Origin of the sequence: Blautia sp. MSK18_10 (assembly GCF_020553185.1) — a bacterium.
Classification (GTDB): domain Bacteria; phylum Bacillota; class Clostridia; order Lachnospirales; family Lachnospiraceae; genus Blautia_A; species Blautia_A wexlerae.
On the sequence record NZ_JAJCGT010000007.1, the window covers coordinates 57,672 to 112,493 of the forward strand.

Annotated in this window: 44 protein-coding genes and 4 pseudogenes (1 of these 48 cut by a window edge); 12 read left to right on the forward strand and 36 right to left on the reverse strand. The window is 40.1% G+C overall.

Annotated features, from left to right (window positions below):
- Positions 1 to 66: the end of a response regulator transcription factor gene (locus LI074_RS05155; protein WP_173697819.1), read on the forward strand. The gene continues 1,113 nt to the left of window position 1, outside the view; the window shows 66 of its 1,179 coding nt (coding positions 1,114-1,179); the start codon falls outside the window, past its left edge; it ends in the stop codon at positions 64 to 66.
- Positions 67 to 144: 78 nt separating this feature from the next.
- Here LI074_RS05155 and LI074_RS05160 read toward each other — a convergent pair whose 3' ends face one another.
- The 5 genes and pseudogenes from LI074_RS05160 to LI074_RS05180 form a co-directional block, all read right to left on the reverse strand.
- The gene (locus LI074_RS05160; protein WP_173697820.1) at positions 145 to 2,400 is read right to left on the reverse strand and encodes a glycoside hydrolase family 95 protein; all 2,256 of its coding nucleotides are present in this window, start codon (positions 2,398 to 2,400) and stop codon (positions 145 to 147) included.
- A 276-nt stretch (positions 2,401 to 2,676) separates the two neighbouring features.
- The gene (locus tag LI074_RS05165) at positions 2,677 to 3,489 is read right to left on the reverse strand and encodes an EAL domain-containing protein (RefSeq protein ID WP_118408651.1); all 813 of its coding nucleotides are present in this window, start codon (positions 3,487 to 3,489) and stop codon (positions 2,677 to 2,679) included.
- A gap of 25 nt (positions 3,490 to 3,514) precedes the next feature.
- Positions 3,515 to 4,642 carry a YibE/F family protein gene (locus LI074_RS05170; RefSeq protein ID WP_118408653.1) on the reverse strand — a complete coding sequence of 376 codons (1,128 nt, stop codon included), beginning with the start codon at positions 4,640 to 4,642 and terminating at the stop codon, positions 3,515 to 3,517.
- Positions 4,642 to 7,179, reverse strand: coding sequence for a metallophosphoesterase (locus LI074_RS05175; protein WP_226852672.1), 2,538 nt, complete (start codon positions 7,177 to 7,179; stop codon positions 4,642 to 4,644). The genes LI074_RS05170 and LI074_RS05175 overlap by 1 nt, the downstream gene beginning before the upstream one ends.
- A gap of 205 nt (positions 7,180 to 7,384) precedes the next feature.
- Positions 7,385 to 7,951 (reverse strand): annotated as a pseudogene (locus LI074_RS05180) (4Fe-4S binding protein); the annotation flags it as partial.
- Between the two features lie 220 nt (positions 7,952 to 8,171).
- Here LI074_RS05180 and LI074_RS05185 point away from each other — a divergent pair.
- A complete protein-coding gene (locus LI074_RS05185; RefSeq protein ID WP_022381336.1) occupies positions 8,172 to 8,756 on the forward strand; it encodes a cytidylate kinase-like family protein in 585 nt (194 codons plus the stop codon).
- A gap of 160 nt (positions 8,757 to 8,916) precedes the next feature.
- Here LI074_RS05185 and LI074_RS05190 read toward each other — a convergent pair whose 3' ends face one another.
- The 3 genes from LI074_RS05190 to LI074_RS05200 are packed head-to-tail and all read right to left on the reverse strand — an operon-like array spanning position 8,917 to position 10,832.
- Positions 8,917 to 9,393: a GNAT family N-acetyltransferase gene (locus LI074_RS05190; RefSeq protein ID WP_022381335.1), complete on the reverse strand. Its 477-nt coding sequence runs from the start codon at positions 9,391 to 9,393 to the stop codon at positions 8,917 to 8,919.
- A 43-nt stretch (positions 9,394 to 9,436) separates the two neighbouring features.
- Positions 9,437 to 10,567 carry a type II toxin-antitoxin system HipA family toxin gene (locus tag LI074_RS05195; RefSeq protein WP_022381334.1) on the reverse strand — a complete coding sequence of 377 codons (1,131 nt, stop codon included), beginning with the start codon at positions 10,565 to 10,567 and terminating at the stop codon, positions 9,437 to 9,439.
- A complete protein-coding gene (locus tag LI074_RS05200) occupies positions 10,554 to 10,832 on the reverse strand; it encodes a helix-turn-helix domain-containing protein (RefSeq protein WP_008706728.1) in 279 nt (92 codons plus the stop codon). The genes LI074_RS05195 and LI074_RS05200 overlap by 14 nt, the downstream gene beginning before the upstream one ends.
- A gap of 361 nt (positions 10,833 to 11,193) precedes the next feature.
- Here LI074_RS05200 and LI074_RS05205 point away from each other — a divergent pair, with 361 nt between their 5' ends.
- Positions 11,194 to 11,772, forward strand: coding sequence for a TetR/AcrR family transcriptional regulator (locus LI074_RS05205; protein ID WP_022381333.1), 579 nt, complete (start codon positions 11,194 to 11,196; stop codon positions 11,770 to 11,772).
- Positions 11,773 to 11,781: 9 nt separating this feature from the next.
- On the opposite strand, the gene LI074_RS05210 is transcribed toward LI074_RS05205, so the two are convergent.
- From LI074_RS05210 to LI074_RS05250, 9 genes are all read right to left on the reverse strand, one after another.
- Positions 11,782 to 13,326, reverse strand: coding sequence for an AMP-binding protein (locus LI074_RS05210; protein WP_022381332.1), 1,545 nt, complete (start codon positions 13,324 to 13,326; stop codon positions 11,782 to 11,784).
- A gap of 103 nt (positions 13,327 to 13,429) precedes the next feature.
- Positions 13,430 to 13,660 carry an acyl carrier protein gene (locus LI074_RS05215; protein WP_008706731.1) on the reverse strand — a complete coding sequence of 77 codons (231 nt, stop codon included), beginning with the start codon at positions 13,658 to 13,660 and terminating at the stop codon, positions 13,430 to 13,432.
- Positions 13,661 to 13,686: 26 nt separating this feature from the next.
- Entirely contained in the window at positions 13,687 to 15,075 is a 1,389-nt protein-coding gene (locus LI074_RS05220) for a condensation domain-containing protein (RefSeq protein WP_008706732.1), read from the reverse strand.
- Between the two features lie 301 nt (positions 15,076 to 15,376).
- Positions 15,377 to 16,363 (reverse strand): alpha/beta hydrolase, encoded by a 987-nt coding sequence (locus LI074_RS05225; RefSeq protein ID WP_025577507.1) that lies wholly within the window; start codon positions 16,361 to 16,363, stop codon positions 15,377 to 15,379.
- 125 nt (positions 16,364 to 16,488) lie between these two features.
- Positions 16,489 to 19,869, reverse strand: coding sequence for a bifunctional diguanylate cyclase/phosphodiesterase (locus LI074_RS05230; protein ID WP_173697821.1), 3,381 nt, complete (start codon positions 19,867 to 19,869; stop codon positions 16,489 to 16,491).
- A 262-nt stretch (positions 19,870 to 20,131) separates the two neighbouring features.
- On the reverse strand, positions 20,132 to 20,326 hold the full coding sequence (locus LI074_RS05235) for a hypothetical protein (protein ID WP_062807981.1): 195 nt from the start codon (positions 20,324 to 20,326) through the stop codon (positions 20,132 to 20,134).
- Between the two features lie 78 nt (positions 20,327 to 20,404).
- Positions 20,405 to 21,262, reverse strand: coding sequence for an EamA family transporter (locus LI074_RS05240; RefSeq protein WP_173697822.1), 858 nt, complete (start codon positions 21,260 to 21,262; stop codon positions 20,405 to 20,407).
- Position 21,263: 1 nt separating this feature from the next.
- The gene (locus LI074_RS05245; protein ID WP_022381326.1) at positions 21,264 to 21,890 is read right to left on the reverse strand and encodes a hypothetical protein; all 627 of its coding nucleotides are present in this window, start codon (positions 21,888 to 21,890) and stop codon (positions 21,264 to 21,266) included.
- Between the two features lie 435 nt (positions 21,891 to 22,325).
- Positions 22,326 to 23,603, reverse strand: coding sequence for an L-cysteine desulfidase family protein (locus LI074_RS05250; protein ID WP_025577516.1), 1,278 nt, complete (start codon positions 23,601 to 23,603; stop codon positions 22,326 to 22,328).
- 439 nt (positions 23,604 to 24,042) lie between these two features.
- Here LI074_RS05250 and LI074_RS05255 point away from each other — a divergent pair, with 439 nt between their 5' ends.
- Both LI074_RS05255 and LI074_RS05260 read left to right on the forward strand, forming a co-directional pair.
- Positions 24,043 to 24,975, forward strand: a complete 933-nt coding sequence (locus LI074_RS05255) for an AEC family transporter (protein ID WP_173697823.1) — start codon at positions 24,043 to 24,045, stop codon at positions 24,973 to 24,975.
- A 38-nt stretch (positions 24,976 to 25,013) separates the two neighbouring features.
- Complete coding sequence (locus LI074_RS05260) at positions 25,014 to 25,556, forward strand: TIGR00730 family Rossman fold protein (RefSeq protein WP_022380073.1); 543 nt, start codon at positions 25,014 to 25,016, stop codon at positions 25,554 to 25,556.
- A gap of 325 nt (positions 25,557 to 25,881) precedes the next feature.
- On the opposite strand, the gene LI074_RS05265 is transcribed toward LI074_RS05260, so the two are convergent.
- From LI074_RS05265 to mgtE, 10 genes are all read right to left on the reverse strand, one after another.
- On the reverse strand, positions 25,882 to 26,553 hold the full coding sequence (locus LI074_RS05265; RefSeq protein ID WP_173697824.1) for an energy-coupling factor ABC transporter ATP-binding protein: 672 nt from the start codon (positions 26,551 to 26,553) through the stop codon (positions 25,882 to 25,884).
- Between the two features lie 32 nt (positions 26,554 to 26,585).
- Positions 26,586 to 27,410, reverse strand: a complete 825-nt coding sequence (locus tag LI074_RS05270) for an energy-coupling factor transporter transmembrane component T family protein (protein WP_055059845.1) — start codon at positions 27,408 to 27,410, stop codon at positions 26,586 to 26,588.
- Positions 27,411 to 27,413: 3 nt separating this feature from the next.
- Complete coding sequence (gene cbiM / locus LI074_RS05275) at positions 27,414 to 28,418, reverse strand: cobalt transporter CbiM (protein WP_025577526.1); 1,005 nt, start codon at positions 28,416 to 28,418, stop codon at positions 27,414 to 27,416.
- A 181-nt stretch (positions 28,419 to 28,599) separates the two neighbouring features.
- Positions 28,600 to 29,361 (reverse strand): ABC transporter ATP-binding protein, encoded by a 762-nt coding sequence (locus LI074_RS05280; protein ID WP_025577527.1) that lies wholly within the window; start codon positions 29,359 to 29,361, stop codon positions 28,600 to 28,602.
- Positions 29,358 to 30,152, reverse strand: a complete 795-nt coding sequence (locus LI074_RS05285) for an ABC transporter ATP-binding protein (RefSeq protein WP_025577529.1) — start codon at positions 30,150 to 30,152, stop codon at positions 29,358 to 29,360. Before LI074_RS05285 ends, LI074_RS05280 begins: the two co-directional genes overlap by 4 nt.
- A gap of 100 nt (positions 30,153 to 30,252) precedes the next feature.
- Complete coding sequence (locus tag LI074_RS05290; protein WP_008706766.1) at positions 30,253 to 31,791, reverse strand: ABC transporter substrate-binding protein; 1,539 nt, start codon at positions 31,789 to 31,791, stop codon at positions 30,253 to 30,255.
- 34 nt (positions 31,792 to 31,825) lie between these two features.
- Positions 31,826 to 32,692 (reverse strand): nickel transporter permease, encoded by an 867-nt coding sequence (gene nikC / locus LI074_RS05295; RefSeq protein WP_025577531.1) that lies wholly within the window; start codon positions 32,690 to 32,692, stop codon positions 31,826 to 31,828.
- Positions 32,689 to 33,633: a nickel ABC transporter permease gene (nikB, locus tag LI074_RS05300; protein ID WP_008706768.1), complete on the reverse strand. Its 945-nt coding sequence runs from the start codon at positions 33,631 to 33,633 to the stop codon at positions 32,689 to 32,691. Before nikB ends, nikC begins: the two co-directional genes overlap by 4 nt.
- Positions 33,634 to 34,147: 514 nt before the next feature.
- A complete protein-coding gene (locus LI074_RS05305; protein ID WP_055059846.1) occupies positions 34,148 to 35,056 on the reverse strand; it encodes a LysR family transcriptional regulator in 909 nt (302 codons plus the stop codon).
- A 39-nt stretch (positions 35,057 to 35,095) separates the two neighbouring features.
- Positions 35,096 to 36,490: a magnesium transporter gene (mgtE, locus tag LI074_RS05310; protein ID WP_161233556.1), complete on the reverse strand. Its 1,395-nt coding sequence runs from the start codon at positions 36,488 to 36,490 to the stop codon at positions 35,096 to 35,098.
- A 758-nt stretch (positions 36,491 to 37,248) separates the two neighbouring features.
- Between mgtE and sdaAB the strand changes: the two genes are divergently transcribed.
- Both sdaAB and sdaAA read left to right on the forward strand, forming a co-directional pair.
- On the forward strand, positions 37,249 to 37,917 hold the full coding sequence (gene sdaAB / locus LI074_RS05315; RefSeq protein ID WP_161233557.1) for an L-serine ammonia-lyase, iron-sulfur-dependent subunit beta: 669 nt from the start codon (positions 37,249 to 37,251) through the stop codon (positions 37,915 to 37,917).
- Positions 37,918 to 37,936: 19 nt separating this feature from the next.
- Positions 37,937 to 38,806, forward strand: a complete 870-nt coding sequence (gene sdaAA / locus LI074_RS05320) for an L-serine ammonia-lyase, iron-sulfur-dependent, subunit alpha (protein WP_055150769.1) — start codon at positions 37,937 to 37,939, stop codon at positions 38,804 to 38,806.
- A 79-nt stretch (positions 38,807 to 38,885) separates the two neighbouring features.
- Here the strand turns inward: sdaAA and LI074_RS05325 are convergent, their stop codons facing one another.
- Positions 38,886 to 39,521: a YczE/YyaS/YitT family protein gene (locus tag LI074_RS05325; RefSeq protein WP_008706774.1), complete on the reverse strand. Its 636-nt coding sequence runs from the start codon at positions 39,519 to 39,521 to the stop codon at positions 38,886 to 38,888.
- Positions 39,522 to 39,865: 344 nt separating this feature from the next.
- Here LI074_RS05325 and LI074_RS05330 point away from each other — a divergent pair, with 344 nt between their 5' ends.
- Positions 39,866 to 40,957, forward strand: a complete 1,092-nt coding sequence (locus LI074_RS05330) for a PTS transporter subunit IIC (RefSeq protein ID WP_173697825.1) — start codon at positions 39,866 to 39,868, stop codon at positions 40,955 to 40,957.
- A 167-nt stretch (positions 40,958 to 41,124) separates the two neighbouring features.
- Here LI074_RS05330 and LI074_RS05335 read toward each other — a convergent pair whose 3' ends face one another.
- A complete protein-coding gene (locus LI074_RS05335) occupies positions 41,125 to 41,577 on the reverse strand; it encodes a hypothetical protein (RefSeq protein ID WP_008706777.1) in 453 nt (150 codons plus the stop codon).
- A 180-nt stretch (positions 41,578 to 41,757) separates the two neighbouring features.
- Between LI074_RS05335 and LI074_RS05340 the strand changes: the two genes are divergently transcribed.
- Positions 41,758 to 43,182 (forward strand): helix-turn-helix domain-containing protein, encoded by a 1,425-nt coding sequence (locus LI074_RS05340; RefSeq protein WP_161233558.1) that lies wholly within the window; start codon positions 41,758 to 41,760, stop codon positions 43,180 to 43,182.
- 145 nt (positions 43,183 to 43,327) lie between these two features.
- On the opposite strand, the gene LI074_RS05345 is transcribed toward LI074_RS05340, so the two are convergent.
- Both LI074_RS05345 and LI074_RS05350 read right to left on the reverse strand, forming a co-directional pair.
- A complete protein-coding gene (locus tag LI074_RS05345; protein ID WP_173697826.1) occupies positions 43,328 to 45,148 on the reverse strand; it encodes a hypothetical protein in 1,821 nt (606 codons plus the stop codon).
- Between the two features lie 21 nt (positions 45,149 to 45,169).
- On the reverse strand, positions 45,170 to 45,640 hold the full coding sequence (locus LI074_RS05350; RefSeq protein ID WP_055059849.1) for a hypothetical protein: 471 nt from the start codon (positions 45,638 to 45,640) through the stop codon (positions 45,170 to 45,172).
- A 207-nt stretch (positions 45,641 to 45,847) separates the two neighbouring features.
- Between LI074_RS05350 and LI074_RS05355 the strand changes: the two genes are divergently transcribed.
- From LI074_RS05355 to LI074_RS05365, 3 genes are all read left to right on the forward strand, one after another.
- Entirely contained in the window at positions 45,848 to 46,618 is a 771-nt protein-coding gene (locus LI074_RS05355; RefSeq protein ID WP_020993568.1) for a fibronectin type III domain-containing protein, read from the forward strand.
- An 80-nt stretch (positions 46,619 to 46,698) separates the two neighbouring features.
- A complete protein-coding gene (locus LI074_RS05360; RefSeq protein ID WP_008706788.1) occupies positions 46,699 to 48,237 on the forward strand; it encodes a leucine-rich repeat protein in 1,539 nt (512 codons plus the stop codon).
- Positions 48,238 to 48,277: 40 nt separating this feature from the next.
- Positions 48,278 to 49,069 carry an Ig-like domain-containing protein gene (locus tag LI074_RS05365; RefSeq protein ID WP_008706790.1) on the forward strand — a complete coding sequence of 264 codons (792 nt, stop codon included), beginning with the start codon at positions 48,278 to 48,280 and terminating at the stop codon, positions 49,067 to 49,069.
- Positions 49,070 to 49,241: 172 nt separating this feature from the next.
- Here the strand turns inward: LI074_RS05365 and LI074_RS05370 are convergent, their stop codons facing one another.
- From LI074_RS05370 to LI074_RS05390, 5 genes and pseudogenes are all read right to left on the reverse strand, one after another.
- Positions 49,242 to 49,898, reverse strand: coding sequence for a ribonuclease H1 domain-containing protein (locus tag LI074_RS05370; protein ID WP_055059850.1), 657 nt, complete (start codon positions 49,896 to 49,898; stop codon positions 49,242 to 49,244).
- Positions 49,899 to 50,167: 269 nt separating this feature from the next.
- Positions 50,168 to 51,351 (reverse strand): annotated as a pseudogene (locus LI074_RS05375) (iron-containing alcohol dehydrogenase).
- Positions 51,352 to 51,462: 111 nt separating this feature from the next.
- Positions 51,463 to 52,982 (reverse strand): annotated as a pseudogene (locus LI074_RS05380) (APC family permease).
- Between the two features lie 3 nt (positions 52,983 to 52,985).
- Positions 52,986 to 53,606 (reverse strand): cytidylate kinase-like family protein, encoded by a 621-nt coding sequence (locus LI074_RS05385; RefSeq protein ID WP_022380087.1) that lies wholly within the window; start codon positions 53,604 to 53,606, stop codon positions 52,986 to 52,988.
- A gap of 229 nt (positions 53,607 to 53,835) precedes the next feature.
- Positions 53,836 to 54,732: pseudogene (locus LI074_RS05390) on the reverse strand (aspartate aminotransferase family protein); the annotation flags it as partial.
- Positions 54,733 to 54,822: the final 90 nt, after the last annotated feature.

The window sequence follows — 54,822 nt, forward strand, 5'->3', positions numbered from 1 at the left end:
AGTCGATTATTCAAAAAGTGTATGGGAATTTCACCTTCTGAATATGGGAAACGATTTCATCTATAAGCAGGTAATCTGATATAAAACAGCAGGATGTCTTATAATCACAAGATATCCTGCCTTTCATATATCATAATATATTCTTTATATCAGCGTCTTCTGATAACTGCTTCCAGCATTCAGGACGATTTCTTCTTCCATACCATTATATAAGATTACCAGTTTCGCATCAATTGGAGATTTCAGATTTATTTCCGTAACCCGTTTTTCTTTCCACTTGAAATTAAGTGTGATATTACCAGGCGCTTTCACGCCTTCTGCCATCCCATCTTTCCATTCATCTGGTAATGCCGGAAGAAAAACAATTTTCTGCTCTTCATACTGAACCAGCATTTCCAGCACAGCAGCAGCAAATCCAAAATTACCATCAATCTGAAACGGAGGATGGGCACAAAGCATATTCGGATATATCCCGCCACCTACCAGACTGCATGCTTCTTCTCTTGTTAAGCGAAGCTGATTTTTTAATAAAGTCAGGGCATGATTTCCATCTCCAAGTTTTGCCCACAGGCAGGCTTTCCACGCCATACACCAGCCGGTTCCCTTATCCCCACGCCTTTCCAAAGAAGTTCTGCAGGCTTCTATAAGAGGTTCATTCTCTTTATGAATCTGGTTCCCAGGATATAATCCAAACAGGTGAGAAATATGTCTGTGATTGATATCTGCTTCCGGGTAATCATAAAACCATTCCTGAAGCTGCCCTTCTTTCCCAATTTTATAGGGAGGAAGTTTCTGAAGCACATTTTTGACTGCATTTGTAAAATCTTCTACTCCCAGAATTTCACATGCTTTTAAATATAATCCAAACAGTTCTCTCAATATGCTGATATCCATTGTTGACGCAAACGTAACACTATGTGTCGTCATATCTGGTGCAAGGAATGTATTTTCAGGTGAAGTAGAGGGAGCAGTTACATAATATCCCTTATAAGGTACCAGATAGCCCAGGTAAAATTCTACGGCCCCTTGTATAATCGGAAATGCCTTCTTTTTTAAAAAAGCTTCATCCAATGTATAGCAGTAATGTTCCCATAAATGACAGCATAACCATCCAGAACTCATCGGCCACATGGAATATGTACAGGGATTTTCGTCCTGTCCAAATTGTCCAACCGGGCTTGAGTGTCCCCAAATATCCAGATTATGGTGGCTTACCCAGCCAGCCAGATGATAAACATCCTGAGCTGTTTTTTCACCTTTTTTTGAGGTACGTTCTATAAGTTCAAGCAAAGGCATATGACAGTCACTTAAATTTGCTTTTTCTGCTATCCAGTAATTCATTTCCGTATTAATATTTACAGTATAATTACTGCTCCAGGGAGCACGCATATGGTGATTCCAGATTCCCTGAAGATTTGTACATTGTGAACCGGGTACAGATGAACAGATCATCAGATAGCGGGCATAATGAAACATTTTTAATGCAAGTTCATTATCGGGTGTATAATTAATGTCAAGATGCATCCTATCAAAATAATTTGCGTATACATCCATATGCGCCTTTTTTTGCTTTTCATATTGAATGTGCTGGATGTTTTCCATCATACAGTTTCTTTTTGAAAAAAAGAGTTCTTTTTGTTTAAAATCAGTTACTCCGGACACGTAAATATACACATCATTTGGAGTATTTATAAAAAGCTTATCCGCTTGCTGATATACATTTCCACCGTTCGTTTGTACATATAATCCAATTGCAAAACGGATTCCCTGCCCCTCTTCATAAACGACAGGAACTTCGCAGGAATAATAAGGTGGTGCAACATAAATGGGTGCCTGCCCTTCTAATATAATTCCATTTTCTGCAAAAAAAGCAGATTTGTGCTTTATTTCACTTTCCAGTGTTATTGACATTTCAAGATTGCAATTTGGAGAAGTATGATAATGAATTGCCATCACTGGTTCTGACATACTCACAAAAAATTCTCTTTGATAAATCAAATCATCCTGGCAGAATTCTATTTTTTCAGTTGCATTCGTCAGGCACAGTTCTCTTCTATAAAAGCTGTTTCCATTTTGAATGGGTTCTTTCACATTAATGGAAAGCGTTCCTGCAGGCAGATAGCTTTCTGTCCAGTCTCCTAACACATTTTCTTTGCAATAATTCTCTGCTCCCTGGTAATCCCCTGCAAAAATGTGTTTTCTAAAAAGATCCCAGTCGACATTTTTGTTGGGATTTTCCTTGTTTCTTCCATTTCCAGACCAAAGCGAATCCAGATTCAATTCTATTCTTTCATTTTGAAATCTTCCATAGGACATTGCTCCCATGGTTCCATTTCCAAGGGGCAGCGCTTCATTCCAGGCTTCTGCTGGTTTATCAAAAATAAGTGCTAAGCGATCCATAACCCACTCCTCAATTCTAGTACATCGTTTTCGAAATAACTATACCACTCACTTGTCTGCGAATCCGATTGCACAGGTCTAAAAGCCTCAGCGTAGCCCGCTACGCCTGCGTTTTTATACCAGCACACTCGAATCCGCATCCTACGCGATTGATATAGTTATTTACGAAACGATGTACTAGAAAACTTTATTTTTATAATTATACACAACTCTCAGGGATTAATCAACTGGTGTAATTTCGGATTTATTGTTGAAAAATGTAGAAAAATGAATGGCTTATTTGCCTGATATATCCAAAAATAAAATATTCTTTCTCCCATTTAATCGCTCTAATATTTCTTCCGATTCAGCACTGATATTTCCAAATGCGCGCTCTGGTTTTCCGAGGAAAAATCCCTGGCCGTAATGTACTCCCAAGCTGTGCAGACATTCCAGCTCCTGTGCTGTTTCTATCCCTTCTGCGATCAGAATCGCCCCTGTTGCATTACAGTAATCCAGCAGGAGTTTCATCATGATTTCTTTTTTCTTATACTTGTAGATATCCCTTACTAATTCTATATCCGCCTTCAGATAATCAGGCGTGGTATTTACCACACGGTTTAGTCCTGAATGTCCAGCTCCCACATCATCCAATGCTATCTCATATCCCTGATCTGCATAATGTTTCATGATCTGCTGCAATATCTGGTAGTTTTCTATGTCTGATCTCTCTGTTATTTCGAATACAATATCAGAAGCAGGAACCCCTGCCTTCATAGCCTTACGATTTGTAAATCCCTGTATAAACGCTTTATCCTGAATAATATTGCCATCAACATTAAGAAATAATTTTACTTTCTCCGGTTTTTCAACTGCAGCCTTTAAGGCTTTGTTTCTGCATAGTTTCTCTAATTTCCATACGCATCCCAACTGTTCAGCGATCACAAACAAATCTGAAATCATAAGTGTCGTACTGCTCCTGTCTATACGGCTGAGTGCCTCATAGCCGGACACCCTGCCGGTCTGTAAATTGACGATTGGCTGAAACACCGGATATATGGCTTTTCTCTCTAATATCTTATAGAATTCATCTGCTTTGTTTACTTTCATCGTTTTATGATCCCTCCTGCGAGAATCACTTTTTCAATACTTTTCCTGAAATAAAGAAGGCTCCTGCCAGTGAGGTAAAGGGAACTGTAAGGATTACTCCCATACTTGCGGAAATCCCCTGCATCAGTTCGATTCCAATAGAATACATATTGATGATCTGATGATAGGAATAATTATAAGCAAAAATAAATACCAGTGTGTTGAGAGAGCCACCTGCAAAAGCAAGGATCAGCGTATTTGACATAGTTCCCATCATATCTTTTCCAACATTCATGCCGCTTTTAAACAAGTCCCACATTCCAAGATCCGGGCGTCTGCTGTATATTTCCTGTAAAGTAGAGGCAATAGACATTCCTACATCCATTACTGCTCCCAGTGATGCGATCAGGATCCCTGCAAACAGAAGTTCATTTATTTTTATAGCTGTTTTCTCTTCCAGGTAAATCAACTCTTCAATATCACTTACATTATAACCTGTGATCTGAGTTACTTTTCCAAATATTCCTGCAAATATAACAGCCATTACAACACCGGTTACAGTTCCTGAAATTGCAGTTAATGATTTAACAGAAATTCCGGAAATCAGATAAATTGTTACTACAGTGGTTATAACGGCAACAACTACCGCTGAAAAGATTGGCGAAACACCTCTGTATATCATCGGAAGAAACAGAAACAGCACACATACAATGGTAAAGCCCAGCCCCATTACAGATGCCGCACCTTTTTTTCCACCGATCAGGATAATTGCCAGAAGAAACACTGCAATCATAAAATATAAGGAAAATTCACGGTCAGCACTATATACAGATGCAATGACTTCACCCTGTGATTCACTGACCAGTGCAATGACTTTCATACCCTTTTTACAGGTTGCACCAAACAGATAGCTGGAAGAACTGATTGCTTCCACTTTTTCGTTCTTAAATTTGCCGGAACAGAGTCGCAGCCTGACTGTCTGATTACCTACTCTGTTTCCGTTTTCTGTAAGGTTATCTGAAATAACCTCTGTTACTACTGCTTTCTCAAAGGTTCTGCCCTCTGTAGAAAGAAGTTCTGTTTTTTCGATCTTATTATATTGCATCAGAAAAATGAGGAAAAGGATGCCTGTGATCACCAGGCACCCTCTCCGAAGGAAATTTTTGTTTAACATTATTTTGCTTTCACCTTAATTGTTTTGCTTGCTGCACCATACACGTTCTTGTCTGAAACTTTGGTAAATGCTTTTACTCTTACATAGTAAGTTTTTCCTTTGGACAGATTTTTAAGAGTATATGTAGTTTTTGCTGTACGGTAAGTAGTTACCTTTTTGAATGAAGAATCTGTGGAAACCTGAATTGCATAGCCGGAAACTTTTCCACCTGCTTTTCCGATCGTAACAGTGGCTGTTCCGGATTTTCCGGCTTTCACAGTTTTTAACACTGCTTTCTTTGGCACAATCTTAAATGTTACTGTCTGTGTTCCTGTATACTTTCCGATTCCATTGATGGTTGCTTTTGCCAGACCTGTATTTTTGTTATCTGTATAGGTAACTGTGTAGTCTTTTCCTGCCTTTAAGGTCTTTCCATTCAGAGTTACTTTAAGAGCCGGCTGGATCTGTTTTCCTGTATAAATCTGATTCTTCACTTTCCCTACAGATGCAGATTTAATATCTTCTGTCACACCTTTTTTAATCGTAAAGGTTTCATCAATTTTCTGGTCATTATCTGTACGATAAGTATTGATTGTAAATGTATTATCTGTTACATCAATAACAGAATAAGTCGGAACGTCTTCCTGCCATCTGTTTGCAATATAGCTCTGCATTCTTGGTACAAGATCATAATACTTGCTTCCTGATGAAGAGTTTGCTGTCATATAGAGAATACCATCCGGATTTACAACTGTCTCACCCTTTTCTGTATCCTCTACCGCATCCTTATCCATGACTGCATTCAGATAATTCAGATAAGCCACATCAGCCGGTTCCTTGGAATCTGCGGAAATATTTGCCGGTGCTTCATATCTTGTAGCCGGATTTTCTCCCGCATCCATATCCTTATCCAGTTCTGCATCAAACTCATCATCCGTATATTCTACAGTTTTATGTCCGCCCTCAAGAATATGGGTACGGGAATATGCATGATCGTGTCCTGTAAGAACAACATCTACATCATTTGCTTCAAAATAGGGTACCAGTGTATATCTGAGGTTTGTAATCTCCGGTTCATTGGAATGCTCTGCAGAACCATAAATATCCTGATGTAAAGTTACGACTCTCCAGGTACAGTTTGGATTTGCAGCAATCGCCTGTTCCATAAACTGTTTATGTTCAGCAGCATTGGTATCCTGTGTATTGAGCATCATAAACAGAGTGTTTCCATATGTGAAATAATAATCTCCACCAACAACTCCGTTAGAACCCAGGTCGCTGCTGTTTGGTGTATTAAAATGATATGTGTAGTTTGCATTATCTGCGTCATGGTTTCCAACAGTTGTTGCAACAGGAAGGGATTTCAGCACATCTGGGCTTAAATATCCGGTATACTCAATCTCGCTGGTCATTTCACTTTTTCCCGGAGATTTCTTCTTTGTTGTCTGAATCTGGTCACCTGCTGATACCACGAAGCTTGCATTTCCGCCTGTTTTATCCATAGCTTCATTTAATGTGGTGTTCCAGTTAAAGGAATCATTTCTGACCGCATCGGACTGTGCCTGATAAAATTCTGCTGTATCAGAGCCTTTCAGTTCATTGGAAGATCCGATCTGCGGATCACCTACGAAAATAAAGCTGTAATTATTTGTTGATTTTGTAGCATATTCTGCAGGTTCTGTGTAGGTTCCATCCTCTTTTTCATAGCTGTAATAGTACACAGTATTTGCACTCAGACCTGTGGCAATTACTTTATTGGAAACATATGCCTCATTTGTCTTTGTATTTGTAGTTGCATCTGTCTGCTCTGCAACATACACTTTTGCATTTTTCATATTTCTGCCTTCACCGATGATCAGTTTCGGCGCAGCTGTATCAGCCTGTGCTCCAAGGATATCCGCTACCATTGCAGCAATTGCACGACTTTCATCACTTTCTGTATCAAAATCAGGAAGGTTCTCATCTGAGTTTGCTTCTGCTGCGAATTCCTCTGCGTCATTCTCAGAAGTACTAAATGCTGCTACGTTTTCTCCTTCTTCCGCATTAAATGCTGCTATGCTTTCTTCTGATGCTATATCCTCTTCAGCTATTGCAGTTTTCTCTGCTATATTTACTTCTGTTGCTGCATTTGATTCTGTCTCTTCAGCCTGTGCTGCTTCCACTGTTTCACCTGCTGAAGTATGGGCTTCTGTTCCTGCAAAGACAGATTCACTGCTGTCACTGAAAGCATCACCTGACTGAGCGGAGAACTCCTGTGCAGCCTGTTCTTCTTTCTTTTCTGCTGTGTCAGAGTTGTCTTTTTTAGAATACCATGCGAAATTTAACTGGCTAAAGTCAGAGCCCGGAGTAAGTGAAACCTGAGTCCAGTCATTCTTAACAGCTTCCCACTCTGCTTTCCAGGATTCCCAGTTCCGGGAAATTCCCATTCCGCCTGCAAGAGAAGCAGCATCTGTTTTTCCGTCCGGTGCTGCACTTGCAAATACCGGAGTAACCGCTCCTGCTGTCAGTGAAACTGATAAAATACCTGCCATAAAACTTTTTCGCCATAAGTTGTTCATTTTTTCATAATCCTCCTGAGAAATGAATGTTTCATCACACGATCACAGATCGGGTGTTCATTACATTGGAGAGTATAGAAACATTGAGAAAAAAGTTCAATAGACTTTACTGAGGTTTAACTATATTTAACATAGGTCTTACACTACTGTTCGCTCCGTTCTCAGTAACAGCTGACACCAAAGTACATCCTGCAGGAAATTCGGCTCAAAGTGCTTTCCTCGGACAGGTTCTGACACATTCCATGCACAAAATACATTCTGTTCCGTTTTTCCGTTTTCTGGAGTTATCGGTTATATCAACATTCATCGGACAAACTTTTTTACATTTTCCACATGAAATACACTTCTCTTTGTCACACTTAACTCTGACTACAGAGAAATAACTCATAGGTTTCAGAAAGATCATGACAGGACAAATATACTTACAGAACGCTCTGTTATCTTTGAATAGGAATGCCAGAATAATCCCCACAATATAATACAGAATATTCCCCACGATAAAAGCTATAAACATGATTTTCTCCATATTCTCTACGTGATTCAGAAAAAGTAGCACCACGAAAGAGAACGAAAATGCAAATGTAATATACCGGATGAAACCTATCTTTTTTCTTGCAGCCTGAGGCTTTTTATATGGTAAAAAGTCCAACACCATAGCTGTCCAACAGGCATATCCGCACCATCCTCTTCCAAACAAAAGTGGTCCGAATATTTTTGCAACAACATAATGGATCGTAGCTGCTTCAAATACTCCGCTGCAAAGCAGCTCCCACAATTCTCATCATATCTCAATATAAAGTATTTGTCTAATGTTTCTATTAAGTAAATATTTGTCAGACCAATTTGCCATAAGTACCAGAATATCAGGATTTGTGAAGGCAATTTATAGTAGATTTTGGCATATACATTTCGATTTTTTTTGAGTATAATAATTCCGAAAAAGTACTTTGACAGTAAATAAATGCGACATCATTGCACAGGAGGCATGGGATATGATTATTACAATAGCAAGACAGTGCGGAAGCGGCGGACATGAAATAGGAAAAGAACTGGCTTCCAGACTTGGACTGGAACTCTATGACAGAAAGAAACTGGAAGAAGAGGCCAAAAAACTTGGAAAGCTTGACGAAAACAAAGAATTTTTCCAGGAAAAGGCAGTAAACAGCCTGCTCTACAGCATTGCTGTAAGCTACGGAGAAAGCAATCCGATGGAAAAATCTTTTGAACTTATACGTGAACTTACGCAGCAAAAATCTGCCGTAATCATCGGACGCTGTTCAGGAGCGATCTATGCAAATGATCCTGAGGCAACTACTGTTTTTCTTCACGCAGATAAAGACTGCCGTATCAAACGTGTAATGGAACGGGACGGTATTAATGAGAAAAAAGCTGCAAAGCTGATAAAGGAAGTGGATGAGAAAAGAGCATCTTTCCACAAATTCTGCACAGGCAAAGAATGGGAAGACGCCAACCAGTATCAACTGTCTATTGATACAGGCAAACTTGATATTTCCGATGCAGCAGACATGATCATAAATTATATCAATGCTAAAAATATCGGACAAAAGCACCTGTAATTTCCAAATAACACTGTAAAAATCAGGCACAAGTTTCCGAAATATAACTTGTGCCTGATTTGCATTTTCTTTTAATATTTACTGTTTGACTGATCAGATTCATCCATCGGATATCTCTGTAATTTCGCAGATAGACTTCTCAAATATGCTATACAACGCATCAATGTTCCAGGATATATTCCATCTGCCTTTCTTTTGTTTTCATACCCATTTTTTTATAGAACTTTTCGGCTGAAGTATTTCCTGCCCATACATTCAGTGTCACTTCATAACAGCCCATTCGCTTTGCTTCATTTTTTACATATTCAAACAAACTCTCGCCGATATGCTGTCCTCGTGCCTGCTGATCAACACATAGATCATCTATAAAAAGAGACTTAAACGGTACCATATTAGTTGAAAAAGGCTGTTCCTGTAATTGGCAAAATGCATATCCTACACAAACATCTTCCTCGTTCACTGCTACATATATGGGTTTTTCTTCTTTTCCTAATAGCTCTGTCAATTCGCTTACAGTATATTTTGTGGTACCGGGAATAAAAATATCAGGTCTTATATCTGCATGGATCTGCAATACCTGTCCCAACAGTTCAATTATTCTTAGAATGTCTTTTTCTTCTGCTTTTCTAATAGTCATTTTTTGTCCTCCAAGTAACAAATTATTCCACATGTCGATTTCTTTAAAGATATCTTCCCAGCATATTTTTCACACACTTTTCTACCATATCCATACTTTCTATACATACCTCTTTTTTCATTCCTGCCGCAATTCCCACAGTCAGGAGTTCTTTTCTGCCTGGATTACGTCCATTTCCGTCAACTGTTGTAGTATGCTCTCCATAGTATGTGTTACTGTAAGTAAGATCATATGCCGGACTCAGGCTCCATCTGTCTTTTTCATCATTATATAAATAGGTGAAATTCTTTGAATGATCATCTCTGTTATGTGCAAAAACATTAAAACACATCCTGCGAAACATCTCTCTCATATCTTTCTTATTATCTCTGGTTAATATTTTTGTCAGTTTCATCAGACTGTGATAATCCAGGCTTGGCTGCTCAAAATTCAACTCCAGCAACGCAGCAGCTGTCAGCATATGAATTCTCTTTGTTCCATTTTTATCTGATATCCTATCAAACCGCTTAATCCCAAAATACCCCTCACAGTTCTCAGATGGAAACAGTCTGGTTTCACTCATTATAATACCACATTTTTTTGCGCAGCATGAATAATCATATTCCATCTTCCCTGCATTTTCTCCATCCACATGTGCAGGAAATTTAATAATCCATTCCTCTCCATTCACTGTAGTCATAATTTTGGGTCTGGCTCCACCACTTGTACCACCGAGACGATATAATTCATCCAATCTATCGGAGTATTCCGTATTTAGTATTTTCCGGCACTGCTCCGCAAGTTCATCCAAATCCACATCTCCATATTGTTCATCTATTTTTTTCTCTGGATAATAGGTAAGTGCTCCCATACCTGACTTTCCAACAATTGCCAGCCGATCCAGCACTGTTAATTTGTCTGGATTCTGCTTATGTGCACGTAGCAGACGATCCAACAACAATCTCCCCCAATTATCCGGCAAACTATCTGCAAATACTCCAAATAATCCGTCAAAATAATCTTTTGTCGGTACAAAAACCTGCTTTTTAAGGGGAAGTGAAAACGGACTGATCGGAAAACCATTTTCAATCCATTCTTCACTATATTGAAACGCAGCTTTATGGTCAGCTGTCATAGCCAGTGTTCCTACAAGTTTTTCATCATAAAATACCTGTAATGCATTACCTTCCCTCATTTATGACCTCCTGAATATCTTTATATGGAACATGCGTAAAAATATTTCTAAGCTCATCTGCAATATCCAAAGCCATGGCAATCTTTGTCAGTGATATCAATGATATCTGTCCGGTAGTTTCGAATCTCTTAATTGAACCATAGCTTACTCCGCTCATGGAAGATAATTTTTCCTGAGAAATAGAGCGTCGTTTTCTGATATTACGCACCCTTTGTGCAAGCTTCTGATCCAGTTCCTCTGCTGTTTCCCATACAAACTGCTCCATTTTCCCTCCTTGCTTTTTATTGTTTTATGGATATTATTTTATCCAAAATTCCGCCATTTCATTAAAATTAGACAATATTTTATCCAATATCATTCTATCATTTACTCTTTCATAAATCAAGCCTTTACCTATTCTTTATATATTATTGAAAATTTGTTGTTACTGTTCACACACCACTATCCCGAGACATACAAGCCAAAATTCCATTGCCGCAGGCAATCTGGAATGAATTTTGGCTACGTTACTGTGAACGGAGTGAACAGTAACGTAAATTTCTCAAAAAAAAGAAAAAGCACCTGCTGTATCGTCAGATTTGTGATATACTTTATGTATTACTTACAGACTCCCGGGGGAAACAACTATGCAAAATGTAATTCCCGATGAAAGATATTCTGTGGCTGACGAGGCCATTTTAGGTGCTTTTTTCAAATTGTTAAAAGAAAAGAAACCTGACAGGATTACTGTATCCGACATCACTAAAACAGCTGGTATTGCCAGAAGTACCTTTTATAATCACTATCAGGACATCCCTTCACTGATCTCTGCAGTTGAGGATAAAACTATTCATGATGTTTTTTCCATGATGGAAAATTTCCAGCCAAAAAATGACCGGGATATCTGCAGTTCCTATTTTCTGACTCTGTGCCGGTACACCATGGAAAATCCTTTTCTGTCCGGTCTTTTGAGCACGCCTCATGGCAATGATCTGTTTGAAAAAATGCTGACTATGCTCCATCATTATGTTACAGAAACTACATCTAATTCCAGGCCTGACAGGCATACAAAGGAAGAAGTTTCCTATGTGATCACCTGCGCCATCGGCAGTACCATCGGCGTTCTCCACAAATGGAGCCGGGATAATTTTAATCTGGCACCGGAAGTGATCGCTGATATTCTGTCTGAGGTTTTTTTATCCGGTATGCTTCCACTTTTATCTTAAGCCTCTGTCTTATTCCAGAGGCTCATCAATCAGGACATCCTGTCTCCTGATCTTTTTTGTTGTGTTGCGGATAAACGGATTTTTGCGGACAACCAATCCTGTAATGCGGCGATAGGTGGGCTGATTTCTGTTATATTCATCCAGAAATGCCTGAAGCTGTGCCTGAATTGCCTCTGCATCCAATGCTTTCGCTTCCACAACAGCCTGCTCCGGATAGATGCGGGCGGTCAATCCATTGTCCTCACCTGTGACGATCACTTCTCCTATCAGCGGATTCAGAGCCAGCTTATTCTCAATCTCCTCCGGAGATACATTTTCACCGTTGGACAGGATGATCAGGTTCTTCACACGTCCATTGATAAACAGATAACCGTCTTCATCCATATATCCCTTGTCACCGGTATGCAGCCAGCCATCCTTTAAAGTCTCTGCTGTCTCATCAGGCATCTGATAATATCCCTTCATAACACTGCTTCCCTTTACCAGAATCTCACCGTTTTCGAATCTGATTTCTGCATTTTCAAGTGGTTTTCCAATAGAACCCTTTTTATGATTTTCCGGTGTATTGTTGCTGATAACAGGGGAACATTCTGACATTCCATAGCCTTCCAGTACTTCGACGCCATATTCTGCAAAACGGTCAATATAATATGGATCCAGATGTGCACCGCCTGTAAAGATAATACGCAATTTTCCACCGAATACCTTTTCTGCCAGAACTGCCTTCGGAATTGACGGATCAGCGGCAGCCAGTCTCTTATAAATAGTTTCGATCATCATTGGAACCATAAGCATAATCTCCGGTTTGAAAATACTCATATTCCTTACCATATGGAGCAGGGAATCATTGATACAAAGAGTTGCACCCAGTGAAAATCCCTTCAGCCAGTCCATAACCAGACAGAATGCGTGATGGATCGGAAGCACACTGAGCACGGCAGTTCCCGGTTCTGCCGTAATCTTTACTGCCTCAACATTGGAAGCCAGATTATTCTGTGTCAGCATAACACCCTTGCTCTTTCCTGTTGTTCCGGAAGTGAAAATGATGGTCGCAATATCCTCTGCATCCGGGCAGACAGAATCTGATGATGCACTCTTTCCTGCATTTCGAAGTTCACCAATACCATATACCTTTGCCGGTGCATCTTCTACCTCTTCCTGAAGCATCCACACCTTCTGAAGTTTCGGGCAGTTTTCAAGAAATGCATCCAGATATGGTTTAAGCTTCGGACTTAAGAAAAGAGCTACGGAATCGGAACGGTTAAGCAGATCGATCAGATCCTCACAGGGAAGTGCGGCATCCAGCGGTACTGCAGTGGTACATCCGGTGATGATTCCCAGATAACTTTCCATCCACTCTACAGAACTGGTTCCGATCAGTGCAATGTGTTTGCCCTCAAAGCCTTCTGCAAGAAGACCTTTTCTGGTGGAAACTACATTTTCCATCAGTTCGCCATAGCTTCTTTCCATAATTTCCTTTTTCTTGAGCCATTTTACTGCTTTTACTTCATCAAATTTACGTACACTTTCTTCTAATATATTTCTGATCAGCATATCTGTCCCCCATTATTTTCTGAACTGTTCAAGTTATGGATATCCTGTCAGGTACAAAATATCCTTGACCCTGACATCTTTATAAGTTTTGCTTCGAAAAAAATTACTGAAGTTCTTCCAGCAGATTTAAGGCTTCGCCAAGAGTTGTGATCTTCAGCACTTCGCTCTCGTCAAGTTCAAGATCAAAGGTATCCTCAAGCTCACCTAAAAAGGACATAAAATCCAGAGAACTGAAACCCAGATCCTCGCGGAATCTCATTTCATTATTCATTTCTTCCGGTGCTACCTTGCTATACTGTGCTACAATATTTTTAAATTCCATTTCCTGATTCATTGCATTTCCTCCTGATATTGATTTAGTTAAACCAGTTCCATAATTTCGCCGATGCTCATATCCGGCTCTGCGATTCCCTTGAAAAGAATACGCATCATATAATAATAGAGCAGTTCCATATCATGTTCCTCCAGATGAGCAGTCTGGTAATGATAGGAGAAGTTCATACCTCCATCTTCTGTATGGGATACAGTCAGATACATCTTCTTGGTAGCTGCACCGTTTGCAAACCATTTTGCATGCTGACGGATAGTTCCAAGCATTTCATTCTCTACCTTCACAGTCATTGGCTGGTAAGTCAGATAACAGCTCTCATATCCTGTATGCTCCGGTGTATTGTATCTCTTTCTCATCTCATCCATAATAAATGCCGGATCGTAATTGCTGTGCATGTAGATACGATTCTGCATATTCTGAATCTCATAAGCAGCAGAAAGGAAATCTGTCTCCGGTGCGATCACTGTTCTGCATGGGAACATGATAGTTCTGCTTCCTCCTGAAGTCCATTCATCATGAGTAGAACGTCTGGATATAAAATTCTGGATAGTGATATCTTCCTGTCCGTTATTTACCTTTGACAGATAGGTACGGATGCCAAGCAGAAGAAGGTTTGTCATAGACAGCTGATGGTTCATACAGAAATCGATCAGATTTTTAGTTGGTCCCGGCTCCAGATAATAATCCTTAACTGCCACAAACAGATCCTTCATCTCAATGTCAGAAGAACGAAGTTTTGGATTTCCATGACGTTTTCTTGCTTCCTCCAGTACGGACGGGCCCTGAATATCAGAGTACAGAGGTTCGCCCAGTGCATCCAGCTGATCATCCCAGAATTTCTTATCTTTTGCAAAACGTTTCTCGTTGCCTGCTTTTGCAAGGTCTTTTTTCAGTACTGTCTCAAAGTCTGCCAGTTCCTGCGGATAGGCTGTTCCATATTTATAATAGGTATATAACTGAAACAGATCACCGATCATTACTACCAGACCACAGGAATCGATCAGTCTGTGATCCATATGTACAAAGAAACCATTATATCCTTCCGGCAGCTTCAGCATAGTAAACTCGCACATGGGAATGTCATCACCGTCAAAGGTTTCGTATGCCCACTGCTGCATCAGCTCGTCTGCTTTTGCAAGGCTTCCCATTCCTGACAGATCCTTGAATCCGATATCTCTTGGATCCTGTTTTACAAGGTATTGCTGTACATTTCCGTCTTTATCAGGCTTCGTAAAACGGATTCTGGTGCATCCGGAACGTTCTGTCTCCATCTGAATACATTTTTTTAATAATCCAAAATCCAGTTCAGCCTGTACAGACGCCACAACACTGACACCGGATACCTGCTGTGTACCGTAATCCATGATCCAGTTATGGTGCATTTTCTGTGCTGCTGTTAAAGGATAGTAGTTTGTCATACTTTATTTAACCTCCATCACCCGTTTTTTCTCTTTTCCCGGGTACAAAAACATTACATACTTGTTCAGTAGCCCACAATTATTTTAAAAATAATGTACTGGCAGCTACAACATTACTTTTTTAATTACGTGACAAAAAATAGCACAGATTTTTCCCAAATACCAGTACCCTCCGCACTTAATGAACACTTTACATAAAATTGACCGAGACTTATCATGCATTTAACAAAACGCATCTGATAAGTCCCGGTCAGAGATTGTTGTCATTCGTAATCGCCTTTGGCGGTCGAAAACAGTCACATTATTTTTCAGAATTACTGCCATCATATTTCTCAAAAAACTCCATCACTGTACGCTGATACAGTTCCGGATCTGCATAGGCACTGCACAGATGCCTTGCTCCCTGTACAATGACCAGTTCCTTTGGTGCTTTGCACAGCATATAGTTCTGGAATGAATTGTTCGGGTACACATAAGTATCCTTCTCTCCATGAAAGAAAAGGACAGGTCTTGTATTCCTTTTCATAGCTTCTGTGGTATCTGCATCTTTCATACGAAATCCTGCCACAAAATGGCACAGACAGTTCATTTCCTTCAAAAGCAAAGGAATATAATGCAAATGAAACCAGTTGTCAGCCATATCCCGCATCTGTCTTTCCATAGACTGAAAACCACAGTCTGCGATCAGCCCTTTCACCTCTGACGGAAGCCTGTATCCGGATGCCATCAGTACAGCGGCTGCTCCCATAGACTGTCCATACAGATAGATTGGAAGCTTCTCCTCATTTCTCTCGGACACATAAATTGCCCAACGCTGCACATCCCATTTTTCCTTTGCTCCAAAGGTAATATATTTTCCTTCACTTTCTCCACAACATCGCTGTTCCATAAACAGAAGATTACATTGATGCTCATGGAGATATTTTGCCATAAATGACAGGGAACCAAATCTGCTGCCCCTGTAACCATGGCTTAAGATAACAAACCGCTTTGCATGCTCTGCCGGCAGATAGAATCCGTGGAGTTTTAATCCATCCACGCTTTGGATATAACAGTCCTGCATCTTCTGAGCCTCACACCATGCCCTGCTCTCCTCATATTCCTTTGCGTATCCGTTTCTGGGATGATTATCCCGTATATGGGATAATTCAAACCATTTCTTTCTTTCCTTTTTCCTTCCCCCTCTTTTGCAGCAGACCACCATGTTAAAAAAACGCCAGCCAATCTCCATAATCCCTGAAAAAAAAAGCAATCCTGCTGCTGACAACCTGAAAAATTTTTTCTTCATCTGATTTTCTCCTCTTCTTACCTGTCAGAATGTGTTTGAAATAACTACACCACTTGCTTGTCTGCGAGTCCTGTTGTACAAATGAAAAAGCCTCAGTGTAGCCCGAAATATTCACGCCAGCTTTCTCATAATCTGCTTTCTGTAAATTTTCTCATAAATTCTTCATACTCACAAGGCTTCCCCCAGAAATATCCCTGTGTGAATTCCGGGTACAGTTTTCGGATCATGGCCCATTCCTGCTCATTTTCCACGCCTTCAATGCAAATCCTCATATCCAGATTATGGATCATGGTGCAGAACTGATTCAGCAGATAATATTCCTGTTCATCTGCAACTGCTTTCACAGTGAAAGAGCGGTCAATCTTAATGATGTCCGGTTTCAGCTCACTGAGATAATGGAAGTTCGAATATCCGGTTCCAAAGTCATCCAATGCAAGACTGATTCCCATCCGCCTCAGTTCTGTGAGAAAATGCTTCTCATTGATATTTTGTTCCAGAAGGTCACTCTCTGTCAATTCCACAATCAATGCTTCCAGCGGCAGTCCTGCTCTTTTCATTTCTGCACTGATATCCTGGATCACATCAGACTTGGATGCCTGAACCTGGGAAATATTAATACTCACTCTAAAATCTGGAAGTACTTTCCGAATCTCGCTGCATTTTCCCATAGCTTCTCTCATCATCCAGCGGCCAGCCGGAATAATAAGACCGGTTTCTTCCAGAATCGGAATAAACTCTGCCGGTGAAATCATCCCGAGTTTTTCAGAAGTAAAACGCATTAAAGCTTCTGCTCCATAAAGCACTTTTTTATCTTCAGCAAATACAGGCTGATAAAAAGCCGTAAAACCCTGGCAGCCATTGAGCACAGCTTCCCGCAGTTCCTGAGTAATCTCCCTCTTCCGAAGAAATTTTCTGTAGGTTTCCACGTCAAATATATAACAGCGGTTTCTTCCCAGCGTCTTTGCCTCATTCAAAGCAAAATCCGTCAGCTTCAGGGCTTCTGAATACTGATTTCCCTCTAATGCCGCAAATGACACAATTCCTCCTGAAACCGTATACATGACCTTAAACTCGTTAGATTCAATAAATCTGTCTGTTGCAGCTCTCACTTTATCATAAAGTTTATCTGCATCCCTCACCTGGTCAGAAGAAACATCCAGAATCAGAAATTCATCTGCCACAAGCTTGTACACTTTCTGTCCTTCTGACAGGCATCCGGAAATACAATCAGCCGTTTTCCTAAGCACAAAGTCACCGTACTCCTGTCCGAAGTTATCATTTATTTCCTTAAAATGATCAATTCCAATACGAAGCAGATATCCTGTTTCCAGAGGAGTGTCCTGTTGGTCCATATACTCCCGGAATCCTGTCTCTCCTAATAACCCGCTTACATTATCTGCCTTCTGTCTTTCTCCAATCTCATTGATACAACCAATCATATAAAGAGGTTTCATATTATCATCCCGCACCAGATATCCTTTGCAATGAATCCAGACCGGCACTTTTTTCAGATCCAGCCATCGATATTCCATGCTATGTGTACAGCGGTCTGTTTTAAGAAGATTATCAAATTCCTCCTTCATTTTTTCATAATCAGGTTCATATACAAATTCTTTATGGTTTGAAATCACATTATGAAAACTATTTTTCGGAATACAGAAACGGTCAAGAGCCTGGTTTGCTATGTAATAAAAATCTGTTCGGAAATCAACCACATACGGGTAATTATCTGTGGTCGGACTCAGAAGATCGATCACGCTGCAAAGCTCATCCAAGGGCATGCTCTGATATTTCTTCTCCTGCAGGATCACTTCATCTGTAATTTCCTCTGTGGAATGCTTTTCCATACGGGAAAGCAAGTGACCCGGATCAGTTGACCGCGCAATCTTCTTCCTGCGCTTCTGACGGTACAACATGGTATCGCTTCGCCTTACAATATCTTTAAAATCAAAATCTATATCAGGCTGATAATAAGCGTATCCTGCTGATATACTAAGCGGATAATCCAGCTTGTGTGTTTTCGCTGTTTTTTTCAGAAGCAGCTCCAGGGTCTTCAGCCGTTCCGGAATCATATCTTTCTCGTCACTGTGATATACATACGCAAACTCATCACCACCGATTCTGAAACAGTTCTTCACATTCTGAAATGCCTGACTGATACACTGATAACACAGCTTCAGCGCCTCATCTCCCTTTTCATGTCCAAAATTATCATTTATCACTTTCAGATCATCCAGATCAAAAACCACCACACCTGTGGTACTCAGTTTAATTTCACCTTCATCCAGATATTTCACCATATCCTCGTAAGCATTTCGGTTCATGGCCTCTGTGAGCATATCCATATTGGCTATTTTCTGCAGATAAATCACCTTTTGCTTCTGGATATATTGATCGTAATATTGAGAAACCTGTATCCAGATCAGCATAATAATAAACAGCATAGTTCCCATGGAAAGCAAAATGGATATCTGTTCAAATCTTCTTAAATAATAAAAAATCATTTCCGCCATTCCAAATCCCATGACCACGCACATAGGATACCGGAATTTTTGGGCTACATCATTTTCTTTTTTTCCGGCTTCGTAAAGAATGATCACAACTGTGTAAACCACATTTGCAACCATAATAACATGAATTACAGAAAGTAACCGGGACATATCAATAATTCCTGTACACTGAAGCAAAACATCGACTGCCATATTTGTAAGATAGAGGATGGAAAAAATCAATGCACCTTTGTGGTACCTGCTTTTGCAGATATCATATAACAGGAAATTAAATGGCACCGGAAAAAGAAAGAGTGAAAAATACTCCACAAAATATAAGGTTCTTCCATCCGGGATCAAAAACTGCAGAAAACCACATTGTACCAGTGTCCATACTGCGACCAGCAATGAAAAAAATCCAAGATTTAAAAAAATCTCAATTTTCGCTTCTGTCTTGTCGCTTCTTTTTCTTCGCGCTGCGCCACAATAGAGAAGTATGCAGATAACAGCGGCAAACAGGATTCCACAGCTGATCACCAGAATTCCAAGACTGTCCGTTAAGATTTTCAGAATACAATCGCCTCGTGTTCCGTATACAAGGCTGACTTCATTTCCATAATAGCCCTCATATACCGGAATAATTCTGACCTCCAGGTTTTTACCTGAACTGTCTCCGGGAATATCCACAATATGCCAGCAGCTTCCAGGTGTCTTCATAAAACCCGGAGCATCCGCTTCATTTCCATATTCATATATTTTTTCTCCATCCAGCCAAACTTCTGCAATGGTGTGGGTGGTTTTAAATAAGATAGATTTGGGAACATCGAAGTCTTCGGGCAGGGCAATATTCTCTGATTTGATTTCTCCCTCTTTCAGTTCTTTTGTTTCGCACCGGATCGTATTATCCCAGAACAATTTTTCTCTGTCCGTACTCTGTCTGAAAATCCAACCTGAAAAACAAATGGCGAATATCCCAAATGCAAACAGAGTAATCCATAGTTTTTTTTCTATTTTCATAGTCTCTCCCTTATCCAATATATCTGTATTCTGCGATATATCCAACAGTCAAACGGATAATATCAGATATTTTATATATTTCGTACTTTCCATTGTATCACAGATTTCTGAATAATTGTTAGTGCTTTTTGACACTTTCTTTATTTTTAAAAACACAAAATTTTACGGCATTTTGAGTAAGAAATCAAAAAGCAGAAATGTCTTTCACGAATAAAATCGCTTCAGACATTTCTGCTCTATCTGCTGCCCTGTCTGATATACTTCAGACACAGGATAAATATACAATTTGGGGATAACGGTCTGCGTATTCTTTTTCCAGGCCGCATCTTTCCAGAAGTTCTTCCACTTTTCTCCGGGTTTCGGTGCAGCTTATCCCCATATTTCTCAGACTTTCTCCAATTCCGTCTCCGAGCGTACAGCGCGGATCAAAGGATTCCATTGGCATCTGAAATACCATCTGAATATCCCTCTGCTACCTGAAAAAGCCAGTTTCCGCAATTATACTTTTCCAGATAGTTTTTCTTTTTTATAATAGTTATATCAGCAAAGCTAACGTTCCAACAACAATAAGAAGCAGTCCTGTCCCTGATTTCAATGACAGTTTTTCATGGAATACACTATATGAGAATGCAATGGTCACAAGGATACTCAGTTTATCAATTGGAACTATCACACTGGCCAGACCTGTCTGAAGTGCTCTGTAATAACATAGCCAGGAACCGCCTGTTGCAAATCCGGAAAGAATAATGAACAGCCAGCTTTTTCTGTCAATGTTATTAACCGTATTCTGCTTTCCGGTCACAAATACTACAATCCACGCCATCACCAATACAACAGCAGTCCTGATCGCAGTTCCAAGATTTGAATTAACATCCTGAATTCCAATCTTTCCCAAAATAGAGGTAAGACTGGCAAAAACAGCGGAACCGACTGCATAAAGCAGCCACTTCTTATCTTCTGCCTTCTCCTTTGTTTCCTTTTTCTGTATCATCAGATAAGTACCAATACCGATAAGTATCATTGAAACAAATTTCAGCCACGTTATTTCTTCTCTCAAAAAAATGAACGCCAGCAGCATCGTTATCACTGTACTCGATTTATCAATTGGTGTTACTTTATTGATATCTCCAATCTGCAGTGCTTTGAAATAGCATAGCCAGGATATCCCCGTTGACAGTCCTGACAAAATCAGAAAGATCAGGACTTTTGCTGAAATATCTCTGATTCCGCTTTGTGCCCCGACCACAAATACCATAAGCCATGAAAAGACTAACACTACACCGGTTCTTAATGCTGTCGCGACATTAGAATCTGTGTTTCTGATTCCGCATTTTGCCAATATGGCTGTCAAGCCTGCAAACAGAGCAGAACCAAATGCAAATAATATCCACATATTATTTCCCCTCCATTACCCAGGCAAATGCTTTCGCAATTCTTATATCCGGTTCTCTAAAATGATTGCCCTGATTCCATTCCAGGTTACAATTGATCCCATGCTCTATGAGCCACCCATATCCCATCCGGATACAGTTTCCAACCTGTGACATCACCGAATTTCTCGTTTTTTCTTCTCTGTCACCAAGACTTAGATAAACTGTCTCACTTTTAATTTCATGTTCCTTCATATACTCAATAAATCCCGGAAACCAGACAGACGGCGAAGCAGCTGCAATGCCGGAAAATACATCTGTCTGATATGCTGCCCATAACGAGAACAGCCCCGCAAGAGAATATCCCCCGATATAATATGTCCTGCTTTTGTCTGTGCATAATGTCAGAATCTGCTCCAGTGTCCTGACAGCACCATCACCAAAGTCTTCATTTCCGAACACTGCCGGTGCTTTCCATGGAGACAACTCATAATTCCAGTCATCAACTTTTGCAGCAATGAGTCTGAAATCTGTTGAAGTCCGTTTTCGGATTTCTTCAACCTCATTCTTAAGAACAGATAATTCATGATCACCAGTCAACTGAATCAAAACAGTATCCGCATCTGGATTTCCATACTCATATATAGTCATATCTATCTGCTTACCTCGTAAAAATTTTTTACTTTCTCAAGTTCCTTGACTTAAATTTTATTTTCAGCAAATTCAGTCAAACAAAAAATCTCTTTATATTGACTCTATTCTTCACTTTCTTTATTCCAAGTCATTCATAATTTCATTTTAAGATGACCGTAATTCTGCTTTTCTTGTTTTAAGTCATTCATATTCTCTTCTATACATGACTGTAATTGTACTTTTTTCGTTTCAGGTCATTTTCATCGGTTTCTTAAGATGACCGTAATTATACTTTTTTCGTTTCAGGTCATTTATATTCCTATTTTCAGATGAACATAATAGATGAATTGAAATTTATAGTCATTATTTTTTCTTGTCTTATCACAAAACCAGTGCAATTATGTCTTTTTTTCAGCAGGAGAATATACCGTTCTTTTTTACTTTGTCATAAAATCAAACACGCTCTAACATAATCCGCAGAATTTCTTTGTCTGTTTCTTTCATTCCTTCTTTGCCGATCTGTCCTACACAGCTGATGGTTTCGCCGGCTTCTTCCTTGAGGATTCCGGTATATGGCGCATAGGACTGACCGTTCATAGCAAGGTGATGTGCCAGGAATGCAGCATCAAGGCTGGCGGCGATTTTCGCTGCACAGGATATTTTCGCTCCATCACAGATGATTCCCGGAATATTGGCAAGAGTATTCTCTATGGTCTTCTTGATCACTGAAAGTTCGCCACCTCCCATGTAGGTAATCCCCGCACCGGCTGCACAGGATGCGGATACCGCACCGCAAAATGCGGAAAGTTTACCGATATACTGTTTCTGGTATACAGTTAAGAGATTAGAAAATACCAGTGCGCGGTAAAGTACATAGTCCGGAAGTTCCATTTCTCTGGCATACACGATCAGTGGTACGGAACAGGCAATCCCCTGGTTTCCACTGCCTGAGTTGATGACTACCGGCATATCGCATCCGCCCATTCTGGCTTCGGAAGCTGCGGCTGTGAGGCTGCGCATTTTGGTAAGCATATCATTGGAATAGGTTTCGCGTATTATCCGGCCGATTCCAAGACCGTATTTACCAGTCATTCCTTCATGAGCGATTGCCATATTGCTGCGGATCTGATTTTCTATAATTTCTTTGACATCATCAATTTCTACAGTATCTGCAAATGTTTTAATGTCTTCCAGATTGAGCAGAGTTCTGTCTGCTGCAGCCGGAGTTTCACCGGATTTATGATCTGAATCCAGCAGGACTTCCTGGTTCTTTACGATCTTTGTTACATTTATATGATCGTATTTGATCTCCAGACTTACTGTGTCATCCCCTGCCTGCATTTCTATGATAAAGTGCAGGACTACCGGGGAGTCCAGAAGTTCTACTTTGCATATCTTTTTATCCAAAAGTTCACGACATCTCTTTCTTTCAAATTCATTTACATTCGAAAGAACTTCCATGTTCAGGGATGCGTTTCCGGCTACTGCACCGAGAACTACACCTGCTTCAATTCCCGTCAATCCGCCGGAGTTTGGAATGATAACACAACGGACATTTTTTATAATGTTTCCACTGCATTTTGCAGTGATATGTTCCGGTTCTTTTCCCAAAACTTCTCGTGCTCTGGCTGCTCCATATGCCAGCGCGATCGGTTCTGTACACCCCATTGCAGGAACCATTTCTTCCTTCAGGATTCCTATATAACTCTCATATATCCTTTCATCTAACATTGTGCTGATGTCTCCTGTTCATTTTAATTAATACATATGATGTTATCCACGAATTGCTCCGCTGCAAAGCAGCTCCCGCAATCTTCTGCATATTTAAGTATGACATAATACTATCAGAATGTCCAGAAAGAATCAGCTAAGATCTGCTTCGTAATCCTTTAATTCTCCGGATGCCGTTATTGATAAACAATAAACCTGACGTATACTATGAATGCTATTCTGTAAGATTTCCGCTGAAAAACTGTCTGATAATATAATCTGAAACACTTTCTCAAATCTGTGGTTTGCTTCCTGTAAAATATTGTCAGCAACTGTTTCTGTTCGCACATTACTATTGAACCGCAACCGGGAAAGTTCTATAATGAGTTCCGACATCAGAAATCGGGTAAATACAATATTCCCGATGACGGACATTTTTAAGAATACGAGGTGGATATTTATGAATATCAGCATACTGCTCATGGAACAGATCATTCAATTGTTTCTTATGATCTTCATGGGATATTTGATCGTGAAAGTTGGGCTTGTAAAAGATGAAGACAGCAAGGTTTTATCCAAAATCATTCTCTATCTGATCATTCCCTGTGTAATCATCAATGCTTTTCAGGTAGATTACACGATGGATACTGTAAAGGGATTGCTGCTTGCTCTGGCTGCATCTGTCATGATTCAGGTTCTTCTCCTGATCATTATCTCCATAGCCGGAAAGCTTTTGCATCTGAATGAAGTGGAAATTGCTTCTGTTTATTATTCTAATTCAGGAAATTTGATCGTACCCATTGTGACCTTTATTCTTGGACAGGACTGGGTTTTATATGGATGTGTTTTTATGAGTGTGCAGCTTATCTTTCTGTGGACACACTGCAAAAAGATTATCAGCCGGGAATCTTCCTACGACTGGAAAAAGATTGTGTTAAATATTAACATGATTTCTATTTTTATCGGTGTTGTACTTTTTTTCGCAAAAATCCATTTGCCGGAGATCATCAATAATACTCTTGGCTCAGTGGGCAGCATGATAGGACCGGCCAGTATGATCGTAACCGGTATGCTGTTTGCAGGAATGAATCTGAAACAGATTTTTGCTGACAAAAGAGTATATTTTGTATCATTTCTTCGTCTGATTGCAGTGCCTTTGCTTGCACTTGTAATGATTAAGATCAGCCATCTGGCTATGTTCTCTGCAGACGGAAATAAAATCATGCTTATTGTCTTTCTGGCGATCATCACACCGTCTGCTTCCACAATAACCCAGATGTGCCAGGTATACGGAAATGATTCACGCTATGCCAGTGCCATCAATGTCATGACCACACTGTTCTCAATTATTACAATGCCGCTGATGGTAATGTTATTTGAGGCAGTTATATAAAACAATTACCTGTACATGAAAAAAGAAAGGAAATTACAATGAATATTACTGTTTATCTTGGAGCTTTGGAGGGGAATGATCCGGCACTTGGAAATGCTGTCCGGGAACTTGGTACATGGATTGGAGAAAGCGGAAATTCTCTGGTATATGGAGGTTCAAAGTCCGGTCTTATGGGACAGATAGCAGAAAGTGTGCTGAATGCCGGAGGAAAAGTAACAGGCGTGGAACCACAGTTTTTTATAGATTCTGAACTGCAGTATGATGAGATCACAGAACTGATCGTCACAAAAGATATGGCTGAAAGAAAAGCAAAAATGATTGAACTAGGTGATGCATTTATTGCATTTCCGGGAGGCACCGGTACTCTGGAGGAAATCGCAGAAGTTATGTCCATGGTTTCCTTAAAACACCTTAATGCCCCCTGTATTCTGTATAATCTGAATGGATATTATGACAGCCTGAAACAGCTTCTTGACCATATGATCAAGATGGGGCTGTCCTCAGAAAATCGTCAGCAGGGAATTTATTTTGCTGATGATATGGAAGATATTAAAGCACTTCTGGCTACAGTAACTAAGTAAAATTCAGATCGTAAACAATTGTCAAACACCCCTGGGGGATATTTACCTATTCATATATTGCATAGTTCATACTACTTTTTTCATGGTTTGAAATCCCCCTGGGAGGCTTGTTCTTTCCCATAATTTTGTTAAAATATAATCAATGCAGAGATCATTAAATATCAGTCAGCGAGATACTTAATGATCCATGTATCCGCACAAAGATTTGTGTCAAACAACAAATAAAGGTGCACAGACCTCCGCGCAATGCGCATCTAAAAACTCATTAAAAAAAGTACTTCGTCCGCAGGAAGTACTTTTTTTAACGAAAAGATAATTATCAATATTATGATAGCATCTTCAATTCATGTTCTTCATTCATACAGGCAAATCTTGTACCAATAGTTTCAGCCAGCTGTCTGTTATGTGTGATCATAATCAACGTTTTTCCTGCATTATGAAAACTCTGCAAAAACTCCACCAGCATATCCTGTGTTTTTTCATCAAGTCCTGCAAGAGGTTCATCCAAAATCAGGACCTCAGGATTCAACGAAAGAATACATGCCAATGAAACCTTTCTTTTCTCTCCTCCACTCAGATGATAGGGTGGTCTATCTCTTAGTTTTTCCAATCCAAATAAGTGCAGGCAGTCTTCTGTTCTTTTTTTTATCTCCGCTTCCGAAAGCCCCATCTGGACCGGGCCAAATGCAATTTCCTCCTCCACACTTCCACAGAAAAGCTGGGCATCTGCATTCTGAAACACATATCCCATCTGCTGATGAAACCATTTTGCAAACTGGCTGTTTTTTAACGCTTTTTCATTAATTTCATGTCCCTGATAAAAATATTTTCCTTCCGATGGAAAAATAATTCCATTCAATAGTTTAATCAGTGTTGATTTTCCACATCCGTTAGGTCCCTGGATAACTATAGAATCTCCTCTGTTTATGTGAAGATCCACATATCTCAGTGCAATTTCTTTTTCATATGCAAAACATACATTCTCAAGTCTGATCATAACTACCCTCTTCTGTCTTTTCCTGTCAATTATCATATCTTTCTGTTCAGATACCAGAACAATACAATACATCCAGCCATAATAAAAGTGCTGAAAATATCCGCTGCACATAACGTGTATTTCTGCTTTTTCTTATACTCTCCTGTAAATCCACGACAACACATTGCTGCATGCATTTCCTCTGCCATTTCACCAGATTTCAGAAATGAGATTCCCAACACACCTGACAAAGCTTTTGCTTTCTGAGGATTCTTTCCCACTGACCTTAACCGGACAGACGTAAGAATAGCTGCACATATCTCTCCAAGCACCGAAATATATTTCAAAGTAATATCCAGCGTAAAAATAAATATGGATGGCAGCCGAAAAGTTCTCATACTTCCTGTCAGTTTATTCCAGGATGTCCCTGATGACAAAATACCAACCAGAGTTACAGATACATATACTCTTGAAGTAATATTCATTAAAGTCTGAGGAGTTCCCATAAATACAGATGGGAGAAGGATCAATATAGAAAACAGAACCGCACCTGCTGTTCCTCTCAGGATCTGACGGATAGCTTTTGCCGAAAAAAACGCCAGTCTGGCTGTCACTGCTGCACACATAATCAGAGTAAACAGATAATTTCCCGAACATGCAGTAAGAACAATATATAGAAGTGTATAAAACAGTTTCAGAGAAGGAGTGGCAGAAAATTTGCCATCCTTCCCTTCATAAAACCGCATTTTTGCAAGCACAGATAAAACTGATTTCGTACTTTTTGTTAAAAATGCTTCTTTATCTTTAGATGGAACATAAGTTTCTCCGGAACACATCCAGTCTGGAAGCATAGTTTCTTCTTTTTTATGATCATTCATCTGTTATGCAGCCTTCTTTTTAAAATCAACTTTCTCTTTCATCATTGAAGAAATAATCTTAAAAATGATCACCAGAAGTGCCACGCCTACAATAGCCGAAAGAATATATCCTGTCCACTCAGGTAACCCGGACATAGAATAATCAGGAAACAAAGTTGACAGTTCAAATCCATTGGTCATTCCTGACGGAGTGTATCCAAGCTGGCTTCCGCCACTTACCAGACCAGCGATTTCATCAGCACCCCATTCACCCCAGGCAGTACCGGTTGCCAGAAGTCCCAGAGGAGTCAGTACGATGAGAACAGCCATCAGTATATACAGTGGTTTAAATGCTGTCTTATCCGGAACAGCATCCAATGCTTTTGGTGTAACTTTTTCAACAAAGGTAAGTACCACTACTGTCAGAATAATCTCTGCCAGACCAAATAATGTAATATGTCCGATCATCATTGCAGGTATTGATACACTTAGCGGATACGGACAATAAAGAGCCTGGCCTTCTGCATTTTTGAACAGCAGTGGCTGAATACCAAATTCAACAGCTGCACAAAAGGCCGCAGCATTAATACCTATATATGAACTAATTGCCGCGCTAAGTTTGCGCATACCTGTTTTCTTCAAAAGAAGTTTATACAGGAAAAAGCCCAGATATGGCAATATAAATGCCATATTAAAACAGTTTGCCCCAAATGCAAGGATTCCGCCATCTCCAAAAAGAAGGGCCTGTATCAGCAGAGCAATAGAAACCGCTATGCACCCGGCTGCAGGACTTCCTGTCAGTATGGCAATAAGAGTTCCCCCTACTGCATGTCCTGTTGTACCGCCCGGAAGCGGAACATTAAACATCATTCCCAGGAATGAAAAGGCTGCCCCAATACCAAGAAGCGGCATCTTTGATTTCGGTATCTCTGTTTTTATTTTATGAATAGAATATCCCCACACCGGAAGCATGGCTGCTGTCATTACAGCACATGTTGACGGGCTTAAATAATTTTCAGGTATATGCATAAATATACTTCCTTTCCTGTGAAAATATTATTTTTATCTGGCGCGCACCTTACAAACAACTGTATTGTAGCACCACATTAAAGCGTCAACAACCCACCCAAGGGGATATCTATATATTCTTATCCGGCATAGTTTTGCCTGTATTTTTCATACCACTATCGCACTTCCAAAAAAATCACATTCACGAAAGTACCGCATCCACCAGTCTCTGCGTATACTCTTCCTTGGGTTCATTGATGATATCATCGGGAATTCCGCTTTCCACTACTTTTCCCTCATACAGTACCAGAACCCTGTCACAGAACATCTGGACAAGGGCCAGATTATGACAAATAAAAATAAAAGACAGCCCATTCTTCTCTTTCAGGTCTTCCAGAAGCTCCATGATCTGTTTCTGTATGGTTACATCCAGAGCACTGGTTGCCTCATCACAGATCAGAACTTTTGGTTTTACTGCCAGAGCTCTTGCTATCGCAGCCCGCTGACACTGTCCGCCACTTACCTCATGAGGATATCTTTTTGCATATTCCTTCTCAAGGCCGCACTGCTCAAGCAATTCTGCTACTCTTTTCTCCACATCAGCCTTTTTCATTCCACGGTTTCTAAGACTCTCACCAATTCCGTCACCCAGTGTCCTTCTGGGATCAAAAGAACCCACCGGATTCTGAAAAACCATCTGTATATCTCCATATACCTCTTTCAGCTGACTTTGTTTCAGTCTTGTAATATCTTTTCCTTCAAATTTCAATGTACCCTCTGTGATATCAGTCAGCCGGGTGAGCAGCTTTGCTATTGTACTTTTCCCACTGCCGGATTCTCCTACGATTCCCAGCGTTTCTCCTTTTTTTAGTGTAAAGCTTACATCATTTACTGCTTTAAAAGGATTTTTTCCTCTCTGGGTAAATATTTTTGTTAAATGTTCTGCCTCTAAAAGTATGCTCATACTCTGACCTTCCTTTGCAGCTTTGGTACAGCCTCCAGCAATTTCCTGGTATACGGATCCCGGGGATGATCCAGTACACGGTCTGCTGTGCCATATTCTACTGTTTTTCCATTTTTCAAAACCAACACAGTATCTGCCATTGCCCGGACTACCCCGATATCATGTGTCACGATCACAATTGCAGTTCCAAACAACTCTCTTAACTTAAGCATTTCCCTTACAACCTGACGCTGTACAGACACATCCAGAGCACTGGTCGGTTCATCCGCAAATAGGATGGGCGGATTCATAAGCATGGCAATTGCAATACCTGCTCTCTGATTCATTCCGCCTGACAGTTCAAATGGATAACTGTCCCACACACGCTGACTGTCCTTAAAGTTCAGTTTATCAAACAGATCCATTGCCCTGCTTTTGGCCTCACTTCTTGTTATCTTCGTATGTACACGCATACTTTCATAAATCTGTTCTCCAATGGTGCGGATCGGGCACAGGGAAGCACCTGCATCCTGAAAGATCATGCCAATTCCTGCACCTCTGATCTTTCTTTTTTCTTTCTCCGGTATATCCAGAATATTCTGATTCATATATCGGATATCTCCTCTTGTCACAAGACCATCCGGTCCCAGAAGTCCCATTGCGGCTTTGATCAGGGTGCTTTTCCCACTGCCGGATTCTCCCACAAGGCCAAGTATCTCTCCATGTTCAAGAGAGAAGCTCACATCATGAACCACCGCTTTCCCGCCAAATGATATCTCTACGGAATCGTAGGTCAGTATTTTTCTATCCATTTCTGTAAACCATCCTTGTTAATACTTACCAAATCAGGGGCAAAATATCTTTTGCCCCTGAAATATCATCGTTCACATATTCTTCATTTATTGTTACAGTTTAGTTGATATCCAAATCCGCTGTCAGTTCATAATAATCACATGGATGTGCAGTCAGTCCTGTTACATTAGACTGCATGATCATACTCATTCTCAGGTAAGAGCAGAATACATAGGCATTGTCATCCAGGATTGTCTGCTGCATCTGAATCGCCAGATCTGAACGCTTATCTGCGTCGAATTCTTGCTTCATCTGTTTTTCCAGATCTTCCAGTTTATCACTGTGATAATGTCCGTTATTGCTTGCAGATTCATCCAGTGTGCAGGAAGTGAAGAAATACTCCGGATCTCCTGTAGGTGCAGTTACCATGGCACTTGCATATACATCCCATAATGCAGGGTCTTTACGGATAGTATTATTATCAGAGGTACAATTTATCTGAACATCCATACCGATTTCTTTTAAGGTTGCCTGTGCAGACTCTGCAAGAAGCGGAAGCTCCTGACGGCTGGGATAAGTAAGCCAGCGGATCTCCAGTTTCTGTCCGTCTTTTTCACGGATACCGTCACCATCAGAATCCACCCATCCTGCTTCCTCCAGAACCTTCTTTGCCCCATCAGGATCATAGCTCTCTGTTGTCAGATTCTGCCCTCCAAAAGAGAAGGTATCCGGGAAAACACCGACTGCAGGATATCCATATCCATTCAGAAGCACAGACACAAAGCTGTCCTTATCAATACCCATGGCAATTGCTTTACGCACTGCCGGGTCAGATGTTACAGGACTTTCAAAGTTCATCCACGCATAGAATGCACGGCTTGTAGCTGTACTGGTAAATGTAAAGTCATCATTTTCAAATAAAGGATAGCTTGCATATGCCATACCATAGGCAGCATTAATCTCCCCTGCCTGAAGAGCCATTGCCAGTGTATCACCGTCAGAGATTGTACGGACAGTGATCTCATCCACATTCACATCTCCGTTCCAGTAGTTTTCATTCTTTACAAGATTAACATGATCATCTGTCACCAGTTCAGTTGCCACATAAGGACCTGTACCGATCACTATACCATCATCACTGATACCTGCCTGCATATCAATAATACATCCATAAGGATCACTGAGATAATTGATCAGTGCAGGCTTCGGTTCTGTAGTCTTTATGGTAACAGTATTTCCATCTGCCTCGATAGTATCAATGCAAAGATCTCCTGCTGCACGCTCATGATTGGCAACCAAAGCCTCCAGGCTTTCCTTTACTGCCTCTCCGTCACAGGCACGTCCATTGGAAAACACAACTCCGTCGTTCAGTGTGATCTTCCAGGTCAGCTCGTCAATATTTTCATACTCTTTTGCGATCCATGGCTCTATTTCCATTGTATCAGAATAACGGAAAAGAGTTTCCCCTACTCCATAACGGATGCAAGCCCATCCTGCATAGGTATTCTGAGGATTAATATCTGCCTCCTCATTTTCCGCATTAAAGGTGGTATCGCCAAATACCAATGTCTTTTTTTCTGCTGCCAGTGTTGGCATAGCTGTCATTCCTACTGCCAGCCCCAGGGCAATTGCCATTGCCAGAAATTTCTTTGTTCTCATTTTCTTTCCTCCTCGTTTGTTTTCATATTACTTATCATGAACGGCTGTTCTTAGGATCCAGATAGTCACGAACTGTATCACCTAACAGATTGAAAATTGCCACAGATATAAAAATTGCAATTCCAGGTGATAATACTACCCATGGATATGTTTGGATCATACTTCGTCCGCTGCTCATCATACTTCCCCATTCAGCCATGGGAATCTGTGCTCCCAGTCCAAGAAATGACAGACCTGCAAGTTCCATCATCATGGTACCGATATCAAGCATGGCTGTTACCAGAACAGGGCCCAGCATATTTGGAAGAATATGTCTGAGCATAATCTGACCTGAGCTGTCACCTGCCAGTATGGCAGCATGAATATAGGGTTCCTCTTTTAATGCCAGAGTCTGCCCTCTGGCAATACGTGAATATTTCGGCCAGCTTACTACTGCCAGTGCTATAACAGCATTCTGAATGCCTCCCCCAAGAATAGCTGCAATCGCCATGGCAAATACAAGCCCAGGGAAAGCAAGACATATATCTGAGATTCTCATCATAACAGTATCTGCAGCTCCGCCAAAATATCCGCAGCATACACCCACAGCTGTTCCTAACACAAAAATCACAGCAACCAGGATAAAGGTCGAAAAAATACTGGCTCTTGCACCACTTATAACTCTGGACAGCATATCTCTCCCATATGTATCTGTTCCCATAGGATGCTGAAGACTGGGGGGCTGAAGTGCACTTGCCAGATCCTGTGCATAAGGGTCATATGGACAGAGATGCTCTGAAAAAACTGCAAGTATCACAAGCCCTATTGCCAGAATAAGAAAAAAGACCAGCTTTTGTTTTATATGGTTTTTCTTAATCTTCTGTACACGCACTGTCACATTTTTATTCTGCTTTTCACTCATTGTTTCACACCTCCCAGACGGATTCTCGGATCCAGGAACCGGTATGACAGATCTGTAAGCAGATTTACTACAACATAGATGATCGCCATCCACATAACATATGCCTGAATAATAGGATAATCACGCATGGAGATAGCATCTACTGCCATCTTTCCAACTCCATCCCACATAAAGATTGATTCTACGATTGCAGTTCCTCCCAGCAGATTTCCCACTGACAGCATCAGCAAGGTAATGATGGTTACCAGCGAAGCCTTCATAATACTTTTCCAAAGAGTGACAGAAAACTTTACTCCTCTTGCTTTCGCTCCTGCCACATAATCTTTACTCAGTTCATCCAGCACAGTTGCACGGACCTGGCGAAGATACTTGGCCGACATGGCAATTGCCAGAGTGATTGCCGGCATTGCCACACTCTTTAAACTTACATCTTTGGATATAACCGGAAAAATCCGCAACCTGATCGCAAGAAAATACATCAACAGCAATGATACAAAAAAATTAGGAAGACTGTTTCCTATAAAGCTGCATAAACGGATCAGATAATCCGTAATCGTATTCTGTTTCACTGCTGACAGAATCCCCAGAGGGATTGATATGATGATGGTCAGCAAAATAGATGTCACTGTAAGAAGCAGCGTTGCCGGAAGCTTCGATATGAACGTATCAAAAACCGGAAGACTGGATACATAGCTGTTTCCCATATCTCCATGAAGCAGTTTCCCAAGCCACACAAAATACTGGGTCAGAAATGGTTTGTCCAGTCCCAGCTGTTCTCTGGCTGCATTTAACTTATCTTCTGACAGAATCTGTCCTGTATTTTCCATTTTTTGTGTCACTACATCACTTCCCGCAATCCGCATCATGCCATAGGAGAGAAAAGTAATCGCAAACAAAATGGGAATCAGTTGGAGCAGTCGTCTGAATGCATATTTTCTCATTTGATTATCTCCATTTTATAATTTTTCAAAATTGTACTCCTAATTAGCCACCATTCAGTTTAACAAAAGCAAAAATAGCCCACAACCCACCCTGGGGGTTATAAGCTATTCTTAATTTGAATATCTATCGTCATTTTTGGAATAGGTTTTTTTAATATCAGCAATAATTTAAAACAACCATCCCATTTTGTTCTAAACTATGTTATACTACAAGAGCTGTCGAACCTCCAGCAGGAAGGAGGTGAGTTTCATGGAAGCAATTTTTACTTCATTTCTTGTCTCTGTCATAGCAGGCGTAGTTAGCTACTACATATGCAAATGGCTGGACAGCGGACATTAGACAGCAACAGTCTAAACGGAACAGCTCCCCGTAACGAGCAAGAAAGCCCTCAGAGCGGCAACTCTGAGGGCTTTCGTTTCGCTTCATGGAAATTTCACTTCATTTCTTAGCTACTATTAGTATATGCAAAATAAGTTAAAAAGTCAACTGCAATTTTTATTAATGCTTCGGCAATTAATGCTTCGGCAGTCTGCTCTTTAAAAACTCCACAAGCTCTGCCACACTCTCATCCATTTCTTCTCCTTTGTGGAGTATAAAACCAAAAATCACTTTACTGTCTCCAAGATCCAGAGGGATTCCCGGTGTAGTTCCTTCTTTGTTTTCTGACAGGTAACTTCCGCTTATATTTGCCACCTTACTGTTCTTCAGCATTTTTTCCATAATATAATCACTGTTGGTCAGCACGGAAATGTCAATATCCTTCCATTGGAATGCATCTTCTTTTACAGCACCGATGTCAAAAAATTCATCCTGATAATTCTGTATAAAACGGATTCCCTCCAGGTCTTCCAGTTCTGCCCTCTCTTTGCCGGAATTGTAAAGCTCTGTCAGCCCTCCCGGATACAGCATTACATCTGTTTCATAGATAGGTTCGAAATGCATTTTGTTTTTTGACAATTCATACAGGAAATTTTCCTTCTGCTGACTGAGGATATATACAAAACCAATATCATCCATATAATCCCGGACTCTTTCCATTACGCTTTGTACACCTGCTGTTGTTACCTGGAAATGATATTTTTTTTCATAGGTTTCATTATAAAAGTCTACAAATTGATTGGCAAACCAGGAGCTGGGATTTAAAGATATCCGGATCCATTTTGTCATTCCGCTGGAAGCCATATTTTCCAGAACATTTACTTCATTTATAATTTTCGACGCATATTCATACATCTTATGCCCCTGTACTGTCAGTCTGATTCCTCTTGGCAGCCGTTCAAAAAGCTGCATTCCCAGCGTATCTTCCAGTCCCTTAATCACCTTGCTGACGCTGGGCTGTGTAGAATACAGATTTTTCGCAGCATCACTGAATGAACCAGTCTGCGCACATACTACGAAATACTGTAATTGTTTTAAATCCATAAAGATTTTATCCCTCTTTCTGTTTTTATTATCTGAAATTCAGCCTGCAAGATTCAGCATTTTTAATAAGAACAGCCAGCTCAGGCCATAATAGGTAATTACTGCAACAAGGTCATTCACTGTTGTGATCAGCGGACCTGATGCTACTGCCGGGTCAATATTGATCTTCTTAAAGAACAATGGAATACAGGTGCCTACTGCACTGGAGATCAACATAGCCAGCAACAGTGCCACACCGATACATCCGGATACTGCATAGGAAAACAAAAGTGTTTTTCCTTTAAACAGATAAATATACAATCCAATCAGCGCAAAAGACAGAATTCCAAGAAGTCCGCCATTACACAGACCAATTCTCATTTCCTTCCACACAAGTTCCAGTTTCTGCTTACCTGTCAGAGATTCATCCATCAGCACACGAATCGTCACAGCCAGAGACTGGGTACCCACATTACCTGCCATATCAAGGATCAAAGACTGGAAGCACATAATGATCGGAAGTACAGTCACCACCTTCTCAAAAATTCCTACCACTGAGGAAACTACCATGCCAAGTCCCAGAAGAATGATCAGCCAGGGCAGACGTTTCTTCATACTTTCTTTCAGTGGCTCCTTTAAATCCTCTTCTGCTGTCAGACCGGCCAGCTTCGCATAGTCATCACCCATCTCATCATCAACCAGGTCAATGATACTGGCAGATGTGATGACACCCAGAAGCTGATTATCGTTGTCAAGAACCGGAATAGAATCCTCAGAATAATCTTTCAGTTCTTCGATACAGTCATCAATATTCTCTTCCGCATATACATATGGATAGGAAGTCACCACCAGATTCTCAAGCAGATCATCCCGTCTGGCAATGATCAGTTCTTTCAGATTAATGGCCCCATAAAATTTCTGCTGCTCTGTCACTACAAAAATAGTGGAGATATTGTCATTTTTTGCAGCCTGTTCGATCAGACTGCTCATTGCCTGCTTAACTGTCAGTTTATCTGTGATCACAATATAATTTGTTGTCATGCGGCTTCCGATCTCATCCTCATCAAAGGATGCGATCATCTCCACATCACGTCGAACCTCAGGTTCAAGCAGATCGATCAGTATTTTTTTCTTTGTTTTTTCAACTTTATTTAATACATCTGCAAGAGCATCTGTCTCCATTTTGGATAAAATGGCTGCTGCTTTTTTCACATCCATTTCATTCAGATACTCTGCTGCATTCTCCTCATCTGTATATTCAAAAATATCAGAGAGCATATCTGTATCCAGGATACGGTACAGCTTGCACCGCTCCTGTACAGTCAGTTTCGGCATTACATCTGCCAGATCATTCTCATGATAATCCTGCAGCCTTCCTCCCATAACGGCAGGAGAGGTGTTGCTGCGGATGATCTTCAGAATTTCTTTGGAATAATCCTGTACTCTTTTCTCCATTCTTTCATCCTCCGTTTTTTTGCATAAAAGCACACCAAAAGAAAGCAGTCTGTTATTTATTACATTTTACTGCCATTTCTTTCATGCTTTTTCCAGCACAATAAACCGCAGGGTATCAAACCATAACCTGCTATTCATCCGCTGTCCGTAACTGTCCGGCATCTTCGCCAGATCATTACTGCTCAATATGTAATTGCATGATTCGGGGGAATTTCATAAATACAGGATAAGAAATGAAAAAGACATCCAATCTTCCACATACAGAAACTGTCAGATCACAGACAGTAAAAAACTTCTATTTTATATGCATACATGGAAAATCCTGAAAATATATGACTACAGCAGAACAAAAACGGCTGCTATACTCATATACTCTTTTTAATTCAGATCCTGTGCTACTACTTCGCCCATGAGAATCGCAATTATCCATTCTGTTCCACCTGCCTTTTCTTTAAAATTTACGATTTCGGATATCAGACCCTGTTTTCGGGAATCTGATTTCTAACAGCAAATTTTATGCTGTTTCCTATTTTGAAACAGCATTTTTAAAATTATTTTCAATTTGCACAGTTATTGTAACCGCCCAGTAGAGAAAAAGCAACCCTGTTTTCTCATTTTTTACATTAATTTTTGTTAATGTTAACGATAAGTTTGCTTCTTTTATTCCTAAATGATAGAATATAATCAGAAATTTGCAAATAATAAGATTATTGCCATAAACATGCAAGACTATAATTGATATTCACAGGAGAAAAAATATGTCATTTATCAGTGTATTTGATGTTATGGGGCCGAACATGATCGGTCCTTCAAGTTCACATACCGCAGGTGCGGCGCGTATTTCCTATCTTGCCCAGAAAATGATCGAAGGCCCGTTAAAGAGAGCAGACTTCATCCTGTACGGCTCTTTTGCAAAAACTTACCATGGTCACGGTACTGACCGAGCTCTGCTGGGTGGTATTATGGGATTCTCTACTGATGATATGCGCATCCGAAATTCTTTTGATATTGCTCATGAAAAAGGTCTGAAATTCTCTTTCACTCCAAATGAGCAGGAAACAGATATTCATCCGAACACCGTAGATATCTGCATGGAAAATAAAAAAGGCCAGAAAATGACCGTACGCGGCGAATCCCTTGGAGGAGGCAAGGTCCGTATTGTAGATATCAATCACGTACAGGTAGACTTTACAGGCGAGTACAGTGCAGTGATCGTGATTCATCAGGACACTCCCGGCGTTGTGGCCTATATTACCAAATGCCTGAGTGACCGCAATATCAATATTGCATTTATGCGTCTGTTCCGTGAAAGCAAGGGAGAGATTGCTTATACAATCGTAGAATCTGACGGCAAACTTCCTGAGAATATCGTTCCTGCGATTCGCGAGAACCCGAATATTCATGAAGTTATGATCGTACAGATGTAAAGAAAGGAGGATTTTTATCATGGATTTTAAAAATGCAAATGAACTCTTAGCACTCTGTGAAGAAAAAAATCTTCCTATCTCAGAGATTATGCGTATCCGTGAGATTGAGCTTGGCGAAACAGCCTCTGAGATTGTAAATAAAAAAATGACACGAGTACTGGGAATTATGAAAGATGCTGCTTTCTCACCAATCAGACAGCCGGTAAAATCTATGGGTGGTCTGATCGGCGGCGAAGCCAGAAAGCTGAGTCTCCACGCTCAGGAGAAAAAAGGTCTCTGCGGAAATCTGCTTCAGAAGGCAATTACTTATGCTATGGCTACACTGGAAACGAATGCCTCCATGGGGCTGATCGTGGCCTCTCCTACTGCCGGTTCTGCCGGAATCGTACCGGGGCTGATGCTGGCAATGCAGGAACATTATCAATTCTCTGATGAAGAGATTATACGGGCATTATTTAACGCAAGTGCCATTGGTTATCTGGCAATGCGAAATGCAACTGTTGCAGGTGCGGTAGGCGGATGCCAGGCCGAGGTAGGGGTTGCATCTGCAATGGCTGCATCTGCTGCTGTAGAGCTGATGGGAGGTTCACCGAAAGAATGTACTTTTGCTGCATCTACTGTTCTTATGAACATGCTTGGTCTGGTATGCGATCCGGTCGGTGGTCTGGTAGAATATCCATGTCAGAACAGAAATGCTGCAGGTGTGGCAAACGCTATAATTGCCGCAGAAATGGCTCTCGCAGGAATCCCGCAGTTGATTCCTCTGGACGAAATGATCCAGACGATGTTTACCGTGGGTAAAAAGCTTCCTGCAGAACTGCGTGAAACTGCTATGGGAGGATGCGCTACTACGCCATCTGCATGTGAAGCATGCCATATATGCAGTTAACAGGCTGACAAATAAAAAAACTGTCTCTGTAATGCACCTATTTTCTACGTATAATGTGCATATACAGGACAGTTTTTTATTATTTTTCCAGCTTTGCCAGCACTTTTGATGTAAAATGTGTATCGAAAAACTGAACAAAAGGTCCGAATCCAAATGCACTGACCAGTGTTCCCAGTCCGACGATTCCCCCTGCAAGCCAACACACCAGTGCACTGATCGCATCATTAGATACTCTGCACCAGAAATACGGAATTTTCGGCCATTTCTCTGTCATGATCAGAGAAATACTGTCATATGGTGCAACTCCCTGTTTCGGAAGCTGGTACATGGAAATTCCAAGGCTTGTTATGATAACTCCAATAAATACGGTAACCACCTGCATTGCCATCTGATCCGGTGCATCGATCACAGATGTGATCAGGTTATAGAAAAATGTAACAAAATATCCAAGGAATAACGCATTTATGATCGTTCCCAATCCGATAAGCTTTCTTCCCCAGATAATTTCTATTACAAAAAATCCCAGATTCAGAAGAATTAAAAAACGGGCATATTCAATTCCCACACATTCTGCCAGTGCCATTACCATTCCGCTGAAAGGGTCATTTCCAAGTCCGGAAAGTTTAAATATCGCAATTCCCAAACCAAGGATTATATTTCCAATCAACATTACGACCACATACTTCCAGTTTATTTTTCTGATCCATTCACTCATCTTTTTTCCTCCGTAAAATTAACTCTTTCTATCATATCAGACAGTAAAATACTTTACAATATTCTTTCTGTAAATTGTTTTCCACTATTTTAAAACTACGTTACTGTTCACTCCGTTCACAGTAACGTACCCAAAATTCATTCCAGATTGCCTGCGGCAATGGAATTTTGGCTTGTATGTCTTGTGATTTTGGCATATTCATGCCAAAACACTTCGCGGGATAGTGGTGTGTGAACAGTTACAAAACTACTTGATTTACTCCGTGAATATGACTATAATGAGAAAAACGTATATAGGTGTATATACACCCTTCTATACATAATAAAAACAGGAGAAAGTAATCTATGGAAAAGTTTAAAGCATTTCTCAGACGCAAAGACATCGAGATTTCCATAAAACGTTATGGAATCGATGCCCTTGGTGCCATGGCGCAGGGTCTTTTCTGCTCCCTGCTGATTGGTACGATCATCAACACACTTGGAACACAGTTTCATATTTCATTTCTGACCACTGCTGTGGCAACTGTAAACGACACCCAGTATACCGTAGGCTCTCTGGCATCTGCAATGAGTGGTCCTGCCATGGCTGTTGCCATCGGCTATGCGCTACATTGTCCGCCGTTGGTGTTGTTTTCACTGATCACTGTTGGCTTTGCATCTAACGCATTAGGCGGTGCAGGCGGACCGCTGGCTGTATTATTTGTAGCCATCTTCGCTTCCGAAATCGGAAAAGCAGTATCTAAGGAAACCAAAATTGATATTCTGGTCACTCCACTTGTCACAATCGGTATAGGTGTTGCCCTGTCTGCATGGTGGGCTCCGGCACTTGGAAGTGCCGCAATGAAAGTGGGAAATATTATTATGTGGGCAACCAACCTGCAGCCGTTCCTGATGGGAATCCTTGTTTCTGTATTCGTGGGTATTGCACTGACACTTCCTATCTCATCTGCCGCCATCTGTGCTGCGCTTGGCCTTACCGGACTTGCCGGAGGAGCTGCTGTTGCAGGATGCTGCGCACAGATGATAGGTTTCGCAGTAATGTCCTTCCGTGAGAACAAATGGGGCGGACTTGTTTCTCAGGGAATCGGAACATCCATGCTCCAGATGGGAAATATCGTAAAAAATCCACGCATCTGGATTGCACCGATCCTTACTTCTGCCATCACCGGACCTCTTGCAACCTGTCTGTTCAAACTTCAGATGAACGGTACTCCGGTTTCTTCCGGTATGGGTACCTGTGGATTCGTAGGACAGATTGGTGTATATACCGGCTGGATGAATGATATTGCAGATGGACTTAAAACCTCAGTTACAGGCTGGGACTGGGCAGGTCTCCTGATGATCTCCTTCATCCTCCCTGCAATTCTGTGTCCGCTCATCAATATGTTTATCCGTAAGCTTGGGTGGGTGAAAGATGGAGATATGACACTGTCATAATCTTCGTTTTATCCATTACCTTCTATAAAAATTCTGTTTCCATAACAGAAAACAGCTGCACTACCTGTCATCTGACGTACTGCTCACAGTTTTATCCCTGAGCATACTTTTCAGACAGTATCGCAGCTGTTTTTATAATAATTCTTTAAAATAATCTTTATTTTCTTTTATCTTTCTACTTCTGTATATTGATTTCCTTCTGCATCGCGCAGATTATCATCCACATAAATTTTTCTTCCTGCTATATCCAGCCGTTCCTTATAATCAAGTGATACACCGCCAAGCATAGCGGCTACAAATGAAAAAACAATCGTCATTCTGCAAAATGTCTGAAGAAATCTGAGTGCACCATAAATAAACAGATTCTTATAATAAGCAGATCTGAATTCCTTTTCTACACCCCTTGCTGTAATTCGATACATAAACATAACTACTGCCAACAAAAAGATTCCAACTATCAAAAGAAATATTCCTGCTTCACGATATTCTCCTGTCAGATGATATGCTCCTATCAGTAACATCGCAGGTGTAAGCAATGTCATTATAAAAACCATTTCTGCTCGAAATGTATAAAAACGATACATTAAGAACAATAACACCAATACAGCAACCAAAAACATAGCATTTTACTCCTTCTTACAATATTTTTTTATTTCGCAGTTATGATAATAACACAGATAACACTTATTACTGTTTTAGGCACTGATATTAGACAAAATTTCTATAAAAGCTTTGCATTTTCCATCCTTCTCGCTTATACTTATATATGTTACATTTTAAGGAAGGATTTTGTTATTACTATGAGTGATTTTTCACAAAGACTTGAAAAAGAAATACAAAATACAGGCAAAACATTATGTTATCTTGCCGAAGCCAGTGGTCTGCAATTAGACTATATCTCCAAAATGAATAAAGGAAAACGCATTCCCAAAGAAGAAAACCGTCTGGTACGGCTTCTTGACGCAATGGAATGTACCGCCAGCACAAAATCTGATCTTCTGCTTCTCTACCGACAGGAAAAAATGGGAAAAAGCCAGTGGCAATGTATGGAAGAACTGATCCATATCATCCAGCAGGATGTAATTGAATTTCCGACAGCTTATGCCTCTGTCAGCATATCAGACACCCCAAATACAATCTCTATCCTGGATAACGAGTTTGCCATTTACTCCTGGATTCGAAAAATAATGATAAGTACATCAGATTCAGAAATTTATTTATGGACTTCAGAAATTTCTTCGGAACATTTACATTATCTCATTCAGATCATACATGAAGCATCATATCAGAAGCTGGAACATCTTTTTCCTCTGCTGCAGAATCAGAATGCCGACAATACATTAGATAACCTGAAAAAAATATCCATCTTAAAACCAGCTATGTTTTGTGAAGGCTATGAACCTTTTTATTATTATATTACCCCCTCTGTATCCGAAGAAAAAAAATCCGGTCTGCTTCCAAACTGGCTGATCACAGATAATATTGCCATTGGAATAAATTTCCAGACATCAAAAGGAATCATCATCAGAGATACTCAGCAACTACAATTGTTGAAACATGAATTTATCCGCGAAAAAGTGCTGGCCAGAAAAATGCTGTTTCGTTCTGATCTGGATTCTTATGTAAAAGATGTAAACACTATGATGAGCGAAGGTTATGTAACACACAACTATTACATTGAATATTCTCCATGCCTTCTCCATCTGATTCCAGCAAATATACTTGAACAGCAGATTATACTGGATACAGTCGAAAAGGAACCATTACTTGTTTCTCTTTCTCAACGTACCCGACATATGGAAAACGAAAACATGGTACATATTTTCTGTATTTCAGGTCTAAGGCAATTCATGGAAGAAGGACGTATAGCTGGTTATCCTGACATGCTTTACAAACCATTTGATCCGTCTTTACGTCTGTGGCTTCTAAAAAGTTATTATCAATACATGCTTAACACACCACACTCCTGTATCTGTGTAAAGGAAAATTTCATCCATCTGCCCAGACATATTTCCATTGTATCCAGTTCTAATGTCAATAATGGCATTGCTTTCTGGAATAACACCAGCCATGGTCTGCAATATTATGTCTTAAAAGAATCCGGGTTTTCCCAAAAGCTTTATGAATTCTGTCAGTTCCTTGATAAGGGTAATATGGCATGGTCAGAACAGGAAACTCTGGAAATTATCAGAAATATGATTCTGGAATATGGCGGAACGTTGTAATCTATGTTTATCAGACTACAACAGATTCTTTAATAATAAATATTTTCAAAGACACCTGAAAAATAAGCGCTTACTTTTCAAATTCAAAATCCCCAGACATGATGTTATTTTATGACATCATGTCTGGGGATTTTCTTTTTGCAGGCTACCTTGAAAACAATCTTGAAAAAAATCCTTTCTTTTTTGCCTTCTCAGGTACTTTCTGTGCATTCTGATTTATGTATTCCTGGAACATTCGCTTTGAATCTCTGATCATTCCGTTTAACTGTGCATTATTATCAGCGTTAATCCCATCGCACAATTCAACACCTTTTCTTGCATAATATAATGCATTTTCATCATGGTTTAGTCTTATATTTGCCACCTGAAGCATCTGATAAATCGGTATCTGATAAACTGGCATTTCTTCCTGCAATATCAAATCTCTATGATTATTCAATAACAACAGCACTTTTTCTGCTGTTTCTATTATCTGTTCAGGGTTTACATTCTCTTCCTGAACATTTTGCAGATACATAGATCCGCATCCTACGCAGATTCTGATGAATGTTTTTTGCACATTTTCTCTCACTTGTTGGTTTAAAATTTCTGCATTCCACATATATTCAATACTTTCTGCCATAAACCAACTCTTCTCAGCCAATTCTGCACATTCCTGTCCCTGAATCTTCTTTACTGTTACAATAGAAATACATGCCAACATTCTTATGAGTTCATTCATCAAGAAAATTTCTGCTGTTTCTTCTCTGGATTTTCCCTTTTGTTCTTTTTCAAAATCTCCCTGTTGGTATTCCACAAATTTCTGTAATTCACTGACAACTTCCAGATTGTTCCCCTGTGAATCATCCATTTCCAGTTTTTTGATCATAACCCATATCAGATTTTGATATGCATTCTTCCATTCCCTGGATTTTTCCGCACTATTACTAATAGCCATACAGCTTCTTAACATTTCTATTTTATCATATGTCTGCATATATGGGCTATTCAAAATTCCAAGAACTTTAAAAGCCATACAATGAAAATCTGCTTTTTTTACTGCATTCATCAATAATTCAGGATATTTCTGAGATTCAAGAAACTCGGAAGCAAATATTTCTTTCTGTTTCTCTGCAATGAGGCATTTCTTATTTATATTTTCTCCGCAAAATCTACTTCCCTGTAAAAATTCTCCAAATATATTTTCAAAAACAGCCTGTTTTACAGTTTCTTCCATAGTCATTCCGCGAAACCGCATCTGCGGACAGTCCAATTTTTCTGAAACTGCTGTAATTTTATATTTTTCTTTTATTTCAATCAGCGCCGGTACAATTAAATATTCTGCTCCTGTCAGTATTTCCAGACGATTATACACATCTTTATACGGAACGTCTGATTTATCTCCTCTGGAAAATATCAGCTTGGGAAATGACTTCCAGCATATACCTTCCAAAATATGCTCTTTCACCTTCACTTGTGCCAGTTCATAGATACAATCATATCCTTCCTGAGTGCTCTTTACAGTAACATAGGTATCTGACTGCACCGAATATAATTGTTCTTCATAATAATCTGACAAAAATATTCTGTCACTCCAGTGTTCCCAGGAATACATGTAATCCATGTATGATTCATACACATTATTTCCAAACAATCCTGTCGTAGGTCCTGTGAACAATGCATTCCACGTTTCATATCTGTCAATTTTCTCATTATAAGCTTTTAGCATTTCTGCCTGCTCTTCTTTACTATACGGCGAAATTTCTGTTCGTTCACTTGTTTTCTGTACACTAACTCCACCTTTACGACGTCCATGTTCAATCAGAACAACTATTATAAGCTCTTCTTTTGGCAAAAAATCTATCTCAAAAGAAACATCCCATGGCTTTTCGTCACAATAAGTTCTGTAATTAATTCCTGAATTTATTACTTTTTGTATTGTTTGGGCATCAAGATTTTCCCACGGAGTATAAATAGGAAATTCCATATCATTTTCCCTCTACGTTTTCTATTTTAATATCTTTATTGAAACTTTCCCGCCAATTCCGGCCTGACATTGAACCTTGATAATATCCCCATCCTTTAAATTCAGATCCAGATATCCATCTCCGGTTTTAAACATTACTCCTGCCATTGATTTTGCAAATCTACTGGTTGCCATGGTATCTGCGATCCCATTCCCTTCAACAACTCCTATTATTGATCCTATTAAATTAACATTGCCTTTTTTATTCTCCTTCGCCGGATCTATCATAGTAATGCGGTGGAAACCTGGTTGCAGATTGATTTCATAAGGAGTCTTGGAAGCTTCATATAAAGTTCCTTCTTCCTCATCATCAATTAATATGCCAATTTTAGCCTTTGAATTCAAGATTTTATTATGTTTTAACGGATGAAACATTTTATCCATCATACTCATAGAATAATCCTTTGCCATTCTGCTTGAATCCTTTACTGTTAATACTAACTTTGCGCTCATGTTTTTTCCTCCATGTTCAAATGATTTATAACATATTTTACTATATTTCTGCTTTCGAGATTGATTAGGCACAAAAGTTAGACAAAATTCTCTGAATTTTCCGTCTAATTTCTACGCCTAATACACTCTTTTTAATTTTTTATGCTATGATAAAACAAACTTGTGAAATATTATTCACAAAATTATTTTCTCAGGAGGAAAACTAATATGAAGAAAAAGAAATGGTTTCTCGTAATCACAAGTATTCTGTTGATGCTTCTTGCATGCACTCAGATACAGGCCGCTGCTATTAAAGCACCTGCAAATATCAAAGTTACTGCTTCAAAAAAAGCAAGTGTTTCCATTAAATGGTCTAAAGTTTCTAATGCATCCGGGTATGAAATCTGGCGTGCCAATTCTGCAAAAGGAAATTATAGTAAAATCAAAACCATAAAAACAAAAAATACTACCAGCTATGCAAACAAAAAACTTTCTGCAGGACATTACTATTACAAAGTACGTGCTTATAAAACCGTAAATGGAAAAACTATTTACAGTAACTTTTCCAGATATAGCGGAACAACGGTCAAAGTACTTAACCTTATGAAAAATCTTCCGCCTTTAAGCCCATCATATGTCGGAAAATATTCTACTATTATCAACAAAATAGGTGGAATGCATAAAAAAAGCAATTCTGGTTATCCATCTTTCTATGCTGCCGGAAACAAGATGATCATTGGTGTAAATTATAATGCAAAATATTCCAAGAATCAGAAATATGTCTATATTTGCAATCGCGGAAATTACGGTGTAGGTATCGGTGGAATGCAGCTTGGAATGACACTTTCCAAAGCTACTGCTATTCTTAATAAAAATGGCCTAAGAAGCTTTAACAATCCGACTGTATTCTGGTGGGGAAATGCTGCAAGCATCACCCTGACTATAAAAAATAACATTGTAACAGGCTTTACATATGCCTGTGCACCAACTTGCGATTAAACATCTACTCACTGTTTATTACTTTTCATAATTAAAGCAGATAAATTCATTGATTCGATTAAATTTTACAGGAGGCATCTATGAAAAATAAAAATACAGGGTTTAAACATCTTGTTCTGCTATTTGCTTTCATCCTTTGTCTTTTTAGCTGTGTATCAGCAAAAGCCGCCAACTATTATTATGAGGATGGCTATAAATACACACTCTCCCTTGGAAAAGCAACAATTATAAGCTATGTTGGGTCTGATACAGATCTTACAGTCCCCTCTATCTTAAATGGAAAACCTGTTGTTAAAATTGAATCCTCTGCATTTGCTAATAACAAAAACCTGTGTTCTGTAATATTGCCTGATACGATCACATCCATGGGAATCAGTGTATTTGCACAGTGCGAAAATCTTAAGTCTATTCATTATCCAGAGGGTCTTGACCGAATTTATTATCGTACATTCGCAGGCTGTCACAACCTTACTAAGGTAAACATTTCTTCAAATATAAAAATTATAGAAGACAGTGCTTTTGCAGGATGCACTTCTCTGACATATCTGGATTTACCTAAAGTAAAAGAAATTGGCGAATACAGTTTTGCAAACTGCACGTCACTATCAGAAGTTATCTTCCATAAGGGTTTTACCTATGTTGGCTCTGCATCGTTCAAAAACTGTACCAATTTAAAAGATGTAACTCTGCCCCTCGGAACACAAACAATCAGTTACAGTGCCTTTGAAGGTTGCAAAGCTCTAAGACATATTGATTTTCCCTCAACCCTTGTATTCCTGAAAAGTGCTTCCTTTAAGGATACAGGACTTGTCCATATTATTGTTCCCCCTTCTGTAACACATGAGGAACAAAGTGTCTTCCTGAATTGTAAAAATCTGGAAGAAGCCGAGTATCACGGCAAAGTTATAGAAGGATTTACTTTCGCAAACTGTACAAACTTAAAAAAACTAATCATCGGTCCAGAAGTAACCTACATCGGCTCCAGTGTTTTTGATGGCACTACACAATTAGAAACCTTGCAGATTCCTGCAACTACCAATCTGCATAGCCGGGTGTTTATAGGTGCAGAAGCACTTCATACCATCTACGGTGTTAAGAACAGCCCGGTAGAAATAGCTGCAAATAATGCCGGACTCAACTTTGTTCCTGTAAAAGATCACTCAATCAAACTAAATAAAAAGCAACTTACTCTTTATACTGTCAAAGGCAAAAATTCTGCTGTATTAAAATCAGTCATCTCTGGCAGTACATCAACGCCAACCTGGAACAGTTCAAATACAAAAGTAGTTCAGGTCAACGCCACTGGAAAAGTAACAGCCAAAGGTGCAGGAACCGCTTATGTCACAGTAACTCTGGGAAATAAAAGTGCTTCCTGTAAAATTACTGTAAAAAAGCCAGTTCTCAACCTGAAAAATAAAGCAATAACACTGAAAAAAGGAAGCAGCTATACCATCTCCTGTTCTGCAGTTCCAACAGGTAAAATCACATATAAAAGCTCAAATACTAAATGCGTAACAGTAAACACTAAAGGAAAAATCACTGCCAGACAAAAAGGAACAGCTACTGTCTCGATAAAATGTAATGGAATTACTCAAAAACTAAAAGTGACAGTAAAATAAAAAATTTTCTTCAAAAAACTCATTGTTCGGAGGAAAGTCAATGAAAAAACTATTAAAAAAACACTTCTCATTTATTATCGCAGTATTAATGGTTATTTCTCTAATAATCATTCCACGTACTGCTCAGGCAGCTTCCGTAAAACTGAATAAAACTAAACTAACAATGAATGTTGGTGGTGTTTATCACCTCAAGGTAAGCGGGACAAACAAAAAAGTTACCTGGTCCAGCACTGACAGTAAAGTTGCATCTGTTTCTTCTGGAAAAGTAAAAGCAAAGAAAACAGGTACCGCAACAATTACAGCCAAAATCGGCTCTAAAAAACTGAAATGTCAGATTAAAATAAAAGATCAAAGAGCCTTATATGAAAAGGTTCTGCTCCAGTCTGGCGGAAAGTGTTTCTATCTAATGGATATTGACAGAAATGGAACCCCTGATCTGATTGTATCAAGCAACCGTGGAGTTATTGTAGATTATTCTGTATATACCATAAAAAATGGCAAAGTAATCTATGCCGGTCAGTGTTCCGGAAAAGGGATGAATTATCAAATTTTACAGTATAACACTCACTACAATGGAATACATATAAGCTGGTGGACCAACGGAGTAGGTGGTTCCGGTTCTGCATTATGGACTTTGTCCGGTTCTAAACTTGTCAGCACATCAAGGGCATACTGTTCTGTTGCTGGTTTTCAAACCGGTAAAGATGAACAGCATATGAAAAATGTAAGCCAGGCTTCTTTCAATTCTTACTGTGATAAACATTTTAGAAATTGTAAACAATATACTATGTGGTCCAATACCAGTGAAAACAGGATAAAACACTTGAAATAACTCTGTTAAGATGAATTTGTATTCTCATCAGATGGCAGATTCACAATTATTCAATCTTATCCCTAAAACACCTGCTATTGATGCTGATATATTTTATCAGCTATCAACAAGCAGGTGTTTTTATCACATATTTTTCTACTTTTCAGATACTTACTTTCTTTAATATGAACTTTTATATTCGTACTTCTTCATCTGTCTTAAGCAATGCACTCTTAGCCAGCTGATCTGCCTCTTCATTGTAGTGATTGCCCGTATGAGCTGCTATTTTACAAAAAGAAATCTTTACTTTCTTTCCTGCTTCCTGCATATGAGCAGCATATTTGCTGGTCAGAGGTGTTTTGGCTCTCCATACACCTGTTACCCATTTCTCTACCCCTTCGTAATCATAGCGGATTTCCACAGCTGGATATTTGTTTTCTATGGCCCAGTTTACTGCAGTCATGGAACCAAGCATCTCTCCTGCCACATTTCGGATCGCGACTCCTGCAGAATCACTACCGCTGCCGGATTTACGGATTTCCTGTCCGTCCGGTGTAAGGATCACACAACCAAAGGCATATCTGCCAATACTTTTCTCGAAACTTCCATCTACATAAGCAATGACCATATTTTCAGCTACTTCCACGATTCCTGCCGCCTCTTTTGCTTTATCACCGGATACATTTCCTGTTGTCTCCATGTTCAGAAAAGCCAATGCTTCCTCTTTCTCTGTAAATCCCCGAAACTCAGCTCCTGAATATCCGCTTACTGCCTTCTGGCACTCCGCCCATGTAGCAAAAAGTCCTGTTTTATGTCCCTTGCGTACTGCATATATTTTCTTCTTTGCCATAAAATCCTCCTGAACAATCAATATTTTGACTCACATTACTTTACTATATTTTGGTTAATACTATATAATCTTTCTTTCTATCAGGCAAGTTATACAATGGAAATTTCTCAAAAAAATAACGTGCAGATACATTTTGAAATCGAGATAAACCTTCAAGCCTGAAGTTATCTGTCGACTTCGATGTTTCTGCACGTTTTTTATAAGAACAGATATTTTTAATCAATATCCTACCTGTAGCAATCACATAAAATACTGCATTATTCTTTATCTTATAAAGCTTTATAATACAGTTTCACAATATCCTGCTTTCTGGAGGATCTTGGATTTACTGCAATATTTCCGCTCTTCATAGCATCATCTGCCATGGCATCAATCTTGCTTTCAATCTCCTCATCAGAATCTCTTCTCCCTTCTTTGCCTGGCGGATGGCTGTGGTCAGGTCTTCCGGGATTCCGATATCTTCGTTTAATTCCCTGATGGCATCCACCAGCATCAGTGGTTCGAATTCATCCTCATATGCAGGGATCGGACTGATATAATTATAAATCTTCAAATATCTGCCATGATCTGCCAGCGCATTATATTCTGCAATCACAGGGAGAAGAACTGCATTTGCCACTCCATGTGCCACATTAAAGAAAGCACTTACCGGATGACTCATGGCATGGACATTTCCAAGTCTTGCAAAGGAAAAGGCGATTCCTGCAAAAAGAGATCCCGTAAGCATTGCCTCTGCAGCCTCAAGATCTGTACGTCTTGCCACAAAACGGCGGATATTTCCACCGATCAGCTCCATTGCTTTCTCTGCCATTGCGTCAGAAAACGGAGATGCTGCTGTGGAAACATAAGCCTCCTCCGCATGGATAAATGCATCGATTCCGCATGCTGCTGCCACAGATGCCGGAGCAGAGGTGAGAAGCTCAGGATCCAGGATCGCATATGCAGGAAGAAGTTCATAACTGAATACCGTCAGCTTATAATCTCTGCTGTGGTCAGTGATAACAGAAAATGCCGTAACCTCTGAGCCAGTTCCCGCAGTAGTCGGGATTGCGATCAGCGGAACAATTTTTCCGGGAACCTTATGTGCCCCCTCATATTCTGTAATACTGCCGCCATATTTAGCCGTAACTCCCACTGCTTTTGCCACATCCATAGGAGAACCACCGCCCAGCGCAACGATAAAATCTGCGCCGGAATCCTTATACGCTTCTGTCGCTTTTTCCACTGTGGTGACAGACGGATTGGCTTCTACATCTGTAAAAATATCCACTGCCATTCCGGCGTCTTTCAGATAATCCGCCGCCTTATCCACAACTCCCATTTTCCGGAGAGTTGGTCCTGAGATCAGCATTGCATGAGAACCTCCAAGCTTTTTGGCACATTCCGGAAGCTTCGCCAGAGTACCTGCACCGACTGTAATATTCTGAGGAATAAAAAATTCAAATGGATTCATTAATTTCTGCCTCTTTTCCTGTATTTTTTCAATATTGCAATGTGCAGGGCACCTACCCTGCACAAATTCAAAACTCTGTTACCCAAAATAATTGTCATGTCATTTATAGCGTTATGCCATAGAGGAAAGCACCCTGTCAATAGCCGCATCGATTACCACATCAAGTTCTTCATCATCAGCCTCCGGCATAAGACTTGCTGCATCCTCATCAGAGATCAGTTCAATAAGTTTACCAAAGTCTTCTTTATATTTACGTTTACAGATCGCATAAAATACAACTCCAAGTAAACTCCAGCTACCTACCATAAGCCATTCCTGAAATACCAGACTTCCACCGGAACCCGGAATACAGTAAACCAGAAGCATCAGCCCTGACATGACTACTGCCATAAAACCTACAAATTTGTAGTGGCCTACTTTGTAAGGTCTTGCCATATCCGGTTCCTTTTTACGAAGGATCAGGAAAGAGACAGAGACCATACAGTATGCAAGGCAGCATCCGAAGTTACCTGCATCACAGATCCAGACCATCATTGTTCTTCCTGCAAAAGGAGCCAGCATAGTCAGGGCACCGATCAGATACAGAGAATTAACCGGAGTTTTGTGCTTCGGATGAAGCTTTGCAAAAACGGAGGAATCATGTAGGATTCTGCCATAGAGTACATGGCACGGGAACCGCCAAGGAGGAAGGAGTTCCATGATGTAATAATACCACACATTCCACCTACAATGATAACCTTGGCCATAATCTTTGTCCCGAAAGCCTTGGCCATGGCATCTGCTGTTACAAGTCCTGTTCCCTGCTGAGACTCAATAATCTCTGCCGGATTCAGGATATAACCTACTGCAAGAATAACCAGTGAGTAAAATACAACAGCCAGCACAACAGAGAGGATCATCATTTTACCGATTTTTTTCAGCGGAACATTAATCTCCTCTGCTGCCTGTGGGATAACATCAAAACCAATAAAGAAAAACGGAGTGATAACTGCAACCTTAATAATACTTTTCATTGCTTCACCGGTACCGTTTCCAACAAACATCTGTCCCTGAAGGTTATCCACACTTCCTGTAACCACAGAAGCCACGATCAGAATAATTCCGGCACCGCCGATGATACAGGTAAGAACAGTCTGCAGAACTGCCGCAGTCTTTGCTCCATTAATGTTAATTATCATAATAAGAAAAGCAATCACAATAGCCACGATCAACCAGGATGCATAAACATCAAAGCCTGCAACTGTATAGAGATATCCTTTCAGGAACCCCGGCCACAGATAAGAGATGATTGTGGGAAATGCACATGCCTCAAAGCAGGCAACACTTACATATCCAAGAATGATCGCCCAGGTGCAGATAAAAGAACCTGTAGAACCCATTGCCCTGTAGCTGAATACATGCTCACCACCACACTGAGGCATGGCTGCTGTAAGCTCTGCATAGGTCAGACCTACAAAGAAGATCATGATTCCACCGATTGCAAATGCAATAGCTGCACCAAGCACACCACCGGATTCAATCCAGTTGCCGGAAGAAACTACCCAGCCCCAGCCGATCATGGCGCCAAATGCAATTACAAGTATGTCCCATGCACCAAGTACTTTGTCAAATTCTGATGTTTTTTGTTCCATAGGTCAGGCCTCCTTTTTTCCGTATTTTTTTGCGATCAGATCTTCCAGATATTCTGCTGTTCCCTGAATTCCCAGAAAATCACTGTTAATAAGAATATCCCTGTTATGTCTGTCACCGCGGTTACTTCCTGTCAGTGCCAGATGTCTCTTATGATAACGTTTATCCTTCTCATCCAGCAGAAGCTTTGCATCCTTTTCCGAAAGATTATGGCTTTCCATAATGTTGTGAACGCGAACATCATTAGGTGCATAAATAAATGCTCTCACCAGCTGGATTCCTTCTGTATCTTTCAGAATATAATCTGCAGACCGTCCTATGATCACGCAGGCTTCTTTCTGAGCCAGCTTCCGGATAATCTGCTTCTGTACATGAATGGCGCGGTCTGTCAGATCCGCATATTTGGAAAAGGAACCTCTCACATCACCCTGTGCACCTTTACCTGCGATGGTTCCGCCTTCCTCTACTCTGTCCATAATGTCTGTAGGGATGCCTACCTCTTTGATAATCTCATCCACAAGATCACGATCATAAAACTTAATCCCCAGATCCTGTGCAATCTTCTTACCGATGGCATTGCCCTTGGCTCCATATTCGCAGCCAATCGTAATTACCAGATGTTTCATGCTCTTCCCTCTCACACTCAAATTTTTATCAGATTCTCAAACATTCGAAATCCGCTGATTTGCTATGTAAATCGCTATTTTCTCATGTTTGGCAGGTCCCAAGTTCAAAAGTCTTATCGTGCAGGCACGAACGACTTTTTGACCTTTTGGACCTGATATCATAAAAGGGCGCACGAATATAATTCGTGACGCCCTTGTCCTTTTACTGTATCACTCCGTTGCCGGATTTTTATTTTTCCAGAGATTTAATTGTATCTTCGATGATTGCTACAGCTTTGTCGCACTCTTCTTCTGTAACAATAAGCGGTGGGATCATACGGATGATATGCGCTCCGATAGCTGTGATCAGAAGATGTCTGTCAAGACAACCATGTTTTACATCCACTCCGCCGATAGTATCATCAAATTCCACACCTACCAGAAGTCCCTGATGTCTTACTTCTTTTACATGAGGAAGCTTCTCAAGCTTAGCTGCAAAGTAATCGCCAACCTTCTTTGCATTTCCAGCCAGATCTCTGTCCAGAAGCTCATTCACCTCAGCCAGTGCAGCTGCACAGCTTACCGGATGTCCGCCGAATGTAGTTCCATGGGAACCTGCTGTGAAAGCTTTTGCAACCTCTGCTGTTGCACAGATGGCACCGATTGGCATTCCACCGCCCAGAGCCTTTGCCATAGATACGATATCCGGTTTGATACCATAATTCATATAGGACATAACAGCACCTGTTCTGCACCATCCTGTCTGTACCTCATCGATCAGAAGAAGCATATCATTCTCATCACAGAATTTACGAAGTCCCTGCATGAATTCCATTGTTGCAGGATGTACACCACCCTCGCCCTGTACAGGCTCAACCATGATAGCAATTGTGTTCTCTGTACATGCATCCTTGAAAGCCTGAAGGTCATTGTACGGTGCATAGGAGAAACCATAAGTCATAGGTCCGAATCCAACCTGGCATCCATTACCCGGCTGACCTGTTGCAGACATGGCACCAAAGGTTCTTCCATGGAATCCCATCTTTGCAGTTACGATATGATAACGGTTTGGACCATACTTTTCAATACCATATTTACGGGCCATTTTGATCATTGCCTCGTTAGCCGTTACTGAAAACTTATAAAAAGTTATAAACTTCTATGTTCCATTCCTACTTCAACGAGTATGCTTTTGATGATATAAATATCAATCTACTCACAAGTTCCTGTACTCTCC

Coding starts and splice junctions, on each gene's coding strand:
- sdaAB (WP_161233557.1), top strand. CDS start 37,249: ATGTCATTTATCAGTGTATTTGATGTTATGGGGCCGAACATGATCGGT.
- nikC (WP_025577531.1), bottom strand. CDS start 32,692: ATGAGTGAAAAGCAGAATAAAAATGTGACAGTGCGTGTACAGAAGATT.
- LI074_RS05215 (WP_008706731.1), bottom strand. CDS start 13,660: ATGAATCAGGAAATGGAATTTAAAAATATTGTAGCACAGTATAGCAAG.
- LI074_RS05175 (WP_226852672.1), bottom strand. CDS start 7,179: ATGAACAACTTATGGCGAAAAAGTTTTATGGCAGGTATTTTATCAGTT.
- LI074_RS05255 (WP_173697823.1), top strand. CDS start 24,043: ATGAATATCAGCATACTGCTCATGGAACAGATCATTCAATTGTTTCTT.
- LI074_RS05195 (WP_022381334.1), bottom strand. CDS start 10,567: ATGAGGGAAGGTAATGCATTACAGGTATTTTATGATGAAAAACTTGTA.
- LI074_RS05285 (WP_025577529.1), bottom strand. CDS start 30,152: ATGGATAGAAAAATACTGACCTACGATTCCGTAGAGATATCATTTGGC.
- LI074_RS05355 (WP_020993568.1), top strand. CDS start 45,848: ATGAAGAAAAAGAAATGGTTTCTCGTAATCACAAGTATTCTGTTGATG.
- LI074_RS05190 (WP_022381335.1), bottom strand. CDS start 9,393: ATGACTATTAGAAAAGCAGAAGAAAAAGACATTCTAAGAATAATTGAA.
- LI074_RS05245 (WP_022381326.1), bottom strand. CDS start 21,890: ATGACTATATATGAGTATGGAAATCCAGATGCGGATACTGTTTTGATT.
- LI074_RS05230 (WP_173697821.1), bottom strand. CDS start 19,869: ATGAAAATAGAAAAAAAACTATGGATTACTCTGTTTGCATTTGGGATA.
- LI074_RS05330 (WP_173697825.1), top strand. CDS start 39,866: ATGGAAAAGTTTAAAGCATTTCTCAGACGCAAAGACATCGAGATTTCC.
- LI074_RS05385 (WP_022380087.1), bottom strand. CDS start 53,606: ATGAAACATCTGGTAATTACGATTGGCTGCGAATATGGAGCCAAGGGC.
- LI074_RS05205 (WP_022381333.1), top strand. CDS start 11,194: ATGCAAAATGTAATTCCCGATGAAAGATATTCTGTGGCTGACGAGGCC.
- LI074_RS05200 (WP_008706728.1), bottom strand. CDS start 10,832: ATGGAGCAGTTTGTATGGGAAACAGCAGAGGAACTGGATCAGAAGCTT.
- LI074_RS05185 (WP_022381336.1), top strand. CDS start 8,172: ATGATTATTACAATAGCAAGACAGTGCGGAAGCGGCGGACATGAAATA.
- LI074_RS05225 (WP_025577507.1), bottom strand. CDS start 16,363: ATGAAGAAAAAATTTTTCAGGTTGTCAGCAGCAGGATTGCTTTTTTTT.
- LI074_RS05340 (WP_161233558.1), top strand. CDS start 41,758: ATGAGTGATTTTTCACAAAGACTTGAAAAAGAAATACAAAATACAGGC.
- LI074_RS05335 (WP_008706777.1), bottom strand. CDS start 41,577: ATGTTTTTGGTTGCTGTATTGGTGTTATTGTTCTTAATGTATCGTTTT.
- LI074_RS05290 (WP_008706766.1), bottom strand. CDS start 31,791: ATGAGAACAAAGAAATTTCTGGCAATGGCAATTGCCCTGGGGCTGGCA.
- LI074_RS05345 (WP_173697826.1), bottom strand. CDS start 45,148: ATGGAATTTCCTATTTATACTCCGTGGGAAAATCTTGATGCCCAAACA.
- LI074_RS05260 (WP_022380073.1), top strand. CDS start 25,014: ATGAATATTACTGTTTATCTTGGAGCTTTGGAGGGGAATGATCCGGCA.
- LI074_RS05240 (WP_173697822.1), bottom strand. CDS start 21,262: ATGTGGATATTATTTGCATTTGGTTCTGCTCTGTTTGCAGGCTTGACA.
- LI074_RS05160 (WP_173697820.1), bottom strand. CDS start 2,400: ATGGATCGCTTAGCACTTATTTTTGATAAACCAGCAGAAGCCTGGAAT.
- LI074_RS05350 (WP_055059849.1), bottom strand. CDS start 45,640: ATGAGCGCAAAGTTAGTATTAACAGTAAAGGATTCAAGCAGAATGGCA.
- mgtE (WP_161233556.1), bottom strand. CDS start 36,490: ATGGAGAAAAGAGTACAGGATTATTCCAAAGAAATTCTGAAGATCATC.
- cbiM (WP_025577526.1), bottom strand. CDS start 28,418: ATGCATATACCTGAAAATTATTTAAGCCCGTCAACATGTGCTGTAATG.
- LI074_RS05265 (WP_173697824.1), bottom strand. CDS start 26,553: ATGATCAGACTTGAGAATGTATGTTTTGCATATGAAAAAGAAATTGCA.
- nikB (WP_008706768.1), bottom strand. CDS start 33,633: ATGAGAAAATATGCATTCAGACGACTGCTCCAACTGATTCCCATTTTG.
- LI074_RS05250 (WP_025577516.1), bottom strand. CDS start 23,603: ATGTTAGATGAAAGGATATATGAGAGTTATATAGGAATCCTGAAGGAA.
- sdaAA (WP_055150769.1), top strand. CDS start 37,937: ATGGATTTTAAAAATGCAAATGAACTCTTAGCACTCTGTGAAGAAAAA.
- LI074_RS05360 (WP_008706788.1), top strand. CDS start 46,699: ATGAAAAATAAAAATACAGGGTTTAAACATCTTGTTCTGCTATTTGCT.
- LI074_RS05305 (WP_055059846.1), bottom strand. CDS start 35,056: ATGGATTTAAAACAATTACAGTATTTCGTAGTATGTGCGCAGACTGGT.
- LI074_RS05280 (WP_025577527.1), bottom strand. CDS start 29,361: ATGAGCATACTTTTAGAGGCAGAACATTTAACAAAAATATTTACCCAG.
- LI074_RS05370 (WP_055059850.1), bottom strand. CDS start 49,898: ATGGCAAAGAAGAAAATATATGCAGTACGCAAGGGACATAAAACAGGA.
- LI074_RS05170 (WP_118408653.1), bottom strand. CDS start 4,642: ATGTTAAACAAAAATTTCCTTCGGAGAGGGTGCCTGGTGATCACAGGC.
- LI074_RS05210 (WP_022381332.1), bottom strand. CDS start 13,326: ATGCTGATCAGAAATATATTAGAAGAAAGTGTACGTAAATTTGATGAA.
- LI074_RS05270 (WP_055059845.1), bottom strand. CDS start 27,410: ATGAATGATCATAAAAAAGAAGAAACTATGCTTCCAGACTGGATGTGT.
- LI074_RS05365 (WP_008706790.1), top strand. CDS start 48,278: ATGAAAAAACTATTAAAAAAACACTTCTCATTTATTATCGCAGTATTA.
- LI074_RS05165 (WP_118408651.1), bottom strand. CDS start 3,489: ATGAAAGTAAACAAAGCAGATGAATTCTATAAGATATTAGAGAGAAAA.
- LI074_RS05325 (WP_008706774.1), bottom strand. CDS start 39,521: ATGAGTGAATGGATCAGAAAAATAAACTGGAAGTATGTGGTCGTAATG.
- LI074_RS05220 (WP_008706732.1), bottom strand. CDS start 15,075: ATGACAAACTACTATCCTTTAACAGCAGCACAGAAAATGCACCATAAC.
- LI074_RS05235 (WP_062807981.1), bottom strand. CDS start 20,326: ATGGTATTTCAGATGCCAATGGAATCCTTTGATCCGCGCTGTACGCTC.